Origin of the sequence: Pseudomonas kitaguniensis, from assembly GCF_009296165.1 — a bacterium.
GTDB classification, from domain to species: Bacteria; Pseudomonadota; Gammaproteobacteria; order Pseudomonadales; family Pseudomonadaceae; genus Aquipseudomonas; species Aquipseudomonas kitaguniensis.
Genome location: NZ_VUAZ01000030.1, coordinates 1 through 51,476 on the forward strand (window position 1 = coordinate 1; position 51,476 = coordinate 51,476).

The window sequence follows — 51,476 nt, forward strand, 5'->3', positions numbered from 1 at the left end:
CTTGGCTCAGCAATCGTTGGTTACATCTTTGATTTCTCGCGGAGTAACTTGTGATGCTGATAATCTTGTTGACTATCAGTCTGACTCCACAAGCACCCACACGAATTGCTTGATTCAGTTGTTAAAGAGCGGTTGGTTAAGATCTTTCGTCTCAACCGAGGCGCGCATTCTACAGCAGCCTCATTTGCTGTCAAGTGATTATTTTTCAGAAGTTTTCGAAGAATTCTTCAACAACTTCAACCACTTGCGCTTCCGATCTCTCGTTAGCGGGAGGCGAATTCTACAGCGTTAAACGCTGCTGTCAACACCTCTTTTTCTCCACTTTCGACCGAGAGGATCGAAACGTTAATAGAGCCAAACAACGCCGCTCTACCAACTCCTTCTGGGCTTCGATGAACTGAGGCAACTCGCTGTCGAATCTCGCATAACTCTTTGTTTACCAAGGAGTTTTCCGTTTCGACTGCGCCGGAAGTGGGGCGAATTATAGACTCCCAGAATCTGCCGTCAACCGTTAATTTTGCTTTTCTATCAATTAGTTAGGATTGATTAAAAAACAACCTAAATAGCGCCCTTAACGCTCTCTATATAGAAGGGTACGCTCAGATAACGCCCGCTGCTTTTAAAGCAGCCACCTGCGCCGGCGCCAAACCCAGCAGACTTTGCAGTACTTGAGCCGTGTGCTCGCCTAATAGAGGCGGCGCGCTACGGTACTCAACCGGGGTTTTGGACAGCCGTATCGGGCTGGCCACCTGAGGCACCAGCCCCGCCAACGCATGCGGCAATGCCATCGCCAACCCACGCGCCTTGACCTGAGGGTCGGCGAACACTTGCGCAAGGTCATTGATAGGCCCACACGGCACACCCACTCGCTCCAACTGCGAGACCCACTCAGCCGTGGTTTTGAAGACTGTTGCCTGACGAATCAGCGGGATCAGCTCTGCACGGTTAGCCACCCGCACCTTGTTAGTCGCAAAGCGCGGATCATCCGCCCACTGCGGCTGCCCGGCCACCTCGGCAAACTTGCGAAACTGCCCGTCATTACCGACGGTGAGGATGAAGTCACCATCAGCCGTGGGGAAATCCTGATAAGGCACGATATTCGGGTGAGCGTTACCCAAGCGCTTCGGCGACACACCCGTCGTCAGGTAATTCATCGCCTGGTTAGCCAGACACGCCACCTGTACATCCAGCAAGGCCATGTCGATATGCTGACCACCACCGTCGTGATCCCGGTGCGCCAGCGCCGCGAGGATCGCCACGGTCGAGTAAAGCCCCGTCAAGATGTCGGTCAACGCCACACCCACCTTGACCGGCCCGGCACCGTCTTCACCCTCTGGGCGACCGGTCAGGCTCATCAGCCCACCCAGCCCTTGAATCATAAAGTCGTAACCCGCGCGAGACGCGTAAGGGCCTGTCTGACCAAAGCCCGTAATAGAGCAGTAGATCAACTGCGGGTTGATCTCCTTGAGCGATTCATAGTCCAGCCCATACGCCGCCAGCCCACCTACCTTGAAGTTCTCGATCAGGATGTCGGACTTGGCCGCCAGGTCGCGCACCAGTTTCTGGCCTTCCGGTCGCGTGAAGTCGATGGTCACCGACTCCTTGTTACGGTTGGCCGACAGGTAGTAAGCCGCCTCACTGGTGTTCTCGCCGTAAGCGTCCTTAAGGAAAGGCGGGCCCCATGCACGCGTGTCATCACCATTACCCGGCCGCTCGACCTTGATGACCTCCGCGCCCAGGTCCGCCAGGATCTGCCCGGCCCAAGGGCCCGCCAGTACTCGCGATAGGTCCAGCACCCGCAGATGTGAAAGCGCGCCCATGCCGTGCTCCTATTAATAGAACGCTTGAAGACCGGTTTGCGCGCGGCCAAGAATCAACGCGTGCACGTCATGAGTGCCCTCATAGGTGTTGACCACTTCCAGGTTGACCAGGTGACGCGCCACGCCGTACTCGTCCGAGATGCCGTTGCCCCCCAGCATGTCGCGCGCCATACGCGCGATGTCGAGGGACTTGCCGCACGAGTTGCGCTTCATGATCGACGTAATTTCAACCGCAGCCGTCCCTTCGTCCTTCATGCGGCCCAGGCGCAGGCAACCTTGCAAGGCCAGCGTGATCTCGGTTTGCATGTCGGCCAGTTTCTTCTGGATCAATTGAGTGGCTGCCAATGGGCGGCCGAACTGCTTGCGATCAAGCGTGTACTGGCGCGCGGTGTGCCAGCAGAACTCAGCAGCACCCAGCGCGCCCCAAGAGATGCCATAACGCGCCGAGTTAAGGCAGGTGAACGGGCCTTTCAAACCACGCACATCCGGGAAGATGTTCTCTTGCGGCACAAACACGTTGTCCATGACGATTTCACCGGTAATCGAGGCGCGCAGGCCGACCTTGCCGTGAATCGCCGGAGCGCTCAGACCTTTCCAGCCTTTCTCCAGGATAAAACCGCGAATATCGCCGGCATCGTCCTTGCCCCACACCACAAACACATCTGCGATCGGGCTGTTGGTGATCCACATCTTCGCGCCGGTCAGGCTGTAGCCGCCGTCCACCGAGCGCGCACGCGTGATCATCGCGCCAGGGTCGGAGCCGTGGTCCGGCTCGGTCAGGCCGAAGCAGCCGATCCATTCACCAGACGCCAGCTTGGGCAGGTACTTCTGCTTTTGCGCCTCGGTGCCGAATTCGTTGATAGGCACCATGACCAATGAAGACTGCACGCTCATCATTGAGCGATAGCCGGAGTCGACACGCTCGATCTCACGCGCAATCAACCCATAGCTGACGTAACTCAAGCCACTGCCACCGTACTGCTCGGGGATCATCGCACCCAGCAAGCCGGTCTCGCCCATCTCACGGAAAATCGCCGGGTCGGTCTGTTCATGGCGGAAGGCTTCGAGCACACGTGGGGCCAGCTTGTCCTGGGCAAATTGCTCAGCGCTGTCGCGCACCATGCGTTCTTCTTCGGTGAGCTGCTGATCGAGCAACAGTGGATCAATCCAGTTGAAGCTTGCCTTGCCAGCCATGAATAAGTCCTCGCGGGAAAAATCAGAAGTCGTGGATGCAGCCTAGGCGGCGCGGGCGACAAGGGCAAACGAGGTTTGTGCATAAGGTTGTGCTAATTTCTCACTCCGAAACCACCGAGAAGGGCGCAGACGCGCTTTATATGTGAGTACAACGTATATGCGCAGAAAAATTCCCAGCACCACCGCCCTGGTCAGTTTTGAAGCGGCGGCTCGCCACGAGAGCTTTACCAAGGCGGCGCTTGAGCTTTCCATCACCCAAGGTGCGATCTGCCGACAAATTGCGAGCCTTGAGGAATTTTTAAGTGTCGAGCTGTTTCGGCGATCGCGACGCGGGGTAAAGCTGACGGAAGCAGGGCTGTCCTATAGCCGTCGCGTCGCCATGCAACTGGACGCCGTGGAGCGCGACACTTTGTCGGTCATGGGGCAGCAGGGCGCCAACGTGATCGAACTGGCAGTGGTGCCAACTTTTGGCACGCAATGGTTGATCCCGCGCCTCAAGGACTTTCAATGCCGACACCCGGAAGTGACGGTCAACCTCACCAACCGCACGCGACCCTTTCTATTTGCCGATACCGAATTCGACGCAGCAATCTACTTTGGCGATGCCGATTGGTCGGGTACCGAATCCCACAGGCTGATGGGCGAAAACCCGGTTCCAGTGTGCAGCCCGACCCTGCTCGGCAGCCGCACGCACTTCAGCCCGCAGGCCATCGCAGAACTGCCACTGCTGCAGCAGACCACCCGCCCTTATGCGTGGCGCCAATGGTTCAACGCCCAACAGCTCAGCGTGCCCCGCGACATGACAGGCCCTCGTTACGAGCTATTCTCAATGCTGTCCCAAGCAGCCATGCACGACATGGGCATTGCATTGATCCCGCCGTTCCTGATTCAACGCGAACTGAACGAGCGCCGGCTGGTAATCGCGAGCCAAGAAGCGCTGAGCAGCTCGAAGGCTTATTACCTGATAATTCCCGAGAGAAAAGTCGAATCCGCGTCATTACACGCTTTCAGGGATTGGCTGATCGACCAATCACAGCGCTACAGCACCCATATTTAAAGGCCGATTCCAATTTACTGACCTTGTAGTCAGCTAAATAAAAATCCTACAGATATACGTATATGTCGCTTTTTATGGATTGTGCGAAGAAGCCAAAAATCCAACTGCAAGCCGCTACTATCAGGGGCTGTAGGGACTATTACCGATCCATGTACGGTTATTCACGCGAGAAATCAAAAACGCGATTTAACACCGCTTTAACCCTTTAACCACCTGTATTAAAAGGGTTTATCGCCGCGTATTGCGACAATCAGTCACAGGGTGACTTGTAGTTAATTTTTCGTCACCCGTCATAATCTCTTGAAGGCCGTAAAGTTCGCCTGCAAAATGCCGCGCCCCGCTGTCATTTCAGCGGGGTCGTGCTGATCGGCCGCCCCAGTTGCGCCACTCGCGGTGCACTGGCCTTTTTACAAAATCAAAGCAAAAAGATCATGCAGGAGATTTGACGTGCACATTGGTGTTCCTCTCGAAACCCAGACCGGTGAAACGCGGGTAGCTGCCACCCCGGAAACCATCAAGAAGCTGATCGGCCAGGGCCACAAGGTCACGGTACAAAACGGCGCAGGCCTTAACGCCAGCATCGTCGACAGTGCCTATGCAACCGCTGGCGCAACCCTTGGCAGTGCGAGCGATGCGTTTGGCGCCGAGCTGATTCTGAAGGTGGTTGCCCCCAGTGACAGCGAGCTTGCGCTGATCAAAAGCGGCAGCGTCGTGGTGGGCATGCTCAACCCGTTCAGCAACGAGACCATTGCCAAGCTGGCCGAGTGCGGCATCACCGCCTTCGCACTGGAAGCTGCACCGCGCACGTCGCGCGCCCAGAGCCTCGACGTACTGTCGTCTCAGGCGAACATCGCCGGCTATAAAGCGGTGCTGCTGGCAGCCCATCACTACCCACGCTTCATGCCGATGTTGATGACCGCCGCGGGCACCGTCAAAGCCGCTCGGGTGCTGGTTCTCGGCGCTGGCGTTGCGGGCTTGCAGGCCATCGCCACGGCGAAACGTCTGGGTGCGGTGATCGAAGCGTCCGACGTTCGCCCCGCCGTAAAAGAGCAAATCGAATCGCTTGGGGCCAAGTTCGTCGACGTGCCGTACGAAACCGATGAAGAACGTGAATGCGCCGTCGGCGTCGGTGGTTATGCGCGCCCGATGCCGGCCAGCTGGATGCAACGCCAAGCCCTGGCCGTGCACGAACGCGCCAAGCAAGCCGACATCGTCATCACTACCGCGCTGATCCCCGGCCGTAAAGCGCCGACCTTGCTCAGCGCCGATACCGTTGCGCAGATGAAACCCGGCTCAGTCGTCATCGACCTCGCGGCGGCGCAGGGCGGCAACTGCCCGCTGACCGTCGCTGACCAAGTGGTGGTGGAAAACGGCGTCATCATTTGCGGCCCTACCAACCTGGCGGGCGCTGTAGCCGCCGACGCGTCGGCCTTGTATGCGCGCAACCTGCTGGACTTCCTCAAGCTGGTGTTTAACCAGGAAGGGCAGTTTGAAATCAACCTCGAAGACGACATCGTCGCCGCGTGCCTGATGTGCCGCGACGGCCAAGTCATCCGCAAAAACGCCTAAACAAGGATTCAGACGATGGAAGAGCTTATCTCCCCCGGTATCTACAACCTGATCATCTTTGTACTGGCGATTTATGTCGGTTATCACGTGGTCTGGAACGTCACACCTGCACTGCACACTCCGTTGATGGCAGTGACCAACGCTATTTCGGCGATCGTGATCGTCGGCGCCATGCTGGCGGCAGCCCTCACCGTTACGCCGCTGGGTAAAACCATGGGCACCCTGGCCGTGGCGCTGGCGGCGGTCAACGTGTTCGGTGGCTTCCTGGTGACCCGCAGGATGCTTGAGATGTTCAAGAAGAAAGCCCCGAAAGTAAAAGAAGAGGCGCCAAAGTAATGAGCATGAATCTGGTTACGACGCTCTACTTGATCGCGTCGATCTGCTTCATCCAGGCCCTCAAAGGCCTGTCGCACCCCACCACGTCGCGACGCGGCAACCTGTTCGGCATGCTCGGCATGGCGCTGGCCGTGCTGACTACCGTGGGCCTCATCTATAAGCTCGGCGCCGAGCTTGCAACCGCCGGCATCGGCTACGTGATTGTCGGCCTGCTGATCGGCGGCACCGCGGGCTCGATAATGGCCAAGCGCGTTGAAATGACCAAAATGCCGGAGCTGGTGGCGTTCATGCACAGCATGATCGGCTTGGCGGCGGTATTCATCGCCATCGCAGCGGTGGTTGAGCCGCAATCGTTGGGCATCGTCAAACACCTGGGTGATTCGATTCCTGCCGGTAACCGCCTGGAGCTGTTCCTCGGCGCCGCGATCGGTGCCATTACCTTCTCCGGCTCGGTGATCGCCTTTGGCAAGCTGTCGGGCAAGTACACGTTCCGTCTGTTCCAGGGCGCACCGGTACAGTTCGGCGGGCAGCACAAACTGAACCTGGTGCTCGGCCTGGCAACGCTGGGCCTGGGCCTTGCGTTCATGTTCACCGGCAACCTCAGCGCCTTCGCCTTGATGCTGGCGCTGGCCTTCGTGCTCGGCGTGCTGATCATCATCCCGATTGGCGGCGCCGACATGCCGGTGGTCGTCTCGATGCTTAACAGCTATTCCGGCTGGGCGGCGGCGGGTATCGGCTTCTCGCTGAATAACTCGATGCTGATCATCGCAGGCTCGCTGGTCGGCTCCAGCGGCGCGATCCTCTCGTACATCATGTGCAAGGCGATGAACCGTTCCTTCTTTAATGTGCTGCTCGGTGGTTTCGGCAACACTGCCGATGCAACCGCTGCTGCAGGCTCGAAAGAAGCCCGCCCGGTGAAGTCCGGCTCTGCCGACGATGCGACCTTCCTGCTGACCAACGCTGACACAGTGATCATCGTGCCGGGCTATGGCTTGGCCGTGGCCAGGGCGCAGCACGCGCTTAAAGAGCTGACCGAAAAGCTGACCCACCGCGGTGTGACCGTTAAGTACGCGATCCACCCCGTGGCTGGCCGCATGCCCGGGCACATGAACGTGCTGCTGGCCGAGGCGGAAGTGCCTTACGACCAAGTATTCGAAATGGAAGACATCAGCTCCGAGTTCGGCCAGGCCGATGTGGTGCTGGTGCTGGGCGCCAACGATGTGGTCAACCCGGCCGCCAAGAACGACCCGAACTCGCCGATCGCCGGCATGCCGATTCTGGAAGCCTTCAAGGCCAAGACCATCATCGTCAACAAGCGCTCGATGGCCAGCGGCTATGCGGGCCTGGACAACGAGTTGTTCTACCTGGACAAGACCATGATGGTCTTCGGTGATGCCAAAAAGGTCATCGAAGACATGGTCAAAGCCGTCGAATAATTCTGCGCCAGCGCAATACCCTGAACCCCGGCCTCGCGTAGGCTGGGGTTTTTTATGAGCGCATGAAACCCGACCAAAGGCTCTAAATCGCTGCATGGCATTCGACCATGGTAGCGCGCCGAAACTTTTTGAAATCACTAAACTGCGCACCTTGCTTCCGTAGCCCGAGATAACAATCCATGTACCGTGATCGTATCCGCTTGCCTTCGTTGTTGAACAAGGTCATGAGCGCGGCAGACGCCGCCGCACTGATCGAGGACGGCATGACCGTCGGCATGAGCGGCTTCACCCGTGCCGGTGAAGCCAAGGCCGTGCCCCACGCCCTGGCCGAACGCGCCAAGACCTCGCCGCTGAAAATCACCCTGATGACCGGCGCCAGCCTGGGCAATGACCTGGACAAGCAACTGACCGAAGCCGGCGTGCTGTCCCGACGCATGCCATTCCAGGTCGACAGCACCCTGCGCAAGGCGATCAACGCGGGCCAAGTGATGTTTATCGACCAGCATTTGTCGGAAACCGTTGAGCAACTGCGCAACAACCAGCTCAAGTTGCCGGACATTGCGGTGATCGAAGCGATCGCGATCACCGAACAAGGGCATATCGTACCGACCACCTCCGTGGGCAACTCGGCCAGTTTCGCGATCTTCGCCAAGCAAGTGATCATTGAGATCAACCTCGCGCACAACCCGAACCTGGAAGGGCTGCACGACATTTATATACCGACTTACCGGCCGACTCGCACGCCGATCCCGCTGGTTAAAGTCGACGACCGGATTGGCAGCACCGCGATTCCGATTCCGCCGGAAAAGATCGTCGCCATTGTGATCACCAACCAGGCCGACTCGGCCTCCACCGTCACGCCGCCTGACGCTGATACCCAGGGCATCGCCAATCACCTGATCAACTTCCTCAAGCAGGAAGTCGACGCTGGCCGTATGACCAACAAGCTCGGCCCGCTGCAGGCCGGGATCGGCAACATCGCCAACGCGGTCATGTGCGGCCTGATCGATTCGCCGTTCGAAGACCTGACCATGTACTCGGAAGTGCTGCAGGATTCGACGTTCGACCTGATCGACGCCGGCAAGCTGAGCTTTGCCTCCGGCAGTTCGATCACCTTGTCCGAGCGGCGCAATGCCGACGTATTCGGCAACCTGGAACACTACAAGGACAAACTGGTACTGCGCCCGCAGGAAATCTCCAACCACCCTGAAGTGGTGCGCCGCCTGGGGATTATCGGTATCAACACCGCGCTTGAATTCGACATTTACGGCAACGTCAACTCCACGCATGTCTGCGGTACGCGGATGATGAACGGCATTGGCGGCTCGGGGGACTTCGCGCGCAATGCGCATTTGGCGATCTTCGTCACCAAGTCGATTGCCAAGGGCGGCGCGATCTCCAGCGTGGTGCCGATGGTCAGCCATGTGGACCACACCGAGCATGACGTCGATATTCTGGTCACCGAAGTCGGCCTGGCCGACCTGCGTGGCCTCGCGCCGCGTGAACGCGCACGGGTGATCATCGACAACTGTGTGCACCCGGCGTACCGCGATGCGCTGAACACCTACTTCGAAACCGCTTGCGCCATCGGCGGGCACACCCCGCACATCCTGCGCGAAGCGCTCAGTTGGCACATTAACCTGGAAGAAACCGGGCATATGCTCAAGGCCTGATTGATACAGATTCGGGCTGATGCAGATACAGTTTCATCAGCCCGCCTGTTTCAATGACACTTCCGTAAAAACTGTACTGCTGTACCGGTAGTTTCCTACCGAAATACCCTACGCAATCTGCCAGAGAAGCCAATTTTGCACACTTTCAGTGCAGACAGGTACAGTTGCCCCATTTCCGTACAGTACAGCCCTTATAAACAGCTAACTGGCCTCGCACAATACAGGTGAACTGTATCTAGTGAGTCTTGTGCCGGAGGAGGATCATTGGCATCAGTTAAACCACTACCTAATCCCGCCACAAGCGGAAGGATGTCACCATGGAACGTACACTCAGTTCCGATCTGTTCTTTGAAGAAAAAGCTGTAAACACCCAGGCTTCCATGCCTTTGCGCGTTATTGCCAACCTGATGTTGTGGCAGCGCCGCATCTCCAGCCGCCATCAATTGGCTCGTCTGGATTCGCGTCTGCTGGCTGACGCCGGTATCAGCGAAGCTCAACGCTACGAAGAGCTGAGCAAGCCGTTCTGGCGCTAATGAGCGCCCGCTGGCCCTGACCCACCGGGTCCACCGCCAGCAACTTGAATTGTAAAAACAAAGCCCGCCCCGGGTAACCGGAGGCGGGCTTTGTTGCTTCTGCGATTCAGCTTTTGGTGCGCAAAACTGCAGCCTTTCAAGAAACCAGTACAGTTAAATAAATATCTCGGTCAGGCAGTACAATTTGAGATCCGGGCCGTTCTGGCGAAACTGAACGGTCAGGGTCTTCCCGAACCGATGAACTGCGGCTTAAGATCGCTCCACTACGTGGCGAACCTTGTAGAACGGGCGTCTGATGCCTAACAGCAACAATGCCCGTTTCGCAGTGGCCGTTTTGCGCCGCTTTATCTGTTCATCTACAGGAGTCATCCCATGTCCCGTCTTCGCCTGTTAAGTGCTGCTGCCTTGTTCGCCTTGGCTGCCAATGCCAACGCGAGCAGCTTTATCGTGACCACCGATTCGATCGTCGGCGCATTAAAAGCCACTTCCGACGCCAGCTCGGATGCCACGTCTTCCCTGCGCGACAATAAAGTCGTACAGGCTGCCCGTGACGACGCTGCAAGTTTTGTTGCCAGCGAAGGCGCGATCCGTGGCGTGAAACTGGAAAGCGCCCTGGCGCAGATCCGCCAACAAGCGCCGCAACTGAACGCTGCCACTGACGCACAACTGGCCCAGGCCATTCTGACCATCTGACGGCTGTTCTACATTTGGAAGCGCCAGTCGCTTCCAAATGTGTCGGCGCTGGCTCTCGCCCGGGCATTGCGCTAGCCTTGGCGCTCGCTTTCAGTTGTCGAGTCCCATGGTTTTTTCATACCGCCTGTTGATCGTTCCCGCGCTGTTTTCAGCCTGCTGGTCACCTTGGGCGCAAGCCTTTGACGTGAGCACTCAGAGCACTGTCATCAGTGCCTACGCCACCAGCAAAGTGACCTCCGCGCCGTTTGACAGAAAAATGGTACTGGCCGCCCAGGATGACGCTGCCGCTTTTATTGCCACTGACGGCCAATGGCGGGGAGCACGCCTGGAATCCGCGCTGGATTACCTGCGCCGCACCCGGCCAAAACTTAACGCCAGTGACCGTGAACTGGCGCAAGCAATTCTCGTCCAATAACCATCTTTGTATTTTGGAGTTAGTCCATGCGTAGCCCGCTGATCGCCGCCGCTCTCGGCCTGCTGTTGTTGGCCGATGTTGCCCACGCGCAAACCCTCAAGGCCACCAGTAACATTGTTGTACGTGCTTCGGCCCGCACCATTGACTTCACCTCAGACACCACCACGTCCATCCGCGACTCCAAAATCGTGCGCGAAGCCCACGATGACGCTGCCAGCTTCGTCGCCACCAATGGCGACATCCGTGGTGCGCAGTTGGAAGCCGCCTTCGACACCTTGCGCACCCGCGTGCCGGAAGCCCGCGATGCCAGCGACCAGACCCTGGCCGAAGCTATCCTCGCACTGTGAGGCGCCTGGTCGCCTGGCTACTGGCCGCCACTGTGCTGCTCTGTGCAAGCGCAGCCCAGGCCAGCCTGCAACTGCGGCTCAAGACCGATGGCTTGAGCCCGGCCCAACAGCAGGCCAGCCAGGCGTTGCTCGATGAAGCGATGCGTGCTTTGCCGCCGCGCTTTGTCGAGCAGCTCGACCGTCGAATCGATGTCGGCTGGACCGACAAGATGCCCGAAAACGCTTACGGCCAGGCGTCACTGGTGTCTGAGCTGGACCTCAACCAAAACCTGCTCGAAAGCTTGACCGACGGCAGCGCCGCCACCCAAAAAACCAACCGCCCCCACGGCACCGTGCGCCGCGAAATGCTCGCCACCGTGCTGCATGAACTGACCCACATTTATGACCGTGCGCGCCTGTGGTCCAAAGACGACCGCGCACTGATCCAGCGCTGCAGCCGCCAGAACAACATCACTGGCTTGATTGGCCTACCCGATCAATGCCGTGGCCAAAATGACCGCCGCTTTACCTTGAGTGACGACCCACGCTTGCTCGACCTTGCCGGTTGGCCGCAATACGTCGGCCGCCGCGGTGAGCGGGAACAGCACAACAATCAGGTCGTACGCAGCCCGGACATCTACGAAACCACCAGCCCTCTGGAGTTCGTGGCGGTCAACATGGAGTACTTCCTGCTCGACCCGAGCTACGCCTGCCGCCGCCCCGCATTGTTTCGCTACTACAAGGAACACTTCGGCTGGGCACCGCCAGAGCAAGACACCTGCGCCAAGACCTACGCGTTTCTCAATGCAGGCAACGATTTCGCCAAAACCCCGCTGGGCCATATCGACCCGGAGCGGGTGTATGAAATCGACTACCTGCTGGCCGAAGCCAACCAGAACCTGGTGAGCCGCTGGGGCCACAGCATGCTGCGCCTGGTGATTTGCGCGCCGGGCCGCCCACGCGGCCCCGACTGTCGGCTGGACCTGGACCAACACTTGGTGCTGTCTTACCGCGCGTTCGTCGGCGACGTACAGCTATCGAGTTGGGACGGCCTGGTCGGCAAATACCCGTCGCGGCTGTTCGTACTGCCGCTGGCCCAAGTGATCGACGAGTACACCAAGACCGAATTGCGCGGCCTGGCGTCTGTGCCGTTGAAGCTGACGCGCCAAGAGATCAACGACACCGTGGAACACGCCGCCGAAATGCACTGGAGCTACGACGGCAATTACTTCTTCATCTCCAACAACTGCGCGGTAGAGAGCCTGAAACTGTTGCGCAGTGGCAGCGCCAATCCACAGCTCACCGGGCTGGATAACATCACCCCCAACGGTTTGCTGGAGGTGCTCGCCGCACGCGGGCTGGCTGACACCAGCGTACTCAATGACAAACGCGAGGCGCTGCGCCGGGGTTATCACTTCGACTCGTTCCGTGAGCGCTACCAGGCGATGTTCGAGGTGTTGCGCAAACACCTGCCGATCAAGCAAACCCAGGTCGAAGACTGGTTGTCGCTCAGCGCAGAGGAGCGCCGCCAATGGTTCAGCCAGGCCGACCTGCGCACCAGCGCCGCGTTGCTGCTGCTGGAACAGGCCAGCTATCGCAAGCAACTGATGCTGGCCCAAGACGAAGTCAAACAGCGTTACCTGGGTGCCCGCGAGCTGAAAAACGGCGGCATGGAAAAGGCCAACAAGACGCTGCAACAGATCCTCGCCAACAGCGGCTTCCTCAGCCGCCCGGCGGAATTGCTTGGCAGTAGCGGCTACGGCCTGCCGCAACCTTCGGAATCCAAGCGCCTGGAATCCGAAAGCGCCGAGCGCCAGAAGCAGTTGCAATCGCTGAGCGGCGAACTGGATAAAGAGGTGAGGGTGCTGCTGGAGCCTTCCCGCGCTGCCGAAATTGCCGCCTGCGAAGCCAACCTCAAACAGGTGGGCGAGCATCTACGGGCACTGCACAAAGCCGCCGGTGGTTTGGAGTTACCCTGATTTTTCCGACAGAAAAACGGAAAAACCTCTCAACATCTGCTTGCCAGCGAAAGCTGGCTGAAAGCTTCCCCGTCTAGGATCGCCCCACTACCGGCAAAAGACCGGCTTTTAACAACAACAATGGTGATCCCTGATGTCTGCGACAACCCGCCTGCTTGCCCCAACTCCGCCCGTACGCCTCGTGCCTTTCGTTCTGCGCTGACCCGCATTTCGGTTCGCCATTCCTTAGCCGCGCTACGCCTGGAGTACTCCTATGCTGACTTTCCTTGGCTTTGCCATGGTCATCACGTTCATGTTCCTGATCATGACCAAGCGCTTGTCTGCGCTGATAGCCCTGATCATCGTGCCGATCCTGTTCGCGCTGTTCGGCGGTTTCGCACCGAAGATCGGCCCGATGATGCTCGAAGGCATCACCAAGCTTGCGCCGACCGGCGTGATGCTGATGTTCGCCATTCTCTACTTTGCCCTGATGATCGACTCCGGCCTGTTCGACCCCGCCGTGCGCAAGATCCTCAAGATGGTCAAGGGCGACCCGCTGAAAGTCTCGGTCGGCACTGCCGTACTGGCGCTGGTGGTTTCCCTCGACGGTGACGGCGCCACCACCTACATGATCTGCGTGGCTGCCATGCTGCCGCTGTACAAGCGCATCGGCATGAGCCCACGGATCATGGCCGGCCTGATTATTCTGGCCGGTGGCGTGATGAACATGACCCCGTGGGGCGGCCCGACCGCGCGGGCCGCAAGCGCGCTGCATGTAGACCCGTCGGACATCTTTGTACCGATGATCCCGGCGATGGCCGCAGGCGTGGTGGCGATCCTGGCGATCGCCTATATGTACGGCAAGCGTGAACGTGCACGCTTGGGTGAGCTGCACCTGCAAGGCGACGAAATTGACCACAGCGAAATCAGCGTCTCGCAGTACCCGGATGCGCGCCGTCCGAAGTTGATCTGGTTCAACGGCGCCCTGACCCTGGCCCTGATGTGCACCCTGATCGCCGGTTTGCTGCCGCTGCCGGTACTGTTCATGGTGGCGTTCAGTATTGCGATGATCGTTAACTACCCGTGCCTGCAACAGCAAAAAGACCGCGTCGCCGCCCACGCCGGCAGCGTCCTGGCGGTGGTTGGCTTGATCTTCGCTGCGGGTATTTTCACCGGCATTCTGTCGGGCACCGGCATGGTCGACGCCATGTCCAAAAGCCTGCTGGCCGTCATCCCTGAAGCGCTGGGCCCGTACCTGGCCGTGATCACCGCACTGGTGAGCATGCCGTTTACCTTTTTCATGTCCAACGATGCGTTCTACTACGGCGTACTGCCCGTACTCGCCGAAGCGGCCAGCCACTACGGCATCAGCGCTGTAGAGATGGCGCGCGCGTCCATCGTCGGTCAACCCGTGCACTTGCTCAGCCCGCTGGTTCCCTCGACCTACTTGTTGGTGGCGCTGGCCGGTATAGAATTTGGCGACCACCAACGCTTTACGCTGAAATGGGCGGTGCTGGTTTGCCTGTGCATACTGGTCGCTGCACTGCTGATGGGGATTTTTCCGCTGTTCAGCACGCTGTAATCGTACCCACTCACCGCGCGGCGTGGCAGCGCGCGCGGTTTAACATTTGTTCTAAGGACTACACATGGAATGGCTCACCAATCCGGAGATCTGGATTGCCTTCTTCACTCTGACAGCCCTCGAAATCGTCTTGGGCATCGATAACATCATCATGATTTCGATCCTGGTCAGCCGCATGCCCAAGGCAATGCAGGCGCGTACCCGGATCTTCGGCTTGGCGCTGGCGATGGTCACGCGAATCCTGTTACTGCTGTCGATCACGTGGGTCATGCAACTGACCAACGACCTGTTCGTGGTAATCGGCCAGGGTATTTCCGGCCGCGACTTGATCCTGTTCTTCGGTGGTCTGTTCCTGCTGTGGAAAAGCTCTCAAGAGATGTACCACGCCCTGGAAGGTGAAGACGAAGCCAACGAAGAGCCAGGCGGCAAGGGCGGCAAGTTCATCTACACCATCATTCAGATCGCGATCATCGACATCGTGTTCTCGCTCGACTCGGTGATCACAGCGGTCGGCATGGTTTCGCATGTACCGGTGATGATCGCCGCGATCATTGTGGCCGTACTGGTGATGATGCTGGCCGCCGGCACCATCAGCGAATTCATCGACAAGCACCCGTCGCTGAAAATGCTCGCGCTGTCATTCCTGCTGGTGGTCGGTACGGTGTTGATCGCCGAATCCTTTGATGTGCACGTGCCAAAAGGCTACGTCTACTTCGCCATGGCCTTCTCGCTGGCCGTAGAGGCGATCAACATCAAGATGCGCACCGCCAGGGCGAAAAACAAGAAACAGCAAGACCCGGTGAAACTGCGCAAGGATGTTCGCGGTCAATAAACCCAAGCCAGACCAAAGAGGCTTTTTATAAGCCCCTTTTTTTTGCGCGTAGTGCTGACCCAAAGCGTTACTGGATGCATCCCCACCCACGGCGAGGGGAGCGATCTTCATGACAGTTTTGTTTCAATCCCCACTTTAGCTATGCGATGCTGGCGCAGAGCCCATCCGCCAACTACAGCTTAAGTACAGCGGTAGAACGGCACGCGGCAACTTTTCTTCGCCCCGCTTGGGGCGCATTCACCACGGAGGGCCGAGCATGCTGACCTTGCTCAACCTGCTTTCCGCCGTGACCCTGCTTATCTGGGGCACGCACATCGTGCGAACCGGTATCTTGCGGGTCTACGGTTCCAACTTGCGCCAAGTCATCGGGCAAAACATGGCGAGGCGCTGGCTGGCATTTGTCGCCGGTATCCTGGTCACCGCCATGGTGCAGAGCAGCAACGCCACCGCCATGCTGGTGACCTCGTTTGTCGGCCAGGGCCTGATGAGCCTAACGCCCGCACTGGCGACCATGCTCGGTGCCGATGTGGGTACAGCGTTGATGGCGCGCGTACTGACGTTCGACTTGTCGTGGCTGTCGCCGTTGCTGATTTTTCTCGGGGTGATTTTCTTCCTGTCGCGCAAACAGACGCGGGCAGGGCAGATGGGCCGCGTCGGCATCGGCCTCGGCCTGATCATTTTGGCGCTGCAATTGATCGTCGAAGCCGCCGGGCCGATAACCCATGCCCAAGGCGTCAAGGTGCTGTTTGCCTCGCTGACCGGCGACATCCTGCTGGATGCCTTGGTCGGCGCCATGTTCGCGATGATTTCTTACTCCAGCCTGGCCGCGGTACTGCTGACCGCCACCCTGGCCGGCGCCGGCGTGATCGGCCTGCACGTGGCTATTGGCTTGGTGATCGGCGCCAACATCGGCAGCGGTGTGCTGGCCTTCCTCAGCACCAGCATGCAAAACACCGCCGGTCGGCAAGTGGCGCTGGGCAGCCTGTTGTACAAGCTGATCGGCCTGTTGCTGATCATTCCGGTCCTCGACCCTCTTGTCGGCTGGATGGACGGTTTGGACTACAGCGCCCAAGACATGGTGATTAGCTTCCACCTGCTCTACAACCTCAGCCGCTGCCTGATCCTGCTGCCGACCATCGGCCCAATGGCACGCTTGTGCGCCTGGCTGCTGCCGGAACAAGCGGAGGCCAACGGCAAAGCCAAGCCGCGCCACCTGGACCCCACCGCACTCGCCACGCCGAGCCTTGCGCTGGCTAACGCCGCGCGGGAAACACTGCGCCTGGGCGACCTGATCGACAACATGCTCAGCGCGATGCTCGAAGTGCTGCGCGGCAAGCAAACCGCGATGACCCAGGCCATGCGCAGCCTCAGCGATGACGTCGAAGCGCTCTACAGCGCGATCAAACTTTACCTGGCGCAAATGCCCCGCGAAGACCTCAGCGAACATGACAGCCGCCGCTGGGCCGAGATCATCGAACTGTCGATCAACTTGAAACTCGCCGGCGACCTGATCGAGCGCATGCTGCGTAAAGTCCAGCAGCAAAAAACCGCGCAGCGTCGGCAGTTCTCTGAAGTCGGCCTGGAAGAACTCGCCGACTTGCAGACTCAACTGATCGCCAACCTGCGCCTGGGCTTGTCAGTGTTCCTCAGCGCCGACCCGGAAAGCGCCCGGCAATTGCTGCGCGAGAAACGCCGCTTCCGCGCTCAAGAGCGCCGTCTGGCCCACGCGCACGTCAGCCGCCTGCAGCGCAAAATCGTCCAGAGCCTGGAGACCAGTTCCCTGCATTTGGAACTGATTGCCGATATGAAACGCCTCAACTCGCTGTTCTGCAGCAGTGCCTACGTGGTACTCGAAACGTTCGACACCGGCGCACTCTCCGCTGAAGATATGACCGACATTACCCATTCGCCCTGAACGTACGACGGCGAGCGAAGTCAGTTAACAACCGACCCCATTCGCCAGGAAGCTTGTTATGCGTCGCCTGTTATTCGCCTGCCTGCTTTTGGGTTCGGCACACGCCATTGCCTTTGACCGCTTGCAAGTTGAGGGCTACAGCTTGCCCAACGGCCTGCAATTGCTGCTCAAACCGGGCACCGAGCGCGGGCACGTGGCTATCCGCCTGGTGGTGGGTGTGGGCCTGGATGACTTCCCCTGCGAAGAAAAGGAACTGCCGCACCTGCTCGAACACTTGCTGTTCAGCGGCATCGACGGCGGCGGCGAAGGCGACCTCGAAGACCGCATGCAAGCCTTGGGCGGTGAGTGGAATGCCTACACCAGCAATGCCGACACCACCTTTGTGATCGAGGCACCGGCGCAAAACCAGCGCAAAGTGCTCGACCTGTTGCTGGCGATCATCACCCGTACCGAGCTGACCGACGCCAACATCAATGCCGCCAAGCGGGTGGTCGAGCGCGAAGACGGCGGCCATTACTCGCACCTGCAACGCCTGATCGACCGTCAAGACCTCGGCCACAACGCCAGCAACCAACTGGCCGTTGAATTGGGGCTCAAATGCGCCGAACGCGCCGAGGTTGGCCAGCTGACCCGAGAGCAGTTGGCCACGCTGCGCAAACATTGGTACGCGCCCAACAACATGACCCTGATCATCGTCGGCGAACTCGACAAACTGCTGCCGGCCTATCTGGAACGCACCTATGGCCAGCTTGAGCCGGTCGAGCCGAGCGAGCATCTGCCGCTGCCCGAGATCCAGCACACCGCCGCCACTCACCGCGACCTGATCCACGGCTGGCTTGGTGACAGCGCCAAGCTGCACTGGCTGTTCCCCGAGCCGGTGCTGGACGAGCAGCACGATGAAACCTACGACCTGCTCAAGGATTACTTCGACTGGGCGCTGTACCGTCAATTGCGCCTCGCGCACAGTTTGTCCTACGGCCCATGGAGCGAGCGCGAAGTGCTGGGCGGCGTCGGCTTCATCAGCCTGAATGCTGACCTTGAGCGGGACTCGCTGCCCGAAGCCGAACACGTGCTGCAAGACCTCAAGGCGCAACTGCTCAAGGACGGCCTTGCCCCGGCGGTATTTGCCCGCCTGCAACAGGCTGCCATCGCCCGCCAGGCTTGGGCGGTTCAAGGTAACAGCGCGCTGGCCGATTATTATTGGAGCGCGTCCGGCGATTACGCCAACGGCCATTTCAGCGACCCGGTCAAACGCATCAAGGCCGTAAGCTTGAAACAGGCCAACCAGGCCATGCGCCAAGTGTTTGAGCAGCAGGGCTATTGGCGCATCGAAAAACCGCTGTTGAGCTACGACAGCCTGAGCTGGATCGGCGCCGCTGTGCTTGGGCTGCTCGCCCTGCTGTTGGGTGGTGTGCGGCTTTACCGAAAACGCGTCGCGTAATGAAACACCGAACACCGGCCCAAGACGCTATTCTGTCTGGGTTTTTTCCTACACCAACTGTGAACCGCCAATGCCAAACCTGCCGCCCCTTATCCAGCGCATCCTCGTACTGATCAAGCGCTACCCAGGGGTGATCGCACTCGGCGGTTTTATCTCGGGTGTGTGCAGCTTCATTCTGGTAGACCGCCAGCAAGGCATGGCCAGCTGGATCGCCGTGATCATGCTGGTGAGTTGGCTGTGGCTGATGCTCGAAAACGCCTTTACCCAGCTGTTCGCCAAAGTCTTCAAACGCGAAATCCCCGAACCGCTGCTGCGCTACGCCACCCAGATGATCCACCAGGAAAGTCTGTTTTTTGTGCTGCCGTTCTTTTTCGTCACCACCACATGGAACAGCGGCCAATCGATTTTCACCGGCCTGCTCGGCGCGGCGGCACTGGTGTCGATTACCGACCCGCTGTACTACAAGTGGCTGGCACCCAAACGCTCGCTGTTTCTGGCGCTGCACACCCTGACGTTGTTTGCCGCGCTGCTCACCGCGCTGCCGATCATCCTGCACCTGACCACCGCCGAAAGTTACAAATTGGCGCTGGGCGTGGCCATGGCCTTGTCGATTCCGAGCCTGGCCGTGAGCCTGCCGCTGCGCAGTGTTAAAGGCTGGGCAATGCTGCTGGGCGTGACCGCCGCCATTGGCTGCGCGGGTTGGTTCCTGCGCAGTTGGGTGCCGCCGGCGACCCTGTGGATGACCGAAGTGGCGATCAGCACTCAGATGCAAGACCGCACACCCGGTGACGACCTCAGGGAAGTCAACGCCGCCCAGTTGCGCAGTGGCGGGCTGTACGCCTACACCGCGATCAACGCCCCGCGCGGCTGGATGAACGGATTTACCATGTGTGGAAATTCAATGGCAAAGAAGTCGACCGCATCGCCCTGGACATCCACGGCGGGCGCAAGGAAGGCTACCGCGCCTGGACCCACAAGCAGAACTTCCCCGCCGACGCGGTAGGCCGCTGGCAGGTGCGGGTGTTGACCGAAGACGGTCAGGTGATCGGCGTGCTGCGTTTTAAAGTCACTGATTCAGCACAAACCGACAACCCCAAGTAAGCCGTATCGTGCTATTACGTAGCAATTGTGGACAGCCAACCAAGCTCGGAGCTTATGACCACCAGTAGCACGCCCGGCGCAGCTCACCTGGATACGACGACCGCCCCGCCGTTACTTCGGATTACGGGCGACTGGACGCTTGCCCACTACGCCAACCTGAAGAAGCTGTCGGACAAGCTCGATGGCCAATACGACGCCGGCGCCCGCATCGACCTCAACGGCCTCGGCGCACTGGATACCGCCGGCGCGTCGCTGCTGGTCGAGCTGCTGGGCCCGGACCGGATTGAGCAATCCGCCGAACAGACCGATTGCAGCCTTTCTACCGCCGACCGCTCGCTGCTCAAAACCGTTTACCGCTCGCTGAATGATTTTTGTGTGCCGGACAAAGCGCCGGAACAAGCCGCCGGCATCCAGTTACTCGCGCGCATCGGCCACGCGGTGGACACCGTTTGGCAAGACAGCAAGCAATTGCTGGGTTTTATCGGGCTGATCCTTGAAACCTTCGCGCGTGGCATCTTGCGCCCCAAGCGCTGGCGCCTGACGCCGATGGTCGCGCACATTGAGCAAACCGGCCTGGATGCCGCGCCTATCGTGGCGTTGCTGACCTTTCTGGTCGGCGCTGTGGTGGCGTTTCTCGGCGCCACCGTGCTCAAGAGCTTTGGCGCGACTATTTTCACCGTCGACCTGGTGGCGTTCTCTTTCCTGCGCGAGTTCGGCGTACTGCTGACCGCCATCCTGATCGCCGGCCGCACCGCCAGTGCGTTTACCGCACAAATCGGTTCGATGAAGGCCAACGAAGAAATCGACGCGATCCGCACCCTCGGCCTCGATCCGATAGAGCTGCTGGTGCTCCCGCGCGTCTTGGCGCTGCTGGTGTCGCTGCCGATGCTGACTTTTCTGGCCATGCTCTCGGGGATTGTCGGCGGCGGCGTGGTCTGCGCCGTCGCGCTGGATATTTCGCCGGCGATGTTTCTCTCGCTGCTGCAATCGGACATAGGCGTGCAACATTTTCTGGTGGGCATGCTCAAAGCGCCGGTGTTCGCCTTCCTGATCGCCGCGATTGGCTGCCTCGAAGGCTTCAAGGTCAGCGGCAGCGCCGAGTCGGTTGGCGCCCACACCACCTCCAGCGTGGTGCAGTCAATTTTTGTGGTGATCGTGCTGGATGCGGTCGCCGCGATGTTCTTTATGGAGATGGGCTGGTGAGTCGTCCACAGCGTGCGCCCGCCGAGGCGGTGATTGAAGTGCGCGGCCTGTGCAACCGCTTTGGCAGCCAGAGCGTGCACGAGCAGTTGGATCTGGATGTGTATAAAGGCGAGATTCTCGCAGTGGTCGGCGGCTCGGGCAGCGGTAAGTCAGTGCTGCTGCGCAGCATCGTCGGCCTGCGCCGCCCCAGCGAAGGCCAAGTGCGGGTGTTCGGCAAGAACCTGCCGAACCTGCCGGAACACGAACGTTCGCTGGTAGAGCGGCGCTTTGGTGTGCTGTTTCAGAAGGGCGCGCTGTTTTCCTCGCTGACCGTCACCGAAAACGTCGCCCTGCCGTTGATCGAACACGCCGGCCTCAGCCGCGCCGACGCCGAGCACTTGGCCGCGGTCAAACTGGCGCTGGCCGGGTTGCCGCTGTCGGCGGCGGATAAATACCCGGCCTCGCTGTCCGGCGGCATGATCAAACGCGCGGCCCTGGCGCGCGCGCTGGCCTTGGACCCGGACATCCTGTTTCTTGATGAACCCACCGCCGGCCTCGACCCGATTGGCGCGGCGCAATTCGACCAACTGATCCTGACCCTGCGCGACGCACTGGGCCTGAGCGTGTTTCTGGTCACCCATGACCTCGACACGCTTTACACCATCACCGACCGCGTGGCGGTGCTGGCGCAGAAAAAAGTGCTGGTGGCCGATGCCATCGATGTTGTGTCGCAAACCAACGACGCCTGGATTCACGAATATTTCCACGGCCCCCGGGGCCGCGCGGCATTGACTGCCGCTCAACCGCTTAACGAGGTATGACATGGAAACCCGCGCCCATCATGTGATGATCGGTCTGTTCAGCGTGATCGTGGTGGTCGGCGCGATGCTGTTCGGCCTGTGGCTGGCCAAATCCAGCGTCGACAGTGCCTTCCAGGATTATGAAGTGGTGTTCAACGAGGCGGTCAGCGGCTTGTCGCAGGGCAGTTCGGTGCAGTACAGCGGGATCAAGGTGGGCGATGTCACCAGCCTGCGCCTGGACCCCAAAGATCCACGCCGCGTATTGGCGCGCATTCGCCTGGCCGGGCAAACCCCGATCAAGCAAGACACGCAGGCCAAGCTTGCACTGACCGGCATCACCGGCACCTCGATCATCCAGCTCAGCGGCGGTACACCGCAAAGCCCGGAACTCGTGGGCAAAGACGGCAACCTGCCGGAAATCATCGCCTCGCCATCGCCTATTGCGCGCCTGCTCAATAACAGCAACGACCTGATGACCAGCATCAACCTGCTGCTGAACAACGCCAACCACATGTTCTCGCGCGAGAACGTCGAGCGCCTGAGCAATACCCTGGACAACCTGCAACAAACCACCGGCGCCATCGCCGACCAGCGCGGCGACATCAAGGTGGTGATGCAGCAATTGCTGCAGGTGAGCAAACAGGCCAGCGCTGCGCTGGAGCAAACCACGCTGCTGATGCGCAACGCCAACGGCGTGCTCAATGACCAAGGCAAGCAAGCCTTTGGCAGTGCCGAGCAGGCGATGAAATCGCTGCAGCAAAGCACCGCAACCATCAACACCTTGCTGACCAACAACAAAGACTCGGTGAACAGCGGCATGCAGGGCCTTAACGAATTGGCGCCAGCGGTGCGCGAACTGCGCGAAACCCTGGGTTCGCTGCGCGCCATCTCTCGCCGCCTCGAAGCCAACCCCAGCGGTTACTTGCTGGGCAGCGACAAGAACAAGGAGTTCACGCCATGAAGCGTGCTTACCAAATGCTCGCCCCGGTGGCGCTGGCCCTGATCAGCGCCTGCTCGATCCTGCCCAAACCTGACCCGTCCGACGTGTACCGCCTGACGTCGGCGCAAACAACCGCCCACGGCGCGCCGGTGAGCTGGTCGTTGCGCGTGAGCAAGCCGCAGACCAGCGAGTTTCTCGACAGCCCGCGCATTGCCGTGGTGCCCAATGGCGACCTGATCAGCAGCTATGCACATTCGCGTTGGAGCGATCCGGCGCCGGTGCTGTTGCGTAATCGGTTTATGGACGGCTTCCAGCGCGATGGGCGGGTGACGTTGCTGAGTACCGACGAGACCAACCTGCAAGCCGACTATGAGCTGGGCGGGCAGTTGCAGGCGTTTCAAAGTGAGTACCGGGGCAGTGCGGTGGAGGTGGTGATTCGCCTGGATGCGCGGCTGGTGCGCGGCAGTGATCAGCGGATTATTGCCAGCCGGCGGTTCGAGGTGAAGCAGCAGGCGAGCGATACCAAGGTACCGGCGGTGGTGGCTGCTTTTGGCCAGGCGGGGGACCAGTTGAACCGGCAAGTGGTGGAGTGGGTGGTGCAGCAGGGCAATACAGCGCCTGAGCAGTAATGCCCTCATCGGGAGCAAGCCCCCTCCCACATGTGAAGGTATTCACGGTTCAACTGTGGGAAGAGGCTTGCTCCCGATAGCGGGAGCAAGCCCCTCCCACACTTGAAGTTATCCACAGTTCAACTGTGGGAGGGGGCTTGCTCCCGACAGCTATTCAAGCCTCAACCAAAGAACCAGTAGCACACCGCAATCGCTGCCACCACACCAGCGAACTCCGCCAGCAACGCACACCCCACGGCATGCCGCGCCCGCTGAATGCCCACCGAGCCGAAGTACACCGCCAACACGTAGAAGGTGGTTTCGGTACTGCCCTGAATTGTTGCCGCCACCAGCGCCGGGAAGCTGTCGACACCTTGTGTTTGCATGGTCTCAATCAGCATCGCCCGTGCGGCACTGCCGGAGAACGGCTTGACCATCGCGGTCGGCAACGCGTCGACAAAGCGCGTGTCCATGCCGGTCCAGGCCACCAAGTGGCGAATCCCTTCCAGGCCGAAGTCCAACGCGCCGGAGGCACGCAGCACGCCAACCGCGCAGAGCATCGCCACCAGATACGGCAGCAGGTTCTTGGCAACGTCGAAGCCCTCTTTGGCGCCTTCAACAAATGCCTCGTAAACCTTGACCTTGCGCAGCGCACCAATCACCAGAAACAGCATGATCAGCCCAAACAGCGTGAGGTTACCGAGGATCGACGACAACCCGGCCAGCGCCGTGGCGGACAAGGTCGCCAGCAACGCCATGAAGCCACCGAGGATCAGCGCACCGGGAATCAGATAGGCCAGCACCACCGGGTCCCACAGGCGCAGGCGCTGCATCACCGCCACCGAGAGCAAGCCCACCAACGTCGAGGCGCTGGTGGCCAGCAGAATCGGCAAGAACACCAGCGTCGGGTCGGCGGCGCCTTGTTGAGCGCGGTACATGAAAATGGTCACCGGCAACAGCGTCAGCGACGATGCGTTAAGCACCAGGAACAGAATCTGCGCGTTACTTGCGGTATTGGGGATCGGGTTGAGTTCCTGCAGCGCCTTCATGGCTTTGAGGCCGATCGGCGTAGCGGCGTTGTCGAGGCCCAAGCCGTTGGCGGCAAAGTTGAGGGTGATCAAACCGATGGCGGGGTGGCCGGCCGGCACTTCCGGCATCAGCCGGCGAAACAGCGGGCCGAGAGCCTTGGCCAGCCAGTCGACGATGCCGGCTTTTTCGGCGATGCGCAAAAAGCCCAGCCATAAGGTCAGCGTGCCGAACAGCAGCACCATCACTTCCACCGACAATTTGGCCATGGCGAAAATGCTTTCCACCATCGCCGCAAAAATACCGGCGTTACCGCCGATCAGCCATTGCGCCAGTGCTGACACCATTGCCACGACAAAAAAGCCAAGCCACAGGCCATTGAGCATCAGTTAAATCCCCCGAAAGATGGGGCGAATGATAGCGGGGCTGACAGAAACGACAAACCCCGGATTGACCGGGGTTTGTTTTAAATCATGCCTGCATCAGCCGCGGCTGGCTTCGCCCACCGGCAGCGCCTGCTTGCTGCGCCAGTGTGGCAGGGAGTTCCAGTAGCGTTCGCCCTTGGCATCGTCGTACATGCCTTCCCAACGCGAGATGACCAATACCGCCAAGGCGTTACCGATGACGTTGAGTGCGGTACGCGCCATGTCCATCACGCGGTCGACACCGGCGATAAAGGCCAGGCCTTCCAGCGGGATGCCAACGCTGCCCAAGGTCGCCAGCAGTACCACGAAAGACACGCCCGGCACACCGGCGATGCCTTTGGAGGTGACCATCAGGGTCAGCACCAGCATCAGTTGTTGGCCGATCGACAGGTCGATGCCGTACAACTGGGCGATAAAGATAGCGGCGATGCTCTGGTACAGGGTCGAACCGTCGAGGTTGAACGAGTAACCGGTCGGCACCACGAAGCTGCAGATAGCCTTCGGCGCGCCGTAGGCTTCCATCTTCTCGATCACACGCGGCAGCACGGTTTCAGAACTGGCAGTGGAGTAGGCCAGCACCAGCTCATCCTTGAAGATGCGCATCAGCTTGATCACCGAGAAACCGAACAGGCGAGCGATCAGGCCCAGTACCACAAAGGCGAAGAACAGGATGGCGACGTAAACCAGAATCACCAGCTTGGCCAGCGGCAGCAAAGAGGCGAAGCCGAAGTTGGCGACGGTCACTGCGATCAGCGCAAATACACCAATCGGGGCGTACTTCATGATCATGTGGGTGACTTTGAACATGCTCTCGGACACGCCCTGGAACATGGTCACCAGCGGCTCGCGCAGCTCAGGCTTGAGGCTCGACAAGCCGAGGCCGAACAGCACCGAGAAGAAGATGATCGGCAGCATTTCGCCACGCGCGACGGCTGCGAAGATGTTCGACGGGATCAGGTTGAGAATGGTCTCGATGAACGCGTGCTCATGCTGCACTTCGGCAGCGGTGGCGGTGTACTTGGAAATATCGACGGTACCCAGGGTACTCATGTCGATGCCCGCGCCCGGGTGGAACAGGTTAGCCAGCAACAGGCCGACCACGATGGCGATGGTGGTGACCACTTCGAAGTAAAGGATGGTTTTGACGCCGATTCGACCCAGCTTCTTCGCGTCACCGACACCGGCGATGCCGACGATCAGTGAAGAAATCACAATCGGGATCACGATCATTTTGATCAGGCGGATAAAAATATCGCCCGCTGGCTGCAACACATTGCTGATCCACCAGGCTTTTTCAGCACTGAAATGGTTGAGCACTGCACCGATTGCGATCCCCAATACCAAACCGATGAGGATCTGCCAGGCGAGGCTTAGCTTTGCCTTCTTCATGTCATTACCCTTACTTCAAGTGGACTTAAGGCGAATGCGCCAGCTGGAACGCCCGGAAGCGAAAAAGTGTGTGCATCTGCCTCCGTAGAAGGTCACCGCCGCATGGCCGAAATGGCTTACTGGCAGGCGAAAAAAGGCGCAACTATTCCCATGCAAGCGAGCGACGTCTAATGCCGTAAACGCCTACCCTATGCCGAATCGGCATGGCTTTTTTTGTAAATAACTGGCCGAGCGGTCAGTTCAAATACGCCATTTAGCAAGGCGAATAGGCCGTCAACCTGCCAAGACAGGCTCGCTCAGAGAAGGTGGACGAAGTGAAGTCACCCGCAATAAACCCGGGCAATCGCCGAACGTGGCGTCTCACCGCACCGACGATTCGAGAAAAATTTTCTCGATAGAAGGTCGATTAGACACACCAAGTAATGATTGGGAGGACGTAAAAAAGGAAATACCCGCTATGGGCGGCATACGTGACGGGTTATCAGAGCGATAAGCCCGTCGCAAGTTCAGCAAGCTTGAGGACTTGTGAACTTGCGTCACAGCTTTACACCTGACCCAGCCCTTGCGCAGGTACTCCCTGTACCCGTAGGTCACGCCGATCTCGATTGATCAGAGCAACCCGGCCCCCTGGTCATGCAGCGCCCATGGCGAGCGATGCAGACAGAAAGAAGCACAGTGGCTTCTTTCTATGGACGAAGGCTGCGTCTTCGACTGTTACGTCAGACGAAACCTAGTACCAATTCGGGTCTTTCTTGAGCTGTTCCATCAGCAGTTTTTGCATGCCTGGGTCCGGCTTACCGATAAATCGGTAATCGGCGTGCCGCGTTGGGGACTTGTCCGCCGGCAAACCTGCCGGGACTTCCACCAACATGGCGTAGGCATCTTCCTTGTCGAAGCTGAATGCAACGATCAGACGCTTGTGCAGGCAACTGTCCGCTGTTTCGCAGAGCGGCCCGACCAAGTACTTGTCGCCACCTTCCTCTACGGCATTCATTTGCTCGGCGGAACCTGAAAGATTCATCACCCATTCAGGCAAGCGCTCTTCTTTCTTCACCACACTTTGCCAGGTTTCGCGGTACTGCTTGTCCGCGCCGAGCAATTGGTTGGCCCGTGATTGGCCGTCATTGGCGGCCATCACCAAGCCGCTGCCGCCCAAGAGCAGGGCAACAGCAATGGCCTTAAGAGGAAGAGACTTCATGTTCAACGACCGCGACGGCCAAAGAAGAACGAAGCGATGAACATCACCAGGAAGACCACAAACAGAATTTTTGCGATACCCGTAGCGGTGCCCGCGATACCACCGAAGCCCAGGACTGCAGCCACAATGGCGATGATCAGAAATGTGATTGCCCAACTCAGCATGGTGAATCTCCTTAAAGTTTATGAAAGTAACAGCGGTAATTCCGTTCAGCCGCCGAGACCAGCGACCCTTTGTTGCCTGGAAGTGTTGCCTAGAAGACCCAACGCTCTTGAGTCGGCAATTCGCCCAGGGTGGAATCCTGGTCAGCCACTCTCAATTGCGGGGCAGTCACATCGGCAGTAGCGCTGCCAACGGAACGAAAATGTTTCTGTGTCATGACCGGACGTTCAAATTGTGCGGTTTGCTGCTGACTCTCCTGCCAGTGTTGCAACTGCTGGCCAGCAATCAGCGTGACCATCAACGCCAGGCTGGCAAACAGACCTTGCTGCAAGCGCAGTGGCGATACGTGCAATTGGCTGAAGCTGAGGCTTTGGCGAGTCATGCTGCATTTCTCCCGCATTCTGATTATTCGTTCATGACACTGTTGAGAGGGATATTGCAGAGCGCATGCCAGGTTTTTTACAAAATAAAACACAGCAAAATCAGATACTTACGAATTAAACACCCACGATGAGCCCAGCATCCTGCACGATGGCCCTGTCCAGGCCGTGCGAAATGCACGATGGTCACTGCGCAGACCAAGGGATCAAAAGCGCTTGGCGAGTTGCCCAAGGGAAAAGAACCGGCGAAAAACCGGTAAAACGCCTTAAAAAGGTGCGTTTGTAGGAGAGGGCGCAGATACCTGCGCGAAGAAGCCTTTTATCAATCAGAATAAACCATGCAACTTGCCCGATTATTCCGGGACTAAGCACCATCACTACTCACAGTTAAGGAGCGCGGGACACATGGAATCAGCCAAGGAACTTCAAGGCCGCATTCTTTTAGTGGATGACGAATCCGCGATCCTTCGCACCTTCCGTTATTGCCTGGAAGACGAGGGCTACACCGTAGCCACCGCCAACAGCGCCGCCCAAGCTGACGCATTGATGCAGCGCCAGGTGTTTGACCTGTGCTTCCTGGACTTGCGCCTGGGCGAAGACAACGGCCTGGATGTATTGGCCCAAATGCGCATTCAGGCGCCGTGGATGCGCGTGGTGATCGTGACCGCGCATTCCGCCGTGGACACCGCAGTCGACGCGATCCAGGCGGGCGCTGCCGACTACCTGGTTAAACCTTGCAGCCCCGACCAATTGCGCCTGGCCACTGCCAAACAGTTGGAAGTGCGCCAGCTTTCGGCGCGCCTGGAAGCGCTGGAAGGCGCGGTGCGCCAATCCAAAGACGGCCTCGACTCCCACAGCCCGGCCATGATGGTGGTGCTGGAAACCGCACGCCAAGTCGCCAGCACCGACGCCAACATCTTGATTCTTGGCGAGTCCGGTACAGGTAAAGGTGAACTGGCGCGGGCGATTCACGGGTGGAGCAAACGCTCGAAAAAATCCTGCGTGACCATCAACTGCCCGTCGCTGACGGCAGAGCTGATGGAAAGTGAGTTGTTCGGCCACAGCCGCGGCGCTTTCACCGGGGCCAGCGAAAGCACCTTGGGCCGAGTCAACCAGGCGGATGGCGGTACGCTGTTTCTCGACGAGATCGGCGACTTCCCCCTCACGTTGCAACCCAAGTTGCTGCGTTTCATCCAGGACAAAGAATACGAGCGCGTCGGCGACCCGGTGACTCGGCGTGCCGATGTGCGCATTCTGGCGGCGACCAACCTGAACCTGGAAGACATGGTGCGCGAAGGCCGCTTCCGGGAGGACTTGCTGTACCGTCTCAACGTTATTACTTTGCACTTGCCGCCTTTGCGCGAGCGCAGTGAGGACATCCTGACCCTGGCAGACCGGTTCCTGGCGCGTTTCGTCAAGGAATACGCCCGACCCGCTCGCGGTTTCAGCGATGACGCACGTGAAGCCCTGCTCAATTATCGATGGCCGGGCAATATTCGTGAGCTGCGCAACGTGGTTGAGCGGGCCAGCATTATCTGCCCACAGGAAAAAGTCGAAATCAGCCACCTCGGGATGGCCGAGCAACCGACCAACAACGCCCCACGTATCGGCGCAGCGCTGAGCCTGGACGAGCTGGAGAAAGCCCATATCGGCGCCGTACTTGCCACCAGCGACACCCTGGACCAAGCGGCCCGGACCCTCGGCATCGACGCGTCGACCCTGTACCGCAAACGCAAACAGTACAATTTGTGAGCTGTACCCTATGAAGCTAGCGATGAAACTGCGCACTCGGTTGTTCTTGAGTATCTCAGCGCTGATCACCGTCGCCCTGCTGGGCCTGATTCTCGGCCTCGTCAGCGTTATGCAAATGGCGAAAAGCCAGGAGTCGCTGATCCGCAGCAACTTTATCACCCTGGACTTGGGCCTGAAGTTGCGCCAGACCCTCGGGGACCAGTTGATCCTGATGCTGGAGGAAAAACCCGACCCCGAGGCGCTGCAAAGCTCGAAACAGGAATACTTCGCCTTGCTCGATGAAGGCGTCGCGCATGAACAGCAAGACGGCAGAATCAATGGGTTCAGCCAGGCTCGCGTCGATTACCTGAATTTTCTCAAGGCATTCGACGAAGCCCAACAAAGCTCCATGGCGGCCAATAAAAACCAAAAGCTGACCCAAAGCTTCAATGCATTGCGCAATGGCCTGATCGCCGAACACAAACGCGCCCTGGAAAACATCAACACCAGCGAACACAAATCCCGTGACCGTGCGCTGTTGATTGCCGGCCTGCTGGGGCTGGTTGGTTTGGCGGTGTTGCTGATCGGTTTTGTCACCGCACACGGCATCGCTCGGCGTTTTGGTGCGCCGATAGAAGCCTTGGCCAAAGCGGCAGACAAGATCGGGCAGGGCGATTTTGAAGTGACCCTGCCGATCTCATCGGCAGCGGAAATGAATCAGCTGACCCGCCGCTTCGGCATGATGGCCGAAGCGTTGCGCCAGCATCAGGCAACCAACGTCGATGAGTTACTGGCGGGCCAGCAGCGCCTACAAGCGGTACTCGATAGCATCGACGATGGCCTGTTGATGATCGATCGCCAAGGCCGCCTGGAACACCTTAACCCGGTAGCACAGCGCCAGTTAGGCTGGGACGAGGCACGTTTGGGCCAGGGTTTGGGTGAAGCCCTGGGTCGCCCGGAAATGGACGAACAACTGCAACTGGTGCTGCGCGGCGGCAACCTTGAGCTCGCACCGGAAGACCTGGAAGTGGAAGTCGAAGGCGAATTGCGCCTGCTGACCTACAGCCTGACGCCGGTGAGCCATACGCAAGGGCATATCCTCGGTGCAGTAATGGTGCTGCATGATGTTACCGAGCAGCGCGCGTTCGAACGGGTGCGCAGCGAATTCGTGTTGCGCGCCTCACACGAGTTGCGCACGCCCGTGACCGGCATGCACATGGCCTTCGGCTTGTTCCGCGAGCGGGCCAAATTCCCCGCAGACTCTCGTGAAGCAGACCTGCTGGATACGGTTAATGAAGAAATGCAGCGTCTGATGCAACTGATCAACGACCTGCTGAACTTTTCACGCTACCAGAATGGCCTGCAAAAACTCACGCTCGGCCCCTGTGATGTCGCCGACCTGCTGGCGCATGCACGTGCCCGATTTGTGGAGCCGGCGAATGCGCAGAGCGTCGAGCTGCTGGTGGAGGCCCAATCTGACTTGCCGAGTTTGCATGCCGATCAAGCTCAACTCGAGCGCGTGCTCGACAACCTGTTGGGCAACGCTTTGCGACATACCGCCGAGGGCGGGCACATTCGCCTGCAGGCGCGCCGGCATGGCGAGCGCGTGATTATCAGCGTTGAGGACAATGGCGAAGGTATTGCCTACGGGCAGCAAGGGCGGATCTTTGAACCCTTTGTGCAAGTGGGCCGCAAAAAAGGCGGCGCCGGCCTGGGCCTGGCGCTGTGCAAAGAGATTGTGCAATTGCATGGCGGCCGCATGGGCGTGTATTCGCGGCCGGGGCAAGGTACGCAGTTCTACATGGCGTTGCCGTTGTAAGTATCAGCGACGGTTTAACGCGCTCAGTATCGCGGCACTCTCCGCATCCGGCGTGCCATCAAACAGTGATGGGCGAAAGTGCATCTGGAACGCTGCGATTACGTGCCGCGTGGCGACATCAAGCTCACCCGTCTGCGGTGTCTGGTAGCCCAGGCGCGCCAACTCTTCCTGGAACCAGGTGACGCTCGGCAGCACAACGCTGTACTGCGCCCGCAATTGAGCGACGGCCTGCGCGTCAGGCCAAACGCCTAAACCTTCAGCGGCCAAACGCTTCCACGGGAACAACGGGCCAGGGTCGAGCTTGCGCAGCGGCGCGATGTCGCTATGGCCGATGATGTTCTTGGGTTCGATACCATTGCGCTTGATGATGTCCTTGAGCAACACCACCAGTGACTGTACCTGCGCCTCGGAATACGGATACCAGACACGGCCCGTCGGCGTGTCGCTGTACCCTGGGTTGACGATTTCGATGCCAATGGAACTGGAGTTGAGCCAGGTGCGCCCCATCCATTCGCTTTCCCCTGCGTGCCAGGCGCGCTGGCTCTCATCCACCAGCTTGTAAATGGTGCCTGAGCCGTCGTCGCCGATCAGGTAATGGCTGCTGACCTGACCGTGGGTCAACAGTGCCAGCGAGCGCTCAAGATTGGTCGAGGTGTAATGCACCACAACAAACTGCACGCGGTTGTCGTGGTTCACTGAAGGGTGGCGGGTGTCCAGGCGCGGGCCGCTGGCGCAGCCGGCGAGCAGGACGAATACGAAGGCGAGGTACAAGGATTTCATGGCGGAAGACATTACGCTGAAGACGATAATGCAACAGTGTAACGTACCGATTGAGGCGCGGCGTTCAAATTACAAAATAGAACATTTTTTACGCCGCGTGCACTTGGTTACGCCCCGCCGCCTTGGCACGATACAACGCCTCATCGGCGCGCTTGAGCGCCAAGTCACTGCGCTCACCCGGCTGAAACTGCGCCACGCCCATGCACACTGTGATGGTTACCCGCTCGCCCTTGAAGTGAAACGGGCACGCCTCGATGGCCGCGCGCAGCACTTCACCCACGTCCAGGGCATCCGCCAACGCTGAGTCAGGCATCAGCAACACAAACTCTTCACCGCCGAAACGCGCGATAAAGTCGGTAGTGCGCAGACGCTCGCGCAGCACATTGGCGATGATCTTGAGTACCTTGTCGCCCGCCAGGTGGCCATAGTTATCGTTAATACGCTTGAAGTGGTCGAGGTCCAGCATCGCCAACGACAGGTTACTGCCACGCTGATGCCAGCTGTTGACCTCATGGTCGAGACGCTCGCTCCAGGCCGCACGGTTAGGCAACCCGGTGAGCGGATCGATCAAGGCCTTCTGGCGCTGTACTTCCAAATGCTCGCGATAGCCCTGAGCTTCCTGCTCCATGCTCGACACCCGCTCGGCCAGGCTTTTCAAGCGCGCCGCCACTTCTTGCTCGCGCTGGTCACGCTGCTGCTGGTGTTGGTCCATGGTGCCAAGCAGGCCTTCAAGGTGGCTTTCCAACACCTGCTTGAGGCTGCCCAGGTCAGCCGCTTCCTGCACACTGCTTTGCAGGCCATCGACCTGTTCACGAATTTGCGTGTCCAGCTCACGCGCTGCGGAGCGGCTGTCGGCGTGGCCATCGCTGGCCACCTGCAAATGGCCCTGGAATGCCTCAAGGCGCTCATTGAGCTGCTTGAGGTAGGCCTCGAACTCATGCTGGCCGCTGTCGGTAATCGCCAGCATCAGCACCGCCAGGTCATCAAGAATCGGCAGCAATTCGTACCAGTTCAAGCCATTGGCCAGGCGCTCGCGCATTGACTCTGCCTGGGGCAGATGGTGCTCGGGCAGCGACAAATCTTCCAGCAGCCCAAGCAACGTACTCTCGATGTGCTTGGCGACCGAGCTATAGGACGGTTCTGGCGAGTCGGGCAACGCGTAGAGGCCATCCGACTGTTGCTGATCAAGGTCAAGCTCAGCGTCTTCGAGTACGGGCGGCAGTGACAGGCTGCCGATGGCGGTTTGATCCGGCGTCGCAACCTGAGCCTCTGGCGCTTCGATAAAGGCGGCGAGGGCGCTTTCGGGAGCGTCTTCCTCAACCGCTGGCTCAAGCGTCTTGGGCTCGGAGGCCTCAACAGGCGTGGTGATGGGCTGGGCTGAAGCTGGCGCCTCGAAGACAAACGACTCGCCGGCGACTTCTGCCGCGCTGGCTGGCGCAACAGGCGTAACAGGCTCGGCCGGCGCGGCGGCCGGTGTCGGCGGCACGGGCGCGAAGGCACGCAAGGCGTTTGTCAGTTCTTCAGATTGCGCGGGCTGTTCAGGCTCAGGTGCCGGTTGGGGCGCCGCGGGCTTCGGCGCCGCTGGCTCAGGCACAGGCTGCGGCGTGGCTTCGAGCACCTGCGTGTCGCTTGGGACATCCTTTGAACCAAAAAGACGCTGCAGCAAACCCGGGCCGGAGCGCGCGGGTTCGCCCTCCGGCTCCAGGTTATTCAACGCCTGCTCCTGCAAGCTGCTCAGCTCACTGAGCAGCAGCGGGATTTCCCGCGCCTGACCGACTCGGCCATCGAGCTGCTTGGCAAAGGCCTTCAGCGGGCGGGCCACTTCACGCGGCAGTGGCAACTTCTGCAACTGCGCGACCAAGGCGGTGAGGGCGGTGCTGGTCTGGTCAACTCGGGTTTCGCGGCGCTGCTCCGAGTCGAGCACGGCTTTTTCCAGGCGTGGCAGCAGCGCGGCGAGGGCGGCGTCCATGTCGTCTGTGCGCACCACGTCGCGCATTTCCTTCATGCACTGGTCAACGGCGCGGTCGGTCCCTTCCGCGGCGAGCGTGCTGCGCACCAACCCTCGGCGCAGCAGGTCGAGGCGGGCAGCCCAGCGGCGCTCGAGCTTGTCTTGCTGCTCAACGCTTTTCAGGTATTTCTCTTTCCAGCGCTGGGCGTCGTCGCTCATGCAAGGGGTCCGCGAGGGCCTGGGCTCAACGCGGGTAATGCATCAGCCGTAAGCGAACCCGGCAGACGAATCTCTACCGCGACCGGCAGGTGATCGGAAATGGGCTGCGCCAGCACCTGCACGCTTTCAAGCGTGAGAGTGGGGCTGAGCAGGATATGGTCCAGACAGCGCTGCGGGCGCAGCTGGGAAAAGTGGCTTCGACTTGCGGCGCGAGTAAACCGAGGTCGCGCAACGGGGAATTCTGCAACAGGTCGTTGGCATGGGTGTTCATGTCACCCATCAACACCTGATGTTTATAGTTGCCAATCAATTCACGCACGTAGGCAAGCTGCAGGTTGCGCGTCTTACCCCCGAGCGCCAGGTGCATCATGACGACCACCAAGGCTTCCGGGCCTTCGCCGAAACGCACGAGAATAGCCCCGCGCCCCTTGGGGCCGGGTAACGGGTGATCTTCGATGGCGGTCGGCTTCAAGCGGCTGAGCACACCATTGCTGTGCTGCGCCAGGCGCCCGAGGTTGCGATTGAGTTGCTGATACCAGTACGGGAACGCTCCGAGGTGCGCCAGGTGTTCCACCTGGTTGACGTAACCGGAGCGCATGCTGCCGCCGTCGGCTTCCTGCAAGGCGACCAGGTCGAAGTCGTTCAGCAGGTTGCCGATTTTCTGCAGGTTACCGGCCCGCCCGTTATGAGGCAGCAAGTGCTGCCAGCCACGGGTGAGGTAGTGCCGGTACTTCTCGGTACTGATACCTACCTGGATATTGAAGCTGAGCAGGCGCAAACGGCTGTCTGCCGGCAGGCCTGTGGATTCCAGATGATGTTCATTGACCTGCGGGTCATGCAGGCCAACAACGCGTTCAGTACCCCAGCGGCGCATGGCGAGCCCCCTTACTTGGCTGCGCGCTCTTTGGCGATCAGTTGGTCGGCTACATTGAGGGTGGCTTCAGGACCACCGGTGGTGCCCAGGTCGAAACGGTATTTACCGTTGACGATCAGGGTCGGTACGCCTTGCACGCCATACTTCTGGGCGAGTTCCTTGGCCTGTTTGATCTGGCCCTGAATAGCGAAGGAATTGAAGGTGGCCAGGAACTTGTCCTTATCCACGCCTTGAGTGGCAACGAAGTCAGCCATTTCGTCAGGTTTGGTCAGGCGCTTGCCTTGCTTCTGAATGGCTTCAAATACAGCGTTGTGCACCTTGTGCTCCACACCCATGGCTTCCAGGGTCAGGAACAACTGGCCGTGGGCATCCCATGGGCCGCCGAACATGGCCGGGATGCGCCTGAAGTTGACGTCCGCAGGCAGTTTTTCAACCCATGGATTGATGGTTGGCTCAAATGCGTAGCAATGCGGGCAGCCGTACCAGAACAGCTCTACCACTTCGATCTTGCCGGGCACCGAAACCGGAACCGGGTTGGCCAATTCGACGTAAGTTTTACCGGCTTCAAGCGGCACATCGGCAGCTTGCGCGGTCATGCCGAAGAGGCTGGCAGTGACGAGAGCGGCGCTGAGAATCAGATTACGCATGCTTTACTCCTGGACAAATAAATTCGCCTCGCGGGACCTTTGTTGTGACAGGTCTGCGCGGGCATCAGTTCGTTAGTGTAACGGCACCGGCCACAAAAAAGGGCAGCCCAAGCCACCCTTTTTATGCTTGCATCGATGGATTAATCGAGCGTTAACGTGCTGTTGCGATCAGTGCAGGCCCTGGATGTACTGGGAAACCGCTTCGATGTCCTTGTTGCTTAACTTGCCCGCGATGCTTTGCATGATTTTGGCGTCGCCATCGTTAGTGCGATTGCCTTCACGGAAGTCCGTCAGCTGCTTGGCGGTATACTGCGCATGTTGCCCGCTCAAGTGCGGAAAGCCTGCAGCGGCAAGGCCTGCGCCGTTGGGCGAGTGGCAACCGATGCACGCGGGCATACCTTTTTCGAGGTTGCCGCCACGGAACAGTTCTTCACCGCGAGCCACTTGTTTAGGGTCGGCAGCGCCCACGCTGCCCGCCTGGCTGGCAAAGTAGGCGGCAATATCCGCCACGTCCTGATCGCTGAGGTTGGTCAGCAAGCCGGTCATTTCCAGCACCGTGCGCTTGCCGTCCTTGATGTCGTGCATCTGCTTGGTCAGGTAACGCTCACCCTGGCCCGCCAGTTTGGGGAAGTTCGGTACCGGGCTGTTGCCATCCGGCCCATGGCAAGCGCCACACACGGCGGCTTTCGCCTGGCCTGCGGTGGCGTCGCCTGCAGCATGGGCAACACCTGCCATGCCCACGGTCAAGAGCAGACTCACGATCAGTTTGTTCATCAGCTAATCCAACTACGGCTAAGGGTTTAAGAGTCATCTACCGGGTTTACTCACCATCAACTGAATGACGGCCTGGTAATCCTCAGTACTGCAGTCCATGCACAAGCCACGCGTCGGCATTGCCTTGAAACCCTCAGTCACGTGTTGCACCAGCGTGTCCATGCCCTGCGCCAGTCTGGGCGCCCAAGCTGCCTGATCACCCCGTTTGGGCGCGCTGGGCAGTTGGCCGGCATGGCAAGCCACGCAAACTCGGTTGTACACCGCCTCCAGATCCTGTGTAGCCTGAGCGCCGTAAAGCGGAATCAGGACACCGACAGCGAGCAACCATCTGGTCATACATCGACCTTTTCAGGGTTTGAGAGCGTTTTGCGTTCTAATGCGCAATGAAGGTATTTCGCTCCCGTGAACTTCATCCTTCGCTGGGACAAAGCACACACAAAATCTGCGGCATTATATACTGGCGCTACTGAAACGGAAACGACACCGCTTGCCGCACCCTTTTTCGGCACCGCCCACATCGGAAATCTCATGCAACTCAAGAATCCCATCCTTGGCCTGTGCCAACAGTCCACGTTCATGCTCAGCGCCGCCAAAGTTGACCAATGCCCCGATGACGAAGGCTTTGAAGTGGCGTTTGCCGGTCGTTCCAACGCTGGCAAGTCCAGCGCGCTGAACACCCTGACCCACGCCAGCCTGGCGCGCACCTCAAAAACCCCGGGCCGCACGCAACTGCTCAACTTCTTCAAGCTGGACGATGATCGGCGCCTGGTCGACCTGCCGGGCTACGGCTACGCAAAAGTACCTATCCCGTTGAAGCTGCACTGGCAGCGTCACCTGGAGGCTTACCTGGGCGGCCGGGAAAGTTTGAAAGGTTTGATTCTGATGATGGACATCCGTCATCCAATGACCGACTTCGACTTGCTGATGCTCGACTGGGCGGTCGCCAGCGGCATGCCGATGCATATTTTACTGACCAAAGCCGACAAGCTGACCTACGGCGCGGCCAAGAACACGCTGCTCAAAGTACAGGCCGAGATCCGTAAAGGCTGGGGTGACACGATCACCATCCAGCTGTTCTCGGCGCCAAAACGCTTGGGCCTGGAAGACGCTTACACCGTGCTGGCCGGCTGGATGGAATTGGCCGACAAGGGCGCCGAAATCGCCGAATAGCGTTTCAGCGGGCAAAAAAAAACCCCGGACTTCACATGGGGAGAGGAAGTTCGGGGTTCAAGTTCCGGACCGTTAGGGCGGGGTCCGGATATCTGCCAACACTTAACACAACATAGGAGCATTGAAGGGCTTCACCACCCATTCAGTACCTCTGAGTCGCATTTCACGGGTTAAGTTCCGGCAGGCTGAAAAACTATTTGAAACATCTGCCGGCGACGTCTGATTCAAAGCACTCCGCCGCCCCGCATGGGGGTGGCTGCGCCGCGAAATCAGTGCGCTTCGTCCCAGTTATCGCCCACGCCCACGTCGACCACCAATGGCACATCCAACTGCGCCGCGGCGCTCATGTGTTCGCGGATTTTCGCGCTGACCTCTGCGACCAGGTCTTCACGTACCTCAAGCACCAGTTCATCGTGCACTTGCAGAATGACTTTGGCATCCAGGCCAGACTCGGTCAGCCAGTTGTCCACCAACACCATGGCTTTCTTGATGATGTCGGCCGCCGTGCCTTGCATCGGCGCGTTAATCGCCGTGCGTTCTGCGGCGGCTCGCTCCTGAGGCTTGTTGGAATTGATGTCCGGCACATACAACCGGCGCCCGAAGAAGGTTTCTACGTAGCCCTGATCGGCCGCTTGGGCGCGCGTGCGCTCCATATATTCACGAACGCCTGGGTAGCGCGCGAAGTACACGTCTATGTAGGCCTTGGCGGTTTTGGTATCCACGCCGATGTCTTTGCCGAGCTTTTGCGCCCCCATGCCGTAGATCAGGCCAAAGTTGATCGCCTTGGCGCTGCGGCGCTGATTGGACGTGACCTCCGCCAGCTCAACCTTGAACACTTCCGCCGCCGTGGCGGTATGCACGTCCAATTCGTTGCGGAACGCATTCATCAGGCCCTCGTCCTTGGACAAGTGCGCCATGATCCGCAGTTCGATCTGCGAATAATCCGCGGCCAGCAGTTTGTAACCCTTGGGCGCGATAAAGGCTTGGCGAATCCGCCGCCCTTCGGCGGTGCGCACCGGGATGTTCTGCAGGTTCGGATCGCTGGAAGACAACCGCCCAGTCGCCGTTACCGCCTGATGATACGACGTATGAATGCGCCCGGTGCGCGGGTTGATCTGCTCCGGCAGGCGGTCGGTGTAAGTGCTTTTCAGCTTGCTCATGCTGCGGTACTGCATCAGCACCTTGGGCAACAGGAAATCGTCCTCGGCCAACTTGGCCAACACTTCCTCAGCCGTCGAGGCCTGGCCCTTGCCGGTCTTTTTCAGCACCGGCAAGCCGAGTTTTTCGTAGAGAATCGCCCCGAGCTGCTTGGGCGAGCCCAGGTTGAACGCCTCACCGGCGATCTCGAATGCCTGGCGCTCCAGCTCGACCATCTTGTTACCCAGCTCGATACTCTGGATGCCCAACAGCTCTTTATCCACCAGCGCGCCCTGACGCTCGATCCGCGCCAGCACCGGCACCAAGGGTATTTCGATGTCGGTCAGCACACTCGCCAGCGCCGGTATGGCGGCAAGTTGCGCGTGCAACGCCTGGTGCAGCCGCAGCGTTACGTCTGCATCTTCGGCCGCATACGGGCCAGCCTGCTCAAGCGGGATTTGATCGAACGTCAGCTGCTTGGCGCCTTTGCCGGCGATGTCCTGGAAGCTGACAGTGTCATAGTCCAGGTACTTCTTCGCCAAGCTGTCCATGTCGTGGCGGGTGGCGGTTGAATTCAGCACGTAGGATTCAAGCATCGTGTCGAACGCAATGCCGCGCACGGTAATGCCCTGCGCCGGGTCGCCGCCAATCGCGCAATTGGCCAGGATGTTCATGTCGAATTTGGCGTGCTGGCCAACCTTTAGCTTGCTCGGGTCTTCCAGCAAAGGCTTGAGCGCCAACAACACGCTGTCGCGGTCGAGCTGCTGCGGCGCATCGAGGTAGGCATGCGTCAGCGGGATGTAGGCCGCTTCGTGCGGCTGTACGGCAAACGAAACGCCGACCAATTGCGCCTGTTGTGCGTCGATCCCGGTGGTTTCGGTGTCGAAAGCGAACAACTTCGCGTCGTTGAGCTTCTTCAACCAACTGTCGAACGTCGCCTGGTCGAGGATGGTGGTGTAGGCCGCTTCAACAGGTGCCGACTCAACAACCTCTTCGGCAGCAGGCGCGCGCTCGGTCGATGCCTTGAGCTCGACGCGCTTGGTGTCGCGCTGAATCTCGTCGTACCAGCTCTTGAACTCCAGCAGCGTGTACAGCTCCAGCAGTTTTTCGCGATCCGGCTCGATCAGGTGCAAATCGTCCAGGCCGACGTCCAGCGGCACATCGATCTTGATCGTCGCTAACTGATACGACAGAAACGCCATCTCTTTGTGCTCTGCCAGCTTGGCGGGCAGGGTCTTGGCCCCGCGAATCGGCAAGGTCGGCACAATATCCAACTGCTCATAAAGCTCTTTGAGGCCGCCGTTCACGCCGACCAACAAGCCGGAAGCGGTCTTCGGACCAATGCCCGGAACGCCTGGGATGTTGTCGGACGAATCGCCCATCAGCGCCAGGTAATCGATGATCTGCTCCGGGGCGACGCCAAATTTCTCCTTCACGCCCTCGATGTCCATCGCGCTACCGGTCATGGTGTTGACCAAGGTGATGTGCCCGTCGACCAGTTGCGCCATGTCCTTGTCACCGGTAGAAATCACCACCGGTCGGTCGGCAGCCGCACTGCTGCGGGCCAGAGTGCCGATCACGTCATCGGCCTCTACGCCTTCGACGCACAACAGCGGGAAGCCGAGGGCGATTACGCTTTGGTGCAGTGGCTCGATTTGCAGGCGCATGTCATCGGGCATGCTCGGGCGGTTGGCCTTGTATTCGGCGTACATGTCATCGCGAAAGGTCCCGCCTTTGGCGTCGAACACCACCGCGAACGGGCTGTCCGGGTACTGCCTGCGCAGGCTTTTGAGCATGTTCAACACGCCCTTGACCGCACCGGTCGGCAGGCCTTTGGAGGTAGTCAGCGGTGGCAGCGCGTGAAAGGCGCGGTACAGATATGAAGAACCGTCCACCAGGACGAGGGGGGCTTGGCTCATGAGCAGGATCAACCTTTTCGGCGGGTCAGGCGCTAGAATAGCCGGACCATTGACGACAAAGGGACAAGGTTATCATGCGCACCGTAAATAGCCTGTTGTTGACCGGCTTGATTGCACTCTTGCCGTTGGCCGCCATGGCAGCCGACAGCGCGCCCACGGGCGACCCGGAAGTCACGATCCGCACCGAGGGTGACAGAACCATCCAGGAGTACCGCCAAAACGGTTTCCTGTACGCAATCAAAGTCACCGTAAAGGGTGCGCCGCCGTATTTTCTGGTGCGCGCGGACGGAACCGATGCAAACTTCATCCGTTCCGACCAGCCGGATATGCTGATTCCGTCATGGAAGATCTTCGAATGGAAATGATTTCTTAACTTCAATTGGCGCCGTGTACCGCGGCGCCCGTACTGGCAGTTTTAACCATGTCTGTGTTCACCCCGCTGGCTCGGCCCGAGCTGGAAACCTTTCTCGCCCCTTACGGGCTCGGCCGCCTGCTCGATTTCCAGGGGATTGCCGCCGGTAGCGAAAACACCAATTTCTTTATCAGCATGGAGCAGGGCGAGTTCGTGCTGACCCTGGTTGAGCGCGGCCCCGTAGCGGAAATGCCGTTCTTCATCGAGTTGCTCGACGTGCTCCACGAGGCTGATCTGCCGGTGCCTTACGCCCTGCGCACCACCGACGGCGTGGCGCTGCGCACGCTGGCGGGCAAACCCGCGCTGCTGCAACCGCGCCTGGCCGGCAAGCACATCAAGCATGCCAATGCGCAGCATTGCGCCCAAGTCGGCGACCTGCTCGGCCATCTGCACTTGGCCACCCAAGGCGACAAGATGCTGCAACGCAAGACCGACCGCGGGCTCGATTGGATGCTCGCTGAAGGTACGCAGCTGATTTCGCACCTGAACGACGCCCAACAGCGCCTGCTGCACGCTGCATTGACCGAGATCGAAGCCCACAAGGCCGACATCCTGGCCCTGCCACGCGCGAACGTTCACGGCGACCTGTTTCGCGACAACGCAATGTTCGAAGGCACCCACCTGACAGGCCTGATCGACTTCTACAACGCCTGCTCAGGCCCGATGCTGTACGACGTGGCAATCGCCCTGAATGACTGGTGTTCGGACGCCGATGGCGTGATCGACGGGCAACGCGCGCGGGCCTTGCTGGGCGCGTACGCAGGGCTGCGACCGTTTACAGCCAAGGAAGCGGAGCTGTGGCCGACCTTGCTGCGCGTAGCGTGCGTGCGGTTCTGGCTATCGCGCCTGATCGCTGCCGAGTCATTCGCCGGGCAGGATGTGTTGATTCATGACCCGGCGGAGTTTGAGCACCGCTTGGCGCAGCGTCAGCAGGTCACGGTCCACCTGCCGTTTGCACTCTAAAAAGGTGGGAGGGGCGGTGCGACGATTCGACTTGCTCCCTCCCACATAGTTAGAGCGACTCCAGGCACCCGGCCAGGTCATTCCCCAACTTTTCCAGCACCTGCTCGTAACCTTGCGCCGTGGCCTTGGTGTAACCGCCCAGCGCGTCCAGTTCCGCCAATTTCACCGGCAAACCGGCGACCAGCGTCTCGGCCAGACGCGGGCGCAACGGCGGCTCACTGAACACGCAGGTCTTGCCGACTTCCTGCAACCGCGTACGCATTGCCGCCACGTGCTGGGCGCCTGGCTGTACTTCGGCGGCAACGCTGAACACGCCGGTGTGCTTAAGCCCGTAAGCGTCTTCGAAGTAGTCAAACGCCTCGTGGAACACGAAGTAAGGCTTGTTGCCGACTGTAGCCAAACGCGCTTTCAAACGCGCATCCAACGCATCCAAGCGCTCATCGAAGGCCTTCACATTGCTGGCGTAACGCGCGGCATTGGCCGGGTCGGCAGTACTCAGGTCTGCCGCCATGCGCGCAGCGATCACGCGGGCATTTACCGTCGACAACCACAAATGCGCGTCCAGGCTGCCTGGGCGGTGATCGTGGTCATGTTCGTCGGCATCATCGGCATGCGAGAGGCCATCGTCAGCGAAGCGGCGCAGCTTCATCCCGGCAAGGTCCTGCACGGCCACGGTCGGCAGGCTACGCCCCTTGAGTACGCGCGGCAGGAAGGTCTCCATGTCCGGGCCGATCCAATACAGCAGGTCTACCGATTGCACGCGCCGTACGTCGGATGGGCGCAACGCATAGTTATGCGGCGAGGCGCCAGGTGGCAATAGCACCTCTGGAACCGCCACGCCGTCCTGCACAGCGGCGGCGATCAACTGCAACGGCTTGATGCTGGTCAGCACCTTGACCTCGCCTGAGCGGCGCCTGCGATGAACAAACTGGTGACAAATACGACAAAAACGGGAAAAAGTCGGGACACGATGACCACTCAATGACGTAGGAACGGGTAACATAATAACGTCTCTATCAAATGTCTGTCGCCGCTCATGCCTAAAACACCGCTTGCCAGCCGTCCCCACGACCACTCCCACTGCGTGCACACCGCACTGTCAGAGGCCGACACCCTGTGTGCGCAGAAGGGCTTGCGCCTGACCGCGTTGCGTCGCCGGGTGCTGGAATTGGTGTGGCAGAGCCACAAGCCGCTGGGTGCCTACGACATTCTCGGCGTACTCAGCGAGCAGGACGGCCGCCGCGCCGCGCCGCCCACGGTGTACCGCGCGCTGGATTTTCTGCTCGAAAACGGCCTGGTCCACCGCATCGCCTCGCTCAACGCGTTTGTCGGCTGTAACCACCCGGAGCACGCGCATCAGGGCCAGTTCCTGATTTGCCGCGAGTGCCATGCCGCCATCGAGCTTGAACAAAAAAGCATCAGCGACGCGATTATCAAGAGTTCTGCCGAGGTCGGCTTCAAGGTCGAAGGGCAAACGGTCGAAGTCGTCGGCCTGTGCTCGGGCTGCCAGGGGGCTTGATGAGCAACGCGTTAATCCGCCTGGAACAGGTTGGGGTCACGTTCGCCGGGCAAAACGTGCTGGATAACATCGCCCTGAGCGTGAAGCCTGGGCAGATCGTCACCCTGATCGGCCCGAATGGCGCTGGCAAAACCACCCTGGTGCGCGCCGTACTCGGTTTGCTCAAGCCCGACACCGGCAGCGTGTGGCGCAAACCCAAGCTGCGCGTCGGTTACATGCCGCAAAAACTCCACGTGGACCCGACCTTGCCGCTGTCGGTGCTGCGTTTCCTGCGCCTGGTGCCCGGTGTCGACCGCCCGCGCGCGCAGGCCGCGCTCAAGGAAGTCGGCGCCGAACAGGTAATCGACAGCCCGGTACAAAGCATCTCCGGCGGCGAAATGCAGCGCGTACTGCTGGCCCGCGCCCTGTTGCGCGAGCCCGAATTGCTGGTGCTTGATGAGCCGGTGCAAGGCGTCGATGTCGCGGGCCAGGCCGAGCTGTACAGCCTGATCACACGGCTGCGCGACCGGCATGGCTGCGGCGTGCTGATGGTTTCTCACGACCTGCACCTAGTGATGAGCACCACCGACCAAGTGGTCTGCCTGAACCGCCACGTGTGCTGCTCCGGCCACCCGGAACAGGTCAGCAGCGACCCGGCCTTCGTCGAGCTGTTCGGCAAGAACGCGCAAAGCCTGGCGATTTATCATCACCATCACGACCACGCCCACGACCTGCATGGCGCGGTGGTCGACGACCGCCAAACGCCGCCTACCCACACGCATGGAGCCGACTGCAAGCATGGCTGATTTTCTGTTCTACGCCCTGCTGGCAGGCTTGGCTTTGGCACTGGTGGCAGGCCCGTTGGGCTCGTTCGTGGTATGGCGGCGCATGGCCTATTTTGGCGACACGTTGTCGCACGCCGCGCTGCTCGGCGTGGCCATGGGCTTTTTGCTGGATGTGAGCCCAACCATCGCCGTCACCGTGGGCTGCCTGTTGCTGGCGGTGTTGCTGGTCGCCCTGCAACAGCGCCAGCCGCTGGCCTCCGACACACTGTTGGGGATTCTCGCGCCGAGCACCTTGTCCCTCGGGCTGGTGGTGCTGAGCTTCATGCATGAAGTGCGCATCGACCTGATGGCCTACCTGTTCGGCGATTTACTGGCGATCAGCCCCACCGACCTTGCGTGGATTTTGGGCGGCAGCGCGGCCGTACTGGTGTTGCTCGTGGCCCTGTGGCGCCCGCTGCTGGCGATCACCGTGCACGAAGAGCTGGCCACGGTGGAAGGGTTGCCCGTACCGGCGCTGCGCATGACGCTGATGCTGTTGATCGCTGTGGTGATTGCTGTCGCGATGAAGATTGTCGGCGTATTGTTGATCACGTCGCTGCTGATTATTCCCGCCGCCGCTGCCCAGCGCCACGCTCGCTCACCCGAGCAAATGGCGATTGGCGCGAGCTTTTTGGGGATGCTGGCAGTGTGCGGGGGCCTGGCGTTGTCCTGGTTCAAGGACACCCCGGCCGGGCCGTCGATTGTAGTGACGGCCGCCGCCTTGTTTTTGCTGAGTTTTGTCCTGCCCCGTCGTGGGGTGTAGACTTGCTCGCTTTTTGCGCAATTAGAGAGTCGCAGGAATGAAGCCGTTCAACTCCCGTTATCTGCTCCTTGCCGCATTTTCCCTGCTGCTGGGCGCCTGTCAAAGCACACCGCCCGCCGCCCTTGAGGCGCCGGATGCTCGCGCTGCGGCCATCGCGCAGCTGGAGCAAAACCTGGCCAGCAGTGAACTGGCCACCGCCGAAGACCAACTGGCCGCGTTGCAGGCCCAATCGCCCAACGACCCGGCCCTGGAGACTTACCAGCGCCAATTGGCCGAAGCCTACTTGCAGCGCAGCCAAATTGTGCTGCAAAAGGGTGATGTAAACGCCGCTGCCACGGCCCTGAGCCGCGCCCGCGCGCTGATGCCCAAGGCGCCAGCACTCACCGGTGGCGTGAACAGCGCGATCAGCCACGCGCGTAAAGTCGAATTGGATAAAGCCGAAGCGGCCTTGAAGGCAGCCGAAGCCAAGCCTGCAGCCAAAGTCATCGACCCTGCAGCCCCGAGCACTACGATTGCGCTGAACCTCACGGATATAGAAGAGCTGCGTCACCAGTTGGATGCGATTGCCACCGACGTGGTGAATTACCAGTGTGACGTCAGCATCCAGGTGCCGCGCACGCAGGATTACCCGTGGCTGGCCACGTTGCTGACCAAACGGGTGAAGCGAATTGATTCGGCGTATGACTTGAAGATTCACCGGCAGATTATCAAGCACATTCCGGCGCAGGTTGTGCTGATACCGCGCAAGACGCAATAAAGCCGTCGCGAGCAAGCCAGCTCCCACATTGGACGGCATTCACCGTTCAAATGTGGGAGGGGGCTTGCTCCCGATAGCGGTCTAACAGACAGCCAATAACTTAAGCCGGAATCGCCTTGGCCTTAGGCTCACGATCCCAAACCCGGTGCTGCGCAATCGCCGCAAAGAACGCCTTGAACGCCTTGGCATCCTCGCCAACAATCAGCCCCGCATCCGCTTCAAGCTTGAGCAAGTCCAACAATGGCTTCGCGTCATTGGCAACGGTAATCGCCTTCAAGTGCTTGTACGCTTCCAACAGGAAGTGCAACGCCACACCGTCACCGCTCAACGCCTTGATCGACTCTTTACCGCCAGGCACGAACACCGCATCAAACGCAATCGACGGCATACCTTCCATCGACGCATCCACCGGCAGGCTCTTGCCATCCGCTGTCTTCACCGGTGCCGAGGTCGGCCCCAGCAGCTTGGCGTGTGCGCCTTCGGCTTCCAGCGCCTTTTTCAGTGCATCAATCGCTGCGCCATCCACACCGTTCGCCGCAAGAATTGCGACTTTGCGTGTCTTGATATCGCCCGACAGCAGGTTCACCTGGCTCAATGCAGGCGATTCTTTCAGCGACGTCTCACGCGCAGGCACCGTGCCTTTGGTTGGCGCCGGCAGGCCAAGGTTGTGCGCAACGCGCTTGGCCAGCTCCAGGTCGATATTGGCGAGAATCTCGTCAACTTGGCGGGCACGAATGAACTCACGCTCCACCTTGCCCAACTCGAAGCTGTAGGCCGCGATGATGTGCTCTTTTTCGTGGTGGCTCATGCTGTTAAAGAACAGCGTGGCTTGCGAGAAATGGTCGCCAAACGACTCACTGCGCTCACGCACTTTGTTGGCGTCGACGCGCTCGTAATAGGTCTCGAAACCACCATCTTCGGCAGCCGGTGGCGTTTCTTTCGGCCAGCCGCCGTCGATCGAATTCGGCTCGTACGCCGCACGGCCCTTGTCGATCACAGTGCGATGCTGGGCATCACGCTGGCCATTGTGGAACGGCGTGACAGGACGGTTGATCGGCAGCTCGTGGAAGTTCGGCCCACCGAGACGGCTGATCTGCGTATCCGTGTAGGAAAACAGACGGCCTTGCAGCAGCGGGTCGTTGGTGAAGTCGATACCCGGCACGATATGGCCAGGGCAGAAGGCGACTTGCTCGACTTCAGCAAAGAAGTTGTCCGGGTTACGGTTAAGCACCATCTTGCCCAGCGGCGTAATCGGCACCAACTCTTCGGGGATGATCTTGGTCGGGTCGAGCAAGTCGAAGTCGAACTTATGCTCGTCCTCTTCCGCAACGATTTGTACGCCCAATTCCCACTCAGGGTAGTCGCCGACTTCAATCGCTTCCCACAGGTCGCGACGGTGGTAGTCGGTATCTTTACCGGCAAGCTTTTGCGCTTCGTCCCACACCAGGGAGCAGGTGCCGACTTTTGGATGCCAGTGGAATTTCACGAAGGTCGACTTACCCTCGGTATTGATCAGGCGGAAAGTGTGAATACCAAAACCCTGCATGGAGCGCAGGCTTTTTGGAATGGCACGGTCAGACATTGCCCACAAAACCATGTGCGCCGATTCCGGCTGCAGCGAGACAAAATCCCAGAACGTATCGTGGGCCGAGCCGCCGGTAGGTATTTCGTTGTGGGGCTCAGGTTTTACCGCGTGCACGAAGTCCGGAAACTTGATCGCATCCTGAATGAAAAATACCGGCATGTTGTTGCCCACCAGATCGAAGTTGCCTTCGTCGGTGAAGAACTTCACGGCAAAACCACGCACGTCGCGCACGGTATCGCCCGAGCCACGCGGGCCTTGTACAGTCGAAAAGCGCACGAACACCGGGGTTTTATGCTCCGGGTTACGCAGGAAGCCGGCCTTGGACAGCGCCGAATGGTTTTCATACGTTTGGAAATAACCATGCGCGCCCGTACCGCGGGCATGCACGATGCGCTCCGGGATGCGTTCGTGGTCAAAGTGCGTGATTTTTTCACGCATGATGAAGTCTTCCAGCAGCGAAGGGCCACGGGAGCCAACTTTCAGGGTGTTCTGGTTGTCAGAAATCTTCACGCCTTGGTTGGTGCGCAGCGCCTGGCCGGTAGCGTCTGAGCGAAACTCCTCCAGTGCCTGCAGCTTGGCGTTGGTGTTGCCACGGTCCAGGGTGTCGGTGCCCGCGAGCTCACTCTTCGACGGGGTGGCTGGCTTCTTGATGCTCATCAGTCAAAACTCCTTATTCAAAGTGGCCAGAGCGATCCCCGGCTCATTTGAGCAAAACCCCAGGCACGGCACCTGGGAAATCGAGTTGCTTAAGTAGTGACTGATGAGGTTTTGCACCGTTCCTTTTTTATGACCTTTGATCGCGTTATTGCCAAATCGCTGGTTGAATGAGAAATAAATGCTAAATAACGCTATACGGACAGGCTAAAATGCGCGCCCGGCTAACCGCTGATCCCTTTTCCATGCGCCCCACAAGGTTCGCTACGTGATCGAGTTTCATAACGTCCATAAAACCTACCGCGTCGCCGGTAAGGAAATCCCCGCCCTGCACCCCACCAGCCTGCGCGTCGAAAACGGCCAAGTGTTCGGCCTGATTGGCCACTCCGGTGCGGGAAAAAGTACCCTGCTGCGTCTGATCAACCGCCTGGAGCAACCCAGCGGTGGCCAGATTCACGTTGACGGCGAAGAAGTCACCGCCCTGGACGCCAACGGCCTGCGCCGTTTCCGCCAGCAAGTCGGGATGATCTTCCAGCACTTCAACCTGCTCGCCTCCAAGACCGTTGCCGACAACGTGGCGCTGCCACTGACGCTGGCCGGCGAATTGTCGCGCAAGGACATCGACCTGCGTGTGGCTGAGTTGCTCGCCCGCGTTGGCCTGTCCGACCATGCCAAAAAGTACCCGGCGCAGTTGTCCGGTGGTCAGAAGCAGCGCGTCGGCATCGCCCGCGCCCTGGCGACCAAGCCGAAAATCCTGCTGTGCGACGAAGCCACCAGCGCCCTCGACCCGCAAACCACCGCGTCGGTGCTGCAATTGCTGGCCGAGATCAACCGCGAGTTGAAGCTGACCATCGTGCTGATCACCCATGAAATGGACGTGATCCGCCGCGTCTGCGACCACGTGGCGGTGATGGACGCCGGCGTCATCGTCGAGCAAGGCTCGGTGGCCGACGTGTTCCTGCACCCCAAGCATCCGACCACCAAGCGCTTCGTACAAGAAGCCGAGCAAGTCGACGACGGCGAGCAGCGTGATGACTTCGCCCATGTGCCAGGGCGCATCGTGCGCCTGACATTCCAGGGCGAAGCGACCTACGCGCCGCTGCTGGGCACCGTGGCGCGCGAAACGGGTGTGGACTACAGCATCCTCGCCGGTCGTATCGACCGCATCAAAGATATTCCCTACGGGCAACTGACCCTCGCCGTCACTGGCGGGGACATGGAAGCCGCCTTCGCCCGCTTTACCGCGGCAGACGTCCACATGGAGGTTCTGCGCTAATGGAAGTCCTGTTGAGTTTTTTCTCCACTATCGACTGGTCGGAAATCTGGCTCGCCACCGGCGACACCATGATCATGCTGTTCGGCTCGCTGTTCTTCACCATCGTGCTGGGCCTGCCGTTGGGCGTGCTGCTGTTCCTGACCAGCCCGCGCCAACTGTTCGAACAAAAAGGCCTGTACGCGCTGCTGTCGTTGATCGTGAACATCCTGCGTTCGCTGCCGTTCATCATTTTGCTGATCGTGATGATCCCGTTCACCGTCCTGATCACCGGCACCTCGCTGGGTGTGGCCGGTGCGATTCCGCCGCTGGTCGTGGGCGCCACGCCGTTCTTTGCGCGCCTGGTGGAAACCGCCTTGCGTGAAGTCGACCGCGGCATCATCGAGGCCACGCAGTCGATGGGTGCCAGCACGCGCCAGATCATCGTCAACGCGCTGCTGCCCGAAGCCCGCCCCGGCATTTTCGCGGCGATCACGGTGACGGCGATTACACTGGTTTCCTACACGGCCATGGCCGGTGTGGTCGGCGCCGGCGGCCTGGGTGACTTGGCGATCCGTTTCGGTTACCAGCGCTTCCAGACCGACGTGATGGTGGTCACCGTGGTGATGCTGTTGATCCTGGTGCAAATTCTGCAAACCGTCGGCGACAAGCTGGTGGTGCACTTTTCTCGAAAATAACCGCCATTGCCGACTCAATGTCGGCAAATGCCCGAACAAGGAGCTTGCTGAATGAAAAAACTACTGGTTGCTTTTGCCGCCGTTGCCGCGTTTTCAGCCCACGCCGCCGAGACCATCACGGTCGCCGCGTCGCCGGTGCCGCATGCGGAAATCCTCGAATTCGTCAAACCTGCACTCGCCAAAGAAGGCGTGGATTTGCAGGTTAAAGTCTTCACCGACTACGTGCAGCCGAACGTACAGGTGGCTGAAAAGCGCTTGGACGCCAACTTCTTCCAGCACCAGCCGTACCTGGATGAGTTCAACAAAGCCAAAGGCACTCACCTGGTCAGCGTCGGCGCTGTGCACCTGGAACCGCTGGGCGCTTACTCCAGCAAATACAAAACCCTGGCCGAACTGCCCGATGGCGCCAACGTAGTGCTGCCGAACGACGCCACCAACGGCGGCCGCGCGCTGTTGCTGCTGGCCAAGCACAACCTGATCACCCTGAAGGACCCGACCAACATCCTGTCGACCATCAAGGACATCAACGGCAACCCGAAAAACCTGAAATTCCGCGAACTGGAGGCCGCCACCCTGCCGCGCGTGCTGACCCAGGTTGACCTGGCGCTGATCAACACCAACTACGCGCTGGAAGCCAAGCTTGACCCGTCCAAGGACGCCCTGGTGATCGAAGGCAACGACTCGCCTTACGTGAACATCCTGGTAACCCGTGAAGACAACAAAGACTCGGACGCGGTGAAAAAGCTGGTCGCAGCCCTGCACACGCCCGAAGTGAAGCAATTCATCGAAGAGAAGTACAAAGGCGCGATCAAACCAGCGTTCTGACCCAGAGCTGAAACCACCCGACCTCCGGACTACTGGAGATCAGTGGAGATTACTGGAGATCAAAAATGTGGGAGGTCTTGCTCCTCGATAGCGGCAGGTCAGTCGATGCATAAGTCGACTGATCCACCGCCATCGGGAGCAAGCCCCCTCCCACATTTGTTATGTGCTGCTTGAAAAATCAGGCCGGCACACATGGTCTGGCCCCTAAAGTATCAAGGGGCCGCCAAGCACTACTT

The 51,476-nt window shown here is 59.7% G+C and carries 44 protein-coding genes and 3 pseudogenes; 31 read left to right on the plus strand and 16 right to left on the minus strand.

Going from position 1 to position 51,476, the window contains the following annotated elements; translation table 11 throughout:
* Positions 1 to 599: 599 nt before the first annotated feature.
* Positions 600 to 1,820 carry a CaiB/BaiF CoA transferase family protein gene (locus F0169_RS05985; protein ID WP_122250165.1) on the minus strand — a complete coding sequence of 407 codons (1,221 nt, stop codon included), beginning with the start codon at positions 1,818 to 1,820 and terminating at the stop codon, positions 600 to 602.
* A gap of 12 nt (positions 1,821 to 1,832) precedes the next feature.
* The gene (locus F0169_RS05990; protein WP_058413932.1) at positions 1,833 to 3,014 is read right to left on the minus strand and encodes an acyl-CoA dehydrogenase; all 1,182 of its coding nucleotides are present in this window, start codon (positions 3,012 to 3,014) and stop codon (positions 1,833 to 1,835) included.
* 157 nt (positions 3,015 to 3,171) lie between these two features.
* On the opposite strand from F0169_RS05990, the gene F0169_RS05995 reads away from it, so the two are divergent.
* The 19 genes and pseudogenes from F0169_RS05995 (at position 3,172) to F0169_RS06085 (ending at position 23,432) form a co-directional block, all read left to right on the plus strand.
* The gene (locus F0169_RS05995) at positions 3,172 to 4,071 is read left to right on the plus strand and encodes a LysR family transcriptional regulator (RefSeq protein WP_152746000.1); all 900 of its coding nucleotides are present in this window, start codon (positions 3,172 to 3,174) and stop codon (positions 4,069 to 4,071) included.
* A 447-nt stretch (positions 4,072 to 4,518) separates the two neighbouring features.
* Positions 4,519 to 5,640 (plus strand): Re/Si-specific NAD(P)(+) transhydrogenase subunit alpha, encoded by a 1,122-nt coding sequence (locus F0169_RS06000; RefSeq protein WP_172979347.1) that lies wholly within the window; start codon positions 4,519 to 4,521, stop codon positions 5,638 to 5,640.
* Positions 5,641 to 5,655: 15 nt separating this feature from the next.
* Entirely contained in the window at positions 5,656 to 5,976 is a 321-nt protein-coding gene (locus tag F0169_RS06005) for an NAD(P) transhydrogenase subunit alpha part 2 (RefSeq protein ID WP_003187417.1), read from the plus strand.
* A complete protein-coding gene (locus F0169_RS06010; protein ID WP_152746001.1) occupies positions 5,976 to 7,412 on the plus strand; it encodes an NAD(P)(+) transhydrogenase (Re/Si-specific) subunit beta in 1,437 nt (478 codons plus the stop codon). The genes F0169_RS06005 and F0169_RS06010 overlap by 1 nt, the downstream gene beginning before the upstream one ends.
* 179 nt (positions 7,413 to 7,591) lie before the next feature.
* A complete protein-coding gene (locus F0169_RS06015) occupies positions 7,592 to 9,085 on the plus strand; it encodes an acetyl-CoA hydrolase/transferase family protein (protein WP_058413928.1) in 1,494 nt (497 codons plus the stop codon).
* Between the two features lie 317 nt (positions 9,086 to 9,402).
* On the plus strand, positions 9,403 to 9,618 hold the full coding sequence (locus F0169_RS06020) for a DUF1127 domain-containing protein (RefSeq protein WP_099236514.1): 216 nt from the start codon (positions 9,403 to 9,405) through the stop codon (positions 9,616 to 9,618).
* A gap of 372 nt (positions 9,619 to 9,990) precedes the next feature.
* Positions 9,991 to 10,311, plus strand: a complete 321-nt coding sequence (locus F0169_RS06025; RefSeq protein WP_152746002.1) for a DUF2388 domain-containing protein — start codon at positions 9,991 to 9,993, stop codon at positions 10,309 to 10,311.
* Positions 10,312 to 10,417: 106 nt separating this feature from the next.
* The gene (locus F0169_RS06030; protein WP_152746003.1) at positions 10,418 to 10,726 is read left to right on the plus strand and encodes a DUF2388 domain-containing protein; all 309 of its coding nucleotides are present in this window, start codon (positions 10,418 to 10,420) and stop codon (positions 10,724 to 10,726) included.
* 26 nt (positions 10,727 to 10,752) lie between these two features.
* The gene (locus F0169_RS06035; protein ID WP_058413924.1) at positions 10,753 to 11,073 is read left to right on the plus strand and encodes a DUF2388 domain-containing protein; all 321 of its coding nucleotides are present in this window, start codon (positions 10,753 to 10,755) and stop codon (positions 11,071 to 11,073) included.
* Positions 11,070 to 13,031, plus strand: coding sequence for a DUF7844 domain-containing protein (locus F0169_RS06040; RefSeq protein ID WP_058413923.1), 1,962 nt, complete (start codon positions 11,070 to 11,072; stop codon positions 13,029 to 13,031). Before F0169_RS06035 ends, F0169_RS06040 begins: the two co-directional genes overlap by 4 nt.
* A 253-nt stretch (positions 13,032 to 13,284) precedes the next feature.
* Positions 13,285 to 14,592, plus strand: a complete 1,308-nt coding sequence (locus tag F0169_RS06045) for a CitMHS family transporter (RefSeq protein ID WP_152746004.1) — start codon at positions 13,285 to 13,287, stop codon at positions 14,590 to 14,592.
* A 64-nt stretch (positions 14,593 to 14,656) separates the two neighbouring features.
* A complete protein-coding gene (locus tag F0169_RS06050; RefSeq protein ID WP_122250172.1) occupies positions 14,657 to 15,424 on the plus strand; it encodes a TerC family protein in 768 nt (255 codons plus the stop codon).
* 256 nt (positions 15,425 to 15,680) lie between these two features.
* Entirely contained in the window at positions 15,681 to 17,339 is a 1,659-nt protein-coding gene (locus F0169_RS06055) for a Na/Pi cotransporter family protein (RefSeq protein ID WP_152746005.1), read from the plus strand.
* Between the two features lie 58 nt (positions 17,340 to 17,397).
* The gene (locus F0169_RS06060; RefSeq protein WP_152746006.1) at positions 17,398 to 18,780 is read left to right on the plus strand and encodes a M16 family metallopeptidase; all 1,383 of its coding nucleotides are present in this window, start codon (positions 17,398 to 17,400) and stop codon (positions 18,778 to 18,780) included.
* Positions 18,781 to 18,850: 70 nt separating this feature from the next.
* Positions 18,851 to 19,881 (plus strand): annotated as a pseudogene (locus F0169_RS06065) (DUF5924 family protein).
* 54 nt (positions 19,882 to 19,935) lie between these two features.
* Positions 19,936 to 21,084: an ABC transporter permease gene (locus tag F0169_RS06070; protein WP_152746007.1), complete on the plus strand. Its 1,149-nt coding sequence runs from the start codon at positions 19,936 to 19,938 to the stop codon at positions 21,082 to 21,084.
* A complete protein-coding gene (locus F0169_RS06075) occupies positions 21,081 to 21,884 on the plus strand; it encodes an ATP-binding cassette domain-containing protein (RefSeq protein ID WP_122250174.1) in 804 nt (267 codons plus the stop codon). Before F0169_RS06070 ends, F0169_RS06075 begins: the two co-directional genes overlap by 4 nt.
* Position 21,885: 1 nt before the next feature.
* Positions 21,886 to 22,824 carry an MlaD family protein gene (locus F0169_RS06080; protein WP_058413915.1) on the plus strand — a complete coding sequence of 313 codons (939 nt, stop codon included), beginning with the start codon at positions 21,886 to 21,888 and terminating at the stop codon, positions 22,822 to 22,824.
* On the plus strand, positions 22,821 to 23,432 hold the full coding sequence (locus tag F0169_RS06085; RefSeq protein ID WP_152746009.1) for an ABC-type transport auxiliary lipoprotein family protein: 612 nt from the start codon (positions 22,821 to 22,823) through the stop codon (positions 23,430 to 23,432). The genes F0169_RS06080 and F0169_RS06085 overlap by 4 nt, the downstream gene beginning before the upstream one ends.
* Positions 23,433 to 23,593: 161 nt before the next feature.
* Here F0169_RS06085 and F0169_RS06090 read toward each other — a convergent pair whose 3' ends face one another.
* The 5 genes from F0169_RS06090 to F0169_RS06110 form a co-directional block, all read right to left on the minus strand.
* On the minus strand, positions 23,594 to 24,823 hold the full coding sequence (locus tag F0169_RS06090; RefSeq protein ID WP_058413913.1) for a nucleoside recognition domain-containing protein: 1,230 nt from the start codon (positions 24,821 to 24,823) through the stop codon (positions 23,594 to 23,596).
* Between the two features lie 96 nt (positions 24,824 to 24,919).
* On the minus strand, positions 24,920 to 26,251 hold the full coding sequence (gltP, locus tag F0169_RS06095) for a glutamate/aspartate:proton symporter GltP (protein WP_058413912.1): 1,332 nt from the start codon (positions 26,249 to 26,251) through the stop codon (positions 24,920 to 24,922).
* A gap of 730 nt (positions 26,252 to 26,981) precedes the next feature.
* Positions 26,982 to 27,449: an inhibitor of vertebrate lysozyme family protein gene (locus F0169_RS06100; protein ID WP_058413911.1), complete on the minus strand. Its 468-nt coding sequence runs from the start codon at positions 27,447 to 27,449 to the stop codon at positions 26,982 to 26,984.
* A gap of 2 nt (positions 27,450 to 27,451) precedes the next feature.
* On the minus strand, positions 27,452 to 27,613 hold the full coding sequence (locus tag F0169_RS06105; protein ID WP_082649059.1) for a DUF1328 domain-containing protein: 162 nt from the start codon (positions 27,611 to 27,613) through the stop codon (positions 27,452 to 27,454).
* A gap of 89 nt (positions 27,614 to 27,702) precedes the next feature.
* The gene (locus tag F0169_RS06110) at positions 27,703 to 27,993 is read right to left on the minus strand and encodes a hypothetical protein (protein WP_058413910.1); all 291 of its coding nucleotides are present in this window, start codon (positions 27,991 to 27,993) and stop codon (positions 27,703 to 27,705) included.
* 403 nt (positions 27,994 to 28,396) lie between these two features.
* On the opposite strand from F0169_RS06110, the gene algB reads away from it, so the two are divergent.
* Both algB and F0169_RS06120 read left to right on the plus strand, forming a co-directional pair.
* Positions 28,397 to 29,743 (plus strand): sigma-54-dependent response regulator transcription factor AlgB, encoded by a 1,347-nt coding sequence (gene algB / locus F0169_RS06115; RefSeq protein WP_152746010.1) that lies wholly within the window; start codon positions 28,397 to 28,399, stop codon positions 29,741 to 29,743.
* Between the two features lie 10 nt (positions 29,744 to 29,753).
* Positions 29,754 to 31,541, plus strand: a complete 1,788-nt coding sequence (locus F0169_RS06120) for a KinB sensor domain-containing domain (RefSeq protein ID WP_058413908.1) — start codon at positions 29,754 to 29,756, stop codon at positions 31,539 to 31,541.
* A 3-nt stretch (positions 31,542 to 31,544) separates the two neighbouring features.
* Here the strand turns inward: F0169_RS06120 and F0169_RS06125 are convergent, their stop codons facing one another.
* The 6 genes and pseudogenes from F0169_RS06125 to F0169_RS06150 form a co-directional block, all read right to left on the minus strand.
* Positions 31,545 to 32,321 carry an N-acetylmuramoyl-L-alanine amidase gene (locus F0169_RS06125; protein WP_152746011.1) on the minus strand — a complete coding sequence of 259 codons (777 nt, stop codon included), beginning with the start codon at positions 32,319 to 32,321 and terminating at the stop codon, positions 31,545 to 31,547.
* Between the two features lie 88 nt (positions 32,322 to 32,409).
* Entirely contained in the window at positions 32,410 to 34,488 is a 2,079-nt protein-coding gene (locus F0169_RS06130; RefSeq protein ID WP_152746012.1) for a GGDEF domain-containing protein, read from the minus strand.
* A pseudogene (locus F0169_RS06135) lies at positions 34,485 to 35,362 on the minus strand (endonuclease/exonuclease/phosphatase family protein). Before F0169_RS06135 ends, F0169_RS06130 begins: the two are co-directional and overlap by 4 nt.
* Positions 35,363 to 35,373: 11 nt before the next feature.
* The gene (dsbA, locus tag F0169_RS06140; protein WP_058413904.1) at positions 35,374 to 36,009 is read right to left on the minus strand and encodes a thiol:disulfide interchange protein DsbA; all 636 of its coding nucleotides are present in this window, start codon (positions 36,007 to 36,009) and stop codon (positions 35,374 to 35,376) included.
* A 168-nt stretch (positions 36,010 to 36,177) separates the two neighbouring features.
* The gene (locus F0169_RS06145) at positions 36,178 to 36,783 is read right to left on the minus strand and encodes a c-type cytochrome (protein WP_058413903.1); all 606 of its coding nucleotides are present in this window, start codon (positions 36,781 to 36,783) and stop codon (positions 36,178 to 36,180) included.
* Positions 36,784 to 36,816: 33 nt separating this feature from the next.
* On the minus strand, positions 36,817 to 37,119 hold the full coding sequence (locus F0169_RS06150; RefSeq protein WP_122250190.1) for a c-type cytochrome: 303 nt from the start codon (positions 37,117 to 37,119) through the stop codon (positions 36,817 to 36,819).
* Between the two features lie 192 nt (positions 37,120 to 37,311).
* On the opposite strand from F0169_RS06150, the gene yihA reads away from it, so the two are divergent.
* A complete protein-coding gene (gene yihA, locus F0169_RS06155; protein WP_048721487.1) occupies positions 37,312 to 37,953 on the plus strand; it encodes a ribosome biogenesis GTP-binding protein YihA/YsxC in 642 nt (213 codons plus the stop codon).
* A gap of 269 nt (positions 37,954 to 38,222) precedes the next feature.
* Here the strand turns inward: yihA and polA are convergent, their stop codons facing one another.
* Positions 38,223 to 41,009, minus strand: coding sequence for a DNA polymerase I (gene polA, locus F0169_RS06160; protein WP_152746013.1), 2,787 nt, complete (start codon positions 41,007 to 41,009; stop codon positions 38,223 to 38,225).
* Between the two features lie 74 nt (positions 41,010 to 41,083).
* Between polA and F0169_RS06165 the strand changes: the two genes are divergently transcribed.
* The gene (locus tag F0169_RS06165) at positions 41,084 to 41,374 is read left to right on the plus strand and encodes a DUF2782 domain-containing protein (protein WP_058413900.1); all 291 of its coding nucleotides are present in this window, start codon (positions 41,084 to 41,086) and stop codon (positions 41,372 to 41,374) included.
* Positions 41,375 to 41,430: 56 nt separating this feature from the next.
* Entirely contained in the window at positions 41,431 to 42,384 is a 954-nt protein-coding gene (locus tag F0169_RS06170) for a homoserine kinase (RefSeq protein ID WP_152746014.1), read from the plus strand.
* 49 nt (positions 42,385 to 42,433) lie between these two features.
* Here the strand turns inward: F0169_RS06170 and F0169_RS06175 are convergent.
* Positions 42,434 to 43,353 (minus strand): annotated as a pseudogene (locus F0169_RS06175) (zinc ABC transporter substrate-binding protein).
* Between the two features lie 67 nt (positions 43,354 to 43,420).
* On the opposite strand from F0169_RS06175, the gene zur reads away from it, so the two are divergent.
* The 4 genes from zur to F0169_RS06195 are packed head-to-tail and all read left to right on the plus strand — an operon-like array spanning position 43,421 to position 46,226.
* Positions 43,421 to 43,903, plus strand: coding sequence for a zinc uptake transcriptional repressor Zur (zur, locus tag F0169_RS06180; RefSeq protein ID WP_058413897.1), 483 nt, complete (start codon positions 43,421 to 43,423; stop codon positions 43,901 to 43,903).
* Positions 43,903 to 44,688 (plus strand): zinc ABC transporter ATP-binding protein ZnuC, encoded by a 786-nt coding sequence (gene znuC, locus F0169_RS06185; protein ID WP_099236540.1) that lies wholly within the window; start codon positions 43,903 to 43,905, stop codon positions 44,686 to 44,688. Before zur ends, znuC begins: the two co-directional genes overlap by 1 nt.
* On the plus strand, positions 44,681 to 45,469 hold the full coding sequence (gene znuB, locus F0169_RS06190) for a zinc ABC transporter permease subunit ZnuB (RefSeq protein WP_152746015.1): 789 nt from the start codon (positions 44,681 to 44,683) through the stop codon (positions 45,467 to 45,469). The genes znuC and znuB overlap by 8 nt, the downstream gene beginning before the upstream one ends.
* 37 nt (positions 45,470 to 45,506) lie before the next feature.
* Positions 45,507 to 46,226, plus strand: coding sequence for a PA5502 family lipoprotein (locus F0169_RS06195; RefSeq protein ID WP_152746016.1), 720 nt, complete (start codon positions 45,507 to 45,509; stop codon positions 46,224 to 46,226).
* 100 nt (positions 46,227 to 46,326) lie between these two features.
* On the opposite strand, the gene katE is transcribed toward F0169_RS06195, so the two are convergent.
* Entirely contained in the window at positions 46,327 to 48,468 is a 2,142-nt protein-coding gene (gene katE, locus F0169_RS06200) for a catalase HPII (RefSeq protein WP_152746017.1), read from the minus strand.
* 265 nt (positions 48,469 to 48,733) lie between these two features.
* Between katE and F0169_RS06205 the strand changes: the two genes are divergently transcribed.
* From F0169_RS06205 to F0169_RS06215, 3 genes are read left to right on the plus strand one after another with little or no spacing between them, the layout of a single operon-like run.
* Positions 48,734 to 49,741 carry a methionine ABC transporter ATP-binding protein gene (locus F0169_RS06205; protein WP_058413892.1) on the plus strand — a complete coding sequence of 336 codons (1,008 nt, stop codon included), beginning with the start codon at positions 48,734 to 48,736 and terminating at the stop codon, positions 49,739 to 49,741.
* The gene (locus F0169_RS06210; RefSeq protein ID WP_058413891.1) at positions 49,741 to 50,415 is read left to right on the plus strand and encodes a methionine ABC transporter permease; all 675 of its coding nucleotides are present in this window, start codon (positions 49,741 to 49,743) and stop codon (positions 50,413 to 50,415) included. Before F0169_RS06205 ends, F0169_RS06210 begins: the two co-directional genes overlap by 1 nt.
* 51 nt (positions 50,416 to 50,466) lie before the next feature.
* A complete protein-coding gene (locus F0169_RS06215; protein ID WP_152746018.1) occupies positions 50,467 to 51,240 on the plus strand; it encodes a MetQ/NlpA family ABC transporter substrate-binding protein in 774 nt (257 codons plus the stop codon).
* Positions 51,241 to 51,476 lie beyond the last annotated feature (236 nt).

Coding starts and splice junctions, on each gene's coding strand:
- algB (WP_152746010.1), top strand. CDS start 28,397: ATGGAATCAGCCAAGGAACTTCAAGGCCGCATTCTTTTAGTGGATGAC.
- F0169_RS06010 (WP_152746001.1), top strand. CDS start 5,976: ATGAGCATGAATCTGGTTACGACGCTCTACTTGATCGCGTCGATCTGC.
- F0169_RS06035 (WP_058413924.1), top strand. CDS start 10,753: ATGCGTAGCCCGCTGATCGCCGCCGCTCTCGGCCTGCTGTTGTTGGCC.
- F0169_RS06090 (WP_058413913.1), bottom strand. CDS start 24,823: ATGCTCAATGGCCTGTGGCTTGGCTTTTTTGTCGTGGCAATGGTGTCA.
- F0169_RS06125 (WP_152746011.1), bottom strand. CDS start 32,321: ATGAAATCCTTGTACCTCGCCTTCGTATTCGTCCTGCTCGCCGGCTGC.
- F0169_RS06080 (WP_058413915.1), top strand. CDS start 21,886: ATGGAAACCCGCGCCCATCATGTGATGATCGGTCTGTTCAGCGTGATC.
- F0169_RS06215 (WP_152746018.1), top strand. CDS start 50,467: ATGAAAAAACTACTGGTTGCTTTTGCCGCCGTTGCCGCGTTTTCAGCC.
- F0169_RS06110 (WP_058413910.1), bottom strand. CDS start 27,993: ATGACTCGCCAAAGCCTCAGCTTCAGCCAATTGCACGTATCGCCACTG.
- F0169_RS06145 (WP_058413903.1), bottom strand. CDS start 36,783: ATGAACAAACTGATCGTGAGTCTGCTCTTGACCGTGGGCATGGCAGGT.
- F0169_RS06085 (WP_152746009.1), top strand. CDS start 22,821: ATGAAGCGTGCTTACCAAATGCTCGCCCCGGTGGCGCTGGCCCTGATC.
- F0169_RS06150 (WP_122250190.1), bottom strand. CDS start 37,119: ATGACCAGATGGTTGCTCGCTGTCGGTGTCCTGATTCCGCTTTACGGC.
- F0169_RS06105 (WP_082649059.1), bottom strand. CDS start 27,613: ATGCTGAGTTGGGCAATCACATTTCTGATCATCGCCATTGTGGCTGCA.
- znuC (WP_099236540.1), top strand. CDS start 43,903: ATGAGCAACGCGTTAATCCGCCTGGAACAGGTTGGGGTCACGTTCGCC.
- F0169_RS06025 (WP_152746002.1), top strand. CDS start 9,991: ATGTCCCGTCTTCGCCTGTTAAGTGCTGCTGCCTTGTTCGCCTTGGCT.
- F0169_RS05990 (WP_058413932.1), bottom strand. CDS start 3,014: ATGGCTGGCAAGGCAAGCTTCAACTGGATTGATCCACTGTTGCTCGAT.
- F0169_RS06005 (WP_003187417.1), top strand. CDS start 5,656: ATGGAAGAGCTTATCTCCCCCGGTATCTACAACCTGATCATCTTTGTA.
- F0169_RS06130 (WP_152746012.1), bottom strand. CDS start 34,488: ATGAGCGACGACGCCCAGCGCTGGAAAGAGAAATACCTGAAAAGCGTT.
- F0169_RS06195 (WP_152746016.1), top strand. CDS start 45,507: ATGAAGCCGTTCAACTCCCGTTATCTGCTCCTTGCCGCATTTTCCCTG.
- polA (WP_152746013.1), bottom strand. CDS start 41,009: ATGAGCCAAGCCCCCCTCGTCCTGGTGGACGGTTCTTCATATCTGTAC.
- zur (WP_058413897.1), top strand. CDS start 43,421: ATGCCTAAAACACCGCTTGCCAGCCGTCCCCACGACCACTCCCACTGC.
- F0169_RS06050 (WP_122250172.1), top strand. CDS start 14,657: ATGGAATGGCTCACCAATCCGGAGATCTGGATTGCCTTCTTCACTCTG.
- yihA (WP_048721487.1), top strand. CDS start 37,312: ATGCAACTCAAGAATCCCATCCTTGGCCTGTGCCAACAGTCCACGTTC.
- F0169_RS06070 (WP_152746007.1), top strand. CDS start 19,936: ATGACCACCAGTAGCACGCCCGGCGCAGCTCACCTGGATACGACGACC.
- gltP (WP_058413912.1), bottom strand. CDS start 26,251: ATGAAGAAGGCAAAGCTAAGCCTCGCCTGGCAGATCCTCATCGGTTTG.
- F0169_RS06100 (WP_058413911.1), bottom strand. CDS start 27,449: ATGAAGTCTCTTCCTCTTAAGGCCATTGCTGTTGCCCTGCTCTTGGGC.
- F0169_RS06045 (WP_152746004.1), top strand. CDS start 13,285: ATGCTGACTTTCCTTGGCTTTGCCATGGTCATCACGTTCATGTTCCTG.
- F0169_RS06015 (WP_058413928.1), top strand. CDS start 7,592: ATGTACCGTGATCGTATCCGCTTGCCTTCGTTGTTGAACAAGGTCATG.
- F0169_RS06120 (WP_058413908.1), top strand. CDS start 29,754: ATGAAGCTAGCGATGAAACTGCGCACTCGGTTGTTCTTGAGTATCTCA.
- F0169_RS05995 (WP_152746000.1), top strand. CDS start 3,172: ATGCGCAGAAAAATTCCCAGCACCACCGCCCTGGTCAGTTTTGAAGCG.
- F0169_RS06055 (WP_152746005.1), top strand. CDS start 15,681: ATGCTGACCTTGCTCAACCTGCTTTCCGCCGTGACCCTGCTTATCTGG.
- F0169_RS06020 (WP_099236514.1), top strand. CDS start 9,403: ATGGAACGTACACTCAGTTCCGATCTGTTCTTTGAAGAAAAAGCTGTA.
- F0169_RS05985 (WP_122250165.1), bottom strand. CDS start 1,820: ATGGGCGCGCTTTCACATCTGCGGGTGCTGGACCTATCGCGAGTACTG.
- F0169_RS06170 (WP_152746014.1), top strand. CDS start 41,431: ATGTCTGTGTTCACCCCGCTGGCTCGGCCCGAGCTGGAAACCTTTCTC.
- F0169_RS06210 (WP_058413891.1), top strand. CDS start 49,741: ATGGAAGTCCTGTTGAGTTTTTTCTCCACTATCGACTGGTCGGAAATC.
- F0169_RS06030 (WP_152746003.1), top strand. CDS start 10,418: ATGGTTTTTTCATACCGCCTGTTGATCGTTCCCGCGCTGTTTTCAGCC.
- dsbA (WP_058413904.1), bottom strand. CDS start 36,009: ATGCGTAATCTGATTCTCAGCGCCGCTCTCGTCACTGCCAGCCTCTTC.
- F0169_RS06165 (WP_058413900.1), top strand. CDS start 41,084: ATGCGCACCGTAAATAGCCTGTTGTTGACCGGCTTGATTGCACTCTTG.
- katE (WP_152746017.1), bottom strand. CDS start 48,468: ATGAGCATCAAGAAGCCAGCCACCCCGTCGAAGAGTGAGCTCGCGGGC.
- znuB (WP_152746015.1), top strand. CDS start 44,681: ATGGCTGATTTTCTGTTCTACGCCCTGCTGGCAGGCTTGGCTTTGGCA.
- F0169_RS06060 (WP_152746006.1), top strand. CDS start 17,398: ATGCGTCGCCTGTTATTCGCCTGCCTGCTTTTGGGTTCGGCACACGCC.